The following is a 54,477-nucleotide window of genomic DNA, read 5'->3' on the forward strand; positions in this document are numbered from 1 at the left end:
ACCCGCCCGCCGCGCGACGGCCGCCGCGGCCTCGGCGTCCAGCACGTGGCCGGGCACGAACGCCCGCCCGCCCGCGACGATGCGCCGCTGCTCGCCCGCGACGTGCGCCTGCCACACGCCGGTCAGGTCCGTGGCGGTGTCGCGGTCGGTGCCGGGCACGGCCGCGGCGATCGCGTCGCGCAGGCCGGACGGCTCGTCGACCAGCGTGCCCAGCACGTCGAACACGACGACGTCGATCGTCATCAGCGGCTCCCCGGGATCGTCCGGCGACGGCGTCACCGGTTCGACTGGTGACGCAGTTTGCGGCGTCGATGCGTCACCGGTCAAGATGGTGACGTGGGTTTCGTGTTCGTGAGCGGCAGTGCCGCGCTCGACCTGGTCGGCACCGTCACCTGGCGGCGCACCGACCCGACCGAGCTGCTCACCGGGCCCGCCGACCTCGCTCGCTGGATCGACGCCTGCGCCGACCTCCCGGACGGCGTGACCGTGACCCCGGAGGTCCTCGGGCGCGCGCGGGACCTGCGGGAGGCGGTCCACCGGCTCGCGACCGACCGGCTGGCCGGGCGGGCGTTCGACCCCGCTGCGTTGGCCGTCGTCAACGGCACGGCCCGCGGTCCCGGCATGACCGTGCAGCTCGACGACCACGGCACCCGCCGTACCGGCGACGCCGACGCCGTCCTCGCGGAGCTGGCGCGCGACGCCGTCGCCGTCCTCGCCGACGTGGACACCCCGCTGAAGGAGTGCGGCCGCCCCGGCTGCACCCGGCTCTATCTCGACCGCTCCCGTGGCGCGCGGCGCACCTGGTGCGGCATGGACGAGTGCGGGAACCGGGTGAAGGCGGCCGCCTACCGCGCTCGCAGGAGGACGATCACCGGCTGAGTCGTTCTCCTGACGGCCCGCACGGGGGCCCCGGCGCGGGCGGGGCCCCGGGAGCGGACGTCACGCCGGCGTGATGACCACCTTGAGCGCCTGGTTCGCCGCGGCGTTCTTGAACACGTCGTAGGCCTCGTCCATCTGGTCGAAGGTGAACGAGTGGGTGCCCATCTTCTCCGCCGGGATCCGTCCGCCCGCGACCATCTTGAGCAGCGTCGGGATGGACACGGTGTCGACCAGGCCCATCGTCAGCGTGACGTTGGAGATCCACATGTCCTGCATCGGCAGCTCCACCGGGGTGCCGTGGACGCCCACGTTGGCGATCGTGCCGCCCGGGCGCACCAGCGACGCCGCCGTCAGCAGCGTCTCCGGGTAGCCGACGGCCTCGATCGCGACGTCCACGCCGAGCCCGTCGGTCAGCGCGGTCACGTCGGCGACGGTGCCCGGCCCGACCTCGACGCTGTCGGTCGCGCCGAACTCGACGGCCTTCTCCAGCCGGAACTTGTTGGAGTCGATCGCGATGACCTTCGACGCGCCCCACAGGCCGGTCGTGAGGATCGCGGAGAGGCCGACCGCACCCGCGCCGACGACGGCGACGGTGTCGCCCGGCCGTACGTTCCCGGCGAGCACACCGACCTCGTAGCCGGTCGGCAGCGAGTCGGCGAGGAAGATCGCCTGCTCGTCGGTGACCGACTCCGGCACGGCGTAGAGCGAGGTGTCGGCGTAGGGGACCCGGACGTACTCGGCCTGGGTGCCGTCGATGAGGTGGCCGAAGATCCAGCCGATCCCGCCGACGGTCTGGCAGTGCGACGGCATACCGCGCTGGCAGTAGTCGCAGCGGCCGCACTTGGTGATCGCCGGGACGAGGACGCGGTCGCCGACGGCGAAGCCGGACACGGCGTCGCCGACGGCGGTGATCGTGCCGACGGCCTCGTGGCCGAGGATGCGGCCGTCGGTGACGGCCGGGACGTCGCCCTGCAGGATGTGCAGGTCGGTGCCGCAGATCGTGGTGGTGTCGACCTTGACGATCACGTCGGTGGGGTCCTGGATCGTCGGGTCCGGGACCTCCTCCCAGGCCTTGGCGTCCGGTCCGTGGTAGACGAGTGCCTTCATCTGCTCACTCCGTTGGTCGCAGGGGGTGCCGAGGGCGTCGGCGGGCCCGACGCTAATGCGGGAGTGCGCATGTGACTGTCCCGTTCTGGGACGACTCCGCGGGCGGCACGACCACCGGCGACGACGGTGTGTCCCGGTCCCGGGACACCTCAGCCGATGTAGCTGATCCCGAACGCGTCGATCTTGCGGTAGAGCGAGGACCGGGCGATCCCCAGCAGCTCGGCGGCCTGGTAGCGGTTGCCGCGCGCCTCGTAGAGGGCCTGGATGATCACGTCGCACTGCGCCGCCTCGAGCATCGACATCCGCGGTGCGCCGCCGGTGAAGCACGATGACGGCAGGTCCGGTGCCTGCACCACGCCGACCGGCTTGCGGGCGATGACGTAGCGCAGCACGTCCTCCAGCTCGCGCAGGTTCCCCGGCCAGGCGTAACCCTCCAGAACCCGCACCACCTGCATGCTCAGGCTCAGCGACCGGCCGCCGGACAGCGAGTGCAGCACCGACCGCGCGAGCTGGCCGAGCTCGTCGGCCCGGTACCGGAGCGCGGGCACCCGGACCGTGTCGTGGAAGTGGCGCAGCAGCAGCCCGTAGGGCCGGGTGGCGTCGACCGAGGGCGTGTCGATGCACCCGACGACGGTCGGTGCGGCGGGTGTGGACACGAGCACCCGCAGCGACTCGTCGAGGCGCCGCGCGGCGACCGACCCGAGCATCGCGAGCCGGCGCAGGACGAGCAGCCGCGGCCGGTCCCCGTCGGTGCCGCGGACCGTCGGCAGGAGGGGGCCACCGGACTCCGCGATCCGCGCGCAGTCGAGCACCTGCACCGTCCCGGACGGGTGGCTGCGGCGGAACTGCTCGACGGCCAGGGTCTGCTTCCCGACCCCCGGCTCGCCGACGAGGAGCAGGTGCCTGGTCCGTGCGGCGACCGCGGCCGCGACGTCGCGGCGGGCGCGCAGGTAGGGGCTGAGCAGCTCGCGGTTCGCGCGGCGCCGCACCTCGGCGGCGGCGCCGTCGGCGTGGGCGTCCCGGAAGTCGGCCGCGAAGTCCCGGCGGGCGGTCGGCGCGACGTGCGACCCCTGGCGGCGCATCGCGTCCGTCACCAGGGCCCCGGCCGGTACGGGAACGCTGCGCCGCCCGGAGCTGACGTGGCCCACGACGGCACGGCCGTCGCGGACGGCGGAGGTGACGACGTCGTCGCGGCGGCCCGACGGGAGGTCGGCCGTGGACCCGGCGGGTGGCGGGTCCGCGAGAGCGGCGTCGGCGAGCGCCCGGTCGAGCAGGTGGTCGCGGTCCTCGCGGGGCAGGGCCCGGAACCCGGGGCTGCACAGGGTCGCCCGGCCGTCGGTCGCGAGGACCCACTCGGCCCCGGAGCGTGCGCAGACGTCGTCGAAGCGGGCGTGCAGCATCCGCCCGGACCGGTGCCCGCGGTCCCGGACGCGCTCGCCGACCTGGCGGGCCAGCTCGGCGGCGACGGCCGCGCGCAACGCCGACGCGCCGCCCGGCGCCGACAGGTGCGCCACGACCACCACCGTCTGCGGTGCCGCGTCGGTGTCGGACGGTACCGGCGCGGCGGCCTCGGTGAGGCAGGCGAGGTCGGGGTGCAGGTGCTCGGGACCGTCGACCCGGGCGGCGCGACCGGTGACCCGCACGAGCGCGGACGCCGTCGTCGCCACGTCCTGCTCGGCGATCCGGAAGCCCGGTGCGACGAGGACGGCGTCGAGCAGCGCGGCGAGGTCCGGGCAGGCGTCGCGGCGGACGCGGACGATCCCGTCACCGTCGACGAGCAGCACCGCGCAGTCCAGGCGGGCGGCGCCGTCGAGGAAGCGGTCGAACACCTCCTCGGCCTCGGCGACCGCGGCGGGCCCGGGTTCGTGGCCGACGTAGGTCGCGGACCGGGCGAGGTCGACGCCCAGGTCGACCGACCGCTGCCAGGACTCCGCGACGACCGGGCGGACGTGGGCGCCCACGTCACCGACGTGCCGGGCGTGCCGCACCCGCCGCGCGGCCGCCTCGACCCCGGCGCCGGTATCCACGGGCCGAGCGTAGCCAGCCGGCGCCCCGCCCCGCGAGGATCGTTGACACCCGCCCGCCCCGCGGGGAGCACGGTGACGACCTCGGCCCGGGGGCGTGGCGACGGACCCGCGCGGCCGGCCCGATCGGCGTACCGTCGAGGCCACGGCCATGTGCTGCTGGACAGCCGGACGCCCCGCAGTCCGGGGCACGCACGAACCGGAGGATCCGCCGGGGTTCCCGGGTCCACACGGCGACGCGTCCTGCTCCGCCGTGACCACGCCCGCGTCCCGCCGGACGGCCGCCCTGCAGGGCGCCGCCCGCCGGCCCGCGGCGGCCGAACGGAGCCACACCGTGAGCGATTCCCGCACCCCGTCACCCACCCGCCCCGCCGCCCCGCCGCGCCCGTCCGCGGCGCGTGGCGCGCTGAAGGAGGACCCGAGGCCGGTCGGGGAGGTCGACGGGGCGTGGTGGCCGCGCTCGCGCGTCCTGGTCGACGAGCTGCGTGAGCTCGGCGCGGGGGTCGGCGACCGGCTCGGCCCGGTGACCCGGGTCGGGTACAGCCTGCGGACCTGGTCGTCGGTGCCGCGCCGGACGACGACCGACGGGCACCTGATCCGCCTCGGCGGCTTCGCCAGCACCCCGCCCGACGTCGTCGACGTGTTCGGGGTGCACGGCCGGCTGTGCCTGCTCGTCGTGCCGCCGGAGACCTCGGACGCCGACGCGCGGCGCTGCCTCGACCGGGCGTCGGCCGCCGGGAACGACGACGACGTCGCGACGCTGCTGGCCGGAGTCGGGACCCGCGCGACCGCCTGAGCGTGTCGTGAGATCCGGAGGGCCGGCTCTCGAGGTCCTCCGCCGGTCGGCTTCCCCTCTCCACGTCACCGCGGGGCGGGGGAGCCGCCGTCGTCGGTCAGCCGCACTCACCGGTCCCGGGCGGTGCGGCCTCTCGGGGCAGCACGGCTAGGCGGGGAAATCCGCGCTGCGGGAGAGGTCTTCGTTCGCCCGCAGGTCGGCCAGGGTCTTCTCCAGCGCATCGGTCACGGCGTCGTATCCGCTGTTGCCCAGGACCAGCCGGCGGGGCGGCGGATCCTGGGACATCGCCGTGATCACCGCACGGGCACCGCGGTGGGGGTCGCCGGGCTGCAGACCGTCCATTCCGACGAAGACGGCCCGGACCTGCTCCAGCATCTCGTGGTACACCGGGATCGCCTCCTCGACGGCGTCGTCGGCGAATCCGGCGTAGGCGTTGGTGCGGAACGCTCCCGGTTCGACGGTCAACACGTGGACGCCCTGTGCGGCCACCTCGTCGCGCAGCGCGTCGGTGACGGCTTCGACGGCGAACTTCGTCGCGCTGTAGTAGCCGAATCCGGGCGCCGAGACGAGCCCGGCCACCGAGGACACGTTGACGATCCACCCGTCGCCGCGGGCGCGCATCCCGGGCAGCACTGCGCGGGTCACGGAGAGCACGGCGAAGAAGTTCAGCTCGAACATCGCCCGCATTGCGGCCTCGTCCATCGCCTCGATGGATCCGTACCAGCCTCGGCCGGCATTGTTGACCAGCACATCGATACCGCCGAAGTGCTCCTCGGCTGCTCGTACCGCGCGCTGCACCTGTGTCGCGTCGGTCAGTTCCAGCGGCACGACGAGAACGCGGTCACCGAACCGGTCCGCCCACGTCGCCAACTCCTGTGGGCGGCGGGAGGTCACCACCACGCGGTCACCGGTGTCGAGCGCCGCCTCGGCGAAGGCCGTCCCGAAGTTCCCGGGCGTGCCACCGGTGATGAACCATCGCCGCGTCACGGCTCGATCACCAGCCGACGGATCACTGCACCATCGACGGTGAAACGGTAGTTCAGGTCGACGACCCCGCCCGGGAAGTCGCCCTCCAGATGCTGCCCGACGTCGACGCCTCCGGTGGTCGTGGACGCACCGGCGAACTCGGCGGTGTAGGTGTACTCGGTGACCGCGGTCGCCAGCCAGGCCCTGATCTCGTCGGTGCCCGCGTGGTCGCGGCCGTCATCGGTCACCACGGCATCGGAGGCGAAGGTGGCGAGCGCCCGATCGAACTCCCGGGAGCCGAGTGCGGTCATGAACGTCTTCACGGATTCCGGGAGTGCTTCCCATTCTGGTGTGGACATGGCCCCACGATGGAGCTTTCCGTGAGGGGAAGGTCAACCCGTGGTCGCGGGCATCCCGCGATGTTGACCTTGCCCCAGGGGGAGGCTTCAGGATTGCCTCGTCCGACAGGCTACGCGACGTGGAGGAGGACGCCATGGGGGCCCAGGTCTCGATCGGTGACTTCGCGCTGATGACCGGCCTGAGCCGTAAGGCACTACGCCACTATCACGACATCGGCATTCTCGAACCGGCCCATGTCGACCCCGGCACCGGCTACCGCTTCTACGACACCGGCCAGGTCGACCATGCGCACATCATCCGCCGGTTCCGCTCCCTGGGCATGTCCATCCCCGACATCAAGGCGCTCCTGAGCACCGACGACGCCGGGGCCCGTACCGAGATCATCACCTCCCATCTCGAGCAGATGGAGGCTGCGCTCGCGCAGACCCGTGACACCGTGGGGGCGTTGCGTGAGCTGCTCGCCCCGGCGAGCCCTCCCGCCGACGTCACGGTGCGCCACGAGCCGGCGCTCGCCGTGTGGTCCGTCAGCGCCACCATCGACGTCTCCGAGATCGACGACTGGTTCGCAGCGGCACTGCGGACACTGCACCGGGCTGTCGCCACGGCCGCAGGCGCGCCCGCCGCGGTGGTACCGGGCGGCCTCTACGAGAGAGCGCTGTTCCTCGAACAGCAGGGCCGCGCAACCCTGTTCGTCCCCGCACCACCATCGGTCGGTCCGCCGGCGGGTGTCCGGGCCGAGGTCCTCCCCAGGACCGAGTTCGCGGTGCTCCTCCATCCGGGCGGCCACGATGGCATCGACCGCAGTTACGCGGCCCTGGGGATCTATGTCAACGAGCATCTGATCAGCAGTCAGGGGCCCATTCGCGAACACTACTTCGGCGGCACTCGCACAGATCCGGCCCGGTTCACCGCCACCGAGATCTGTTGGCCGATCTTCGGTACCGCCGCCTCGTCGGCATGACAGGAGACCACTGACGTGCACGACCGATTCGGCACCCGTGGGGCATGGCTCAACCCTGCACCGGGTGATGCCCCTCGTATCGACTACGCGCCTCAACTCGAGGCCTGGGATATCGGACGATCTGGGTGGGAATCGGGGCGGCCCCGGACGGTGACCAGGTCCTGATCGAGCAGATGGTCGCCGCTACCGAGAGCGCGATCATCGTCCCCGCACACACCCGCCCTGCCCGGTAAATGCCGGGCGCCAACGCCTTCCTGGCCCACGAACACAAGGTCGTACTGAGCCAGGACGCCGATCGGGGGCGGAGGACGGGCCGGCCTGCGGAGCAGAACCCCTACCTCGGCCAGCGCAACTACACCGACAACCTGCTGCGGCACGGGGTCACCGACGCCGATATCGACGGATCGGGCAGAGACGCACTCATCGACGCCCTGGTCGCTCACGGTTCCCCGGAGATGATCAACGCTCGGGTCGACGACCATCTCACCGCCGGCGCTGATCACCTCGGCATCCAGGTCCTGACCGAGGATCCCACCGCCTCACCCGTGCAGGCTTTCCGCGTCCTGGCCGAGCACCGTCACGCTCAGTGGGAACACGACGGCGCGGGACCGCTGGAGCAGGCCCCCGGCCGCGATCACGATCAGGGCTCCGGCGGCGGGTCCGCCAGCTCCCGTCGCACCGCGTGCCACAGGAACGTGAGCGCGCAGGGGTGGCCGGAGTCGACCGACGGCGCCGTGCGCCACACCCACAGGAAGCAGCGCTCCGTCGCCTCCGCGGCCCGGTCCTGGTCCTGCAACGCGGTGAACAGCATCCCGAAGACCAGCGCCCCGGTGGCGTCGTACAACCGGCGCAGCGCGTCCAGATCCCCGCCGCGGATCCCGCGCAGCAGCCCTGCGAGCTCCCGCGCGCCGGGGACCACACCGTCGGGATCCCGTCGCAGCTCCGCCGGAGTCCGCCTGTCGCCTTCGTGACCCACGCCTGCCCCATCACCGTCGGAACGTCGCCGGGGTCAGGGGCGGCGGATGCGCTTCTCGTACGGTCGGGAGACCGTGGTGCGAACGCTACCGCCGTGTCCCGCGGGCCGCATGATCCGTCGAGGCCCGGGGTGATGGCCGCGGGCAGCGCCCCCGCCGTGTACCGGGCTGCTCCGCCACGCCCGCGGCGCGACCGGGCACGACCGGGCACGACACCGAGAACGTGGCCCTGCGGGACACCGGACCCTCACCGGCCCACGGGGTCGCGCAGGATCGTCCGCAGGTGGTCCTGCGGCGTGCTCGCGGTGAACGGGTCGAGGTGGATCTCGTGGTGGTCGCCGACCCGGCGCAATCCGTGGCCCGCGGCGAGCGAGCCCAGGTCGGCGAGGGTCCGCCGCTCGTCGGCGAACGGGCCGCGGTGCAGGACCTGTACGACCAGGCGTCCGGGCAGCGTGTGCAGCTCGACGTCCGCCCCGTCCGCCGCGGCGGCGAGCTCCTCGTCGGTCGTCGCCGGGTCGACCTGTGCGAGCACCCGGTACTCCAGGTCGTCGACCGGGTTGACCCAGTAGAAGTCCGCGATCCCGACCGGGGCCGAGCCCTCGGGGTACCGGTAGAGGATCTCCACGACGTCACCGGCGCCGGGCACCCGCCGGGCGGGAGGCAGCGCGCGCTCCACCGTGCGCACGGTCCGCTTCGCCCGGTAGAACGCCTCGGTGCCGGGGCGCCCGCTGCCGCGCAGCGAGACGAAGGTCGTGGCGGGCGCCACGACCAGCTCCGGCTCGTCGGCGGCGGCCAGGTGCGGGGTCGTGGGCACGGCGTCGGTGGTCATCGGGGTCCTTCCGGTGGGGAGTCGCGGTACCGCTGACGGTAGAAGCGGTTGTGGACCGTTCCCGTCCGGAACCCGGACCTATGCTGCGACGGTGCTCAGCGCCTCGCACCGGCTCCTCCAGCTCCTCACGGTCCTGTCGACCCGCCCGGAGTGGTCGGGTGCCGAGCTGGCGGACCGGCTGGGCGTGCACGAGCGGACCGTCCGCCGCGACGTCGTGAAGCTGCGTGAGCTCGGGTACGGCGTCGAGACCGCGACCGGCCCGTTCGGCGGCTACCGGCTCGGCACCGGGTCCCGGATGCCACCACTGAGCCTCGACGACGACGAGGCGCTGGCCACTGCGATCGCGCTGCGTCGGCTCGCGTGGAGCCACCCCGACGGCGAGGGACGCGCGGCGCCGGCGGCGCTGTCGAAGCTGCGCCGGTCGCTGCCGCCCCGGGCGGCCGAGGCGCTGGGCCGGTTCGACCTCGCGATCGCCGAGGCCGGGGTGCGGCCGGACGCCCACGGCGAGGTGGACCCGGACACCCTGACCGCGCTCGCCGGCGCCTCCCGGACCCGCGACCGGGTCCGGTTCCGCTACCACGACCGCCGCGGGGCGGAGAGCACCCGTGCGGTGGAACCGGAGCAGATCGTCCGCACCGCGCACCGGTGGTACCTCGTCGCCTGGGACCTCGACCGCCGGGACTGGCGGGTGTTCCGGGTCGACCGCGTCGCGGCCGTCGCCGTCACCGGCCCGGCGGACCCGCGCCGCAGGGAGGTCGACGCGACGGCGCTGGTCGAGGAGGCGATCACCACTACGCCCTACGCGACCTACGCCGAGGTCGAGATCCACCGCTCCCTCGACGAGACCCGGGCACTGCTCCCGGCGACCATCGCGCGGCACCGCGCCGACGGCCCGGACCGGACCCTGAGCACGGTCGGCGGCCTCGACGCACGGTGGATCGCGGAGTTCCTGCTCCGGCTCGGGGTTCCGTTCCGGGTACTCGGACCCGACGAGGTCCGCGAGCACGTCGTGGCCCGGCTGGAGGAGCTGCTGGGGCTGCAGCGCAACCCGTGACGCGGGCCACCGTCGCCGGTTCCGGACAGGAGCGGTCCGGAACCGGACCTAGCGTCGTGGTCACACGAGACGAGGGGCGTGACCATGACCGACGACACCGGGCCGGCCGACGACGGACTGGCCGACGCACGCAGCCGCGCCCGCGAGGTGCGCGCGCTCTACGAGCAGCTCGAGGGCCGGCTGCTGGGGCGCACCTGGACCCTCCCGGAGCTGGCGCTCGGGTTCACCCACGACGCCGCCTACGTCGGACGGCTGGTGCTCGCGGCCGAGCGCACCTGGGACATCGACGGGGACACCGACGCCGAGCTGCGGCACAAGCTCGCCGAGTGCCTGTGGTGGCTGTTCGTGCTCGCCGACCGGCTCGACGTCGACCTCCCCGAGGCCTACGGCGCCACGATGGAGCGCATCGGGGGCGGACTGCGGCGCGCGGTCGCCGAGGGGGCCGGGTGACGGTGCGTCCCACGGCGGCGCCGGGTCAGACGCGTCGCGCCGGCACGTCGGACCAGTACCGCTGCGCGACCCGGGGGTGCGAGCGCAGCCAGCCGGTCAGCGCGTTCTCCCCGTAGCGCGCGAGAAGAAGCGGCGGGCGGGCGCGTCCGTACCGGTCAGGACGTCGTCGGGGAGGCCGTGATCGGTGACGGAGAAGAACCCGGCCTCACGCGCGGCGCGACGTAGTTCCGCGAGGAAGGCCGCCCGCTCGTCCGGACCGGCGCGGAAGCGGGACAGGTCGACGACCGGGAGCCGGTCGGTGGCGGGCGGCGGCACGGTGCCTTCGACGGGGTGGCGGACGGGCACCTCGGATGTGGTGCGCCGGGCGTAGGAGACGACCCGGCCGTCGGAGAGGGCGTCACGGCGCCGGCCGCGGACCGACCGTCGTGATCAGCCGCGGCTGCTGCCGACGAGATGGGCGAACACCACGGTGTTGTCCCGATAACTCCGTGCGCTCGAGTCGAAAGATCCGCCACAGGTGATCAGGCGCAGTTCCGCCCGGTCGACGTCGCCGTAGACGGACTCGGTCGGAAACGCATTCTTGGGAAACGACCGGACCTCGTCGACGCGGAACGTCGCAACGATTCCGTCGGCGCGTGTCACGGTGATGTCCTCGCCCGGACGCATCCGGCCGAGGTCGTAGAACACCGACGGTCCCTCGGCGGCCGAGTCGACGTGGCCGAGGATGACCGACGGGCCGCGGAAGCCCGGCGCCGACGACCCGCGGTACCAGGACGCCCGGTCGTAGCCGGGGCCCGGGGCCGGAACCTCGAGGGTGCCGTCCGGCGCGAGACCGGACTGGTCGACGACCGACTCGACCCCGATCGACGGGATCGAGATCGACCGGGGTGGGGAGGGCGGGAGCACCTCCCCCACCGGCCGGGCCCCCGCGGGCGCGGTGCCCACCACGGCCGGTCCCACCGGGCCGGCGGCCGCGGCCACCGGCTCCGGGGGACCGCCCGCGGTCAGCGCCGACACCAGTACGACCACACCCGCGACGGCCAGCAGCAGCGCGCCCAGCGGAGCGAGCAGCCGCCGGACGCGGGACGGGTGTGGTGCGGTCATCGGGTGCTCCGGTCCTGGTGCCGATCGGGGAACCGGTCGTGGTGGTCCACCACGACCGGAGCCGGGGGTGCCGCCCGCCTGTGCGGACGGCACCCCCGGAGTGGATCAGTGCCCGCGGACGCCGCGACGGCGGACGACGAGCACCAGCGCGGAGCCGGCGAGCAGCGCGACACCGGTCACGACCAGCGCCGTGTCGGTGCCGGAGGTGCTGCCACCACCGGTCTCGACGCCACCCTGCGGCATCGGCATGGTCCCGCTCGTCGTGTTGACGACGATCGTCGCGATGCCGATGGTGGTGCCGCCCTTGAGGGCGTCGGTCTCGAAGGCGCCGTTCAGGGCCTCGGCGGCCCCGGCGTTCAGGGTGACGGTCGTGCCGGTCAGCGTCGCGGTGCCCGCCGACTGGTCGATCGTGATGGGCTTCAGGGTCGAGCCGTTGAGATCGAACAGGGTGGTCGACTCGGCGACGGTCTGGCCGCCGGCGCGGACCCGGCCGGTCAGCACGGCGGGGTCGCCCGGGTCGATCACGAAGTTGTCGAGCGTGACCTCGGTATCACCCTTGGTGAGGGTGAGCCCGCTGCCCATGTGCTCGATCCTGCCCTGCACGTAGGGCAGGACCTCGTTCGGCTTGTAGACGGTCACGTTGCCACCGGTGATCGGGAACGACGCGGAGCCGTCCGTGATCGAGGCGGACCCGAACGGGCCGGGGGTGACGTCGAGCGAGGTCAGCGCGTCGGTGAAGCCCTTGTCCAGCGCGACCGAGGTGCTCTTGCCGGTCAGGTTGGAGATCATCGCGACCGGGGGAGGGGTCTCCTGCGCGGAGGCGACCCCGGCGCCCAGCGCGGTCGTCGCGGCGGCGACCAGGCCGATCGTGGCCAGACCGATCACACGTCGTACGGAATTCGCCATGGTGGTTCTCCTCGGATCACACCGACCGACGGGCGATTCCCGGCGACCTCTGCTCCGGTATTCGACGGCCGGAGCGCGGAGGTTCGGAGAAATGCGGGAAAGAATGTCCCGGGGCCCGGATATCACCGCGGGTGACGTGTTCCGGACCCCGGGCAGCGGAGCGTGTGCGGCGGAGCTCAGCCCCCGGAGCGGCCGAGCCCGTGGTGCCGGATGCGGGCCTTCATCTCGGCGACGCCGTCGGCGAACCGCTCCTCGTAGACCTCCTCGACGGCGGCCGCACCGGCCGCGGTGACGCTCCCGTCGGCGTCGATCAGGCCGAGGGCGAGCAGGTGCCGGGCCACCGCCGGGCGCAGCAGGTCGACGTCCACCTCGCGCGCGTCGAGCAGTTCCAGGGCCCGTGACTCGTCGCGGGTCAGGAGCATCCGCCTCACCTCCACCCCTGGATTCGTGCGCGGGGCGCGAGGGGTTCACCCCGGTCCGGCGCGGACCCAGCGGGTCACGGCGACGGCAGTCTCCCGGGGGACCGGTGGCGGCACGTTGCCGGGATCCCCGGCGTCCGTCCGGTGGGGCCACGCCGCGCCGGGGGAGGACCCGCTGCGGTGGCAGCGCGGCGTAACCACCGGTCACGAACGGCCCCGGCCGCGTGCCGCGGGTCAGATCAGGCCGGCCGCGCGGGCCGCGATGACCGCCCGCGCCCGGTTCTGGGTGTCGAGCTTGCGCATCGCGCTGTGCAGGTAGGCCTTGACCGTCCCCACGGTGATCCCGAGCTGCGCGGCGATCTCGGCGTTGGTCGCGCCCACCGCGACGTGCCGCAGCGCCTCGATCTCCCGCGGGGAGAGGGCGGGCGTCTCCCCGACCGTCCGGCCCGCGGTCGGGCGCACCCCGGCGAGGCCGGCGTGGATCCGGCGCAGCCGCTCGCGCAGCTCCGGGTCACCGGTGCTCTCGATCAGCGCAGCGAGCTCGAGCAGTGCGTCGGTCCGGCTCCCGGCGTCCGCCGCGGCCGGGAACGCAACGGCCGGGGGAGCGTGCTGGTCGAGCAGGGTCGTGGCGTCCCGGGCGATGGTGGCGGCCACGATGCCGGCGTTGCGGACCGCGACGTCGCCGATCGGCCGGTGCTCGCGCATCGCCCCGTACATCACCCCGCGGACCGCGCCGCGGACGACGATCGGGTACGCCAGGATCGACGCGAGCCGCTCGTGCTCGACGACGACGTGGTCGTAGTCGTGGGTGATCCCGGGGGTCGAGGCGTAGTCGCTCACCCGGCACGGGATCCGGCGGGCCATCGCGGCACCGCCGAGTCCGCGTCCGGTCAGGACGCTGAGCAGCCGCAGCGAGTCGCCGAAGGTGCCGATCAGCTGGTTGATCGAGAGCTGCTGTTCGTCGCCCACCGTCCGGGTGGTCCCTCCGAAGACGACGGGCAGGCCGGTCGTCGCGCTGAGTTCGTGCAGACGCCGGGGCATGACCCGGTCCAGGGCCCGCGCGACTGCGTCGTCGTCCTGCACGAGTGCTCCTCCCCGTCCTGGCGGCGTCGTCGCCGGCTCCGGACGACCTCGTCACGTGCAACGAGTCATGTCCGGCGGGGTTGTTGTGCCAGACACGCCCCGGCACGTCAATCGGCCCGGTCGGTTCCAGCCTGTCACCTGCCCGAGCGCCGGGGCAGATCAGCTGTGCCTGCCGCACCGGCGACCGCACGGCGGCAGGCACGTCGACCGGGCCGTGGGGCCCGATCCGTGGATCCGAACACTGACTTCGGTTGGTAGCGGGTGGTGGTCCGCTGCGGCGAGTCTCGGTGCTTCCACCAGGCCGCGCTCGACGAGGAGCCACGCATGACCACCACCCCCGCACCGGTCCCCCTGAGAAGGGTGGCCGCGGCCAGCTGCGCGGGCACCACCATCGAGTTCTACGACTTCTTCATCTACGGGACGGCCGCGGCGCTGGTGTTCCCGAAGGTCTTCTTCCCGGCCCTGGGCTCCACCGCGGGCACCGTCGCCTCCTTCGCTACGTTCGCGGTGGCGTTCTTCGCCCGCCCGGTCGGCGCGATCGTGTTCGGTCACTACGGCGACCGGATCGGCCGGAAGAAGACCCTGATCTCGACGCTCCTGCTGATGGGCATCGCGACCGTCCTGATCGGACTGCTCCCGGGCGCGGAGACGATCGGCGTCGCGGCCCCGCTGATCCTGGTCTTCCTGCGGTTCTGCCAGGGCTTCGCCGTCGGCGGCGAGTGGGCGGGTGCGACCCTGCTGACCGCGGAGTACGCGCCGAAAGAGAAGCGCGGCCTGTACGGGGTGTTCCCCCAGCTCGGCCCGGCCATCGCGTTCGCGCTGTCCTCGGGCACCTTCCTGGTCACCGGTCTGGTCATGGGTGACACCGACGACGCGTTCCTGACCTACGGCTGGCGGATCCCGTTCCTGCTGTCGATCCTGCTCGTCGGCGTCGGGCTGTGGGTGCGGCTCTCGATCGAGGAGACCCCCGCGTTCGCCGAGGCCCGGCGGCGCGCGGCTGCGGAGGCGGCCGCGCTCGACCGCTCGAAGCGGCTGCCCTTCCTGGAGGCCGTCCGGGCGCAGCCGCGTGAGGTCCTGCTGTCGGCCGGTGCACTGTCGATGCTGTTCGCGTTCTTCTACATGGGCACGGCCTACCTGACCGCCTACGGCACGAACCCGCAGGGTGCGGCCCTGGACCGCCCGGTGGTGCTGGGCATCGGCATCGCCGCGGCCGTCGTGTTCGGGCTCGCGATCGTCGCCGCCGGGATGCTGTCGGACCGGTTCGGGCGTCGCGCGGTCATCCGGACGTCCTGCGTCGCCGGGATCGTCTGGGCGCTGGCGCTGTTCCCGCTGCTCGACACCGGCAGTGCCACCGCGTTCGCGATCGGCCTCTGCGGGACCTTGGTGATCTTCGCGGTCGCCTACGGCCCGGCGGGCTCCTACCTGCCCGAGCTGTTCTCGGCCCGGCACCGCTACACCGGCGCCGGGCTCGGCTACAACCTCGCCGGCGTCCTCGGCGGGGCGATCCCGCCGCTGGTCGCGCCCGGTCTGGCCGCGGCGTACGGCTCGATCGCGATCGGCGTGATGCTCTCGCTGATCGGCGTGATCTCCCTGGTCTGCGTGTCGCTGCTGCACGAGACCCGCAACGTCGCGCTCGAGCACGAGCGCCCCGCGACCGCCCCGACGACGGTCTGACCCGCACCACCGACCCGGAGGTCGTCCGCCCCATGGCCAACCACGACATCTACCGCGACGCCCGTGACCGGCTCGTCGCGCTGCACGGCGAGCACGAGAAGGCCGTCGCCGACTTCACCTGGCCGCAGTTCGACGGCGCGTTCCAGTGGGCGCACGACTGGTTCGACGTGATCGCCGACGGCGAGTCGCGGACCGCGCTGCGCATCGTGGAGGAGGACGGTGCCGAGGGTGCCTGGACCTTCGACGAGCTGCGCCGCCGCTCCAACCAGGTGGCCCGCTGGCTCGCCTCGCACGGCGTCGGGCGCGGGGACAGCGTGCTGGTCATGCTCGGCAACCGCGTCGAGCTGTGGGAGTCGATGCTCGCGGTGATGAAGCTCGGCGCGGTGATCATGCCGACGACCACCGCGCTCGGCGCCGTCGACCTGCCGGACCGGCTGGAGCGCGGGGGAGCGCGGTTCGTGATCGCCGACGCGTCCTGCACGGGCAAGTTCGACGGCCTGCTCGACGGGCTCACCGCGGTCTCGGTCGGCGGGTCCGCCGAGGGCTGGCTGGACCTCGCCGACTCCCGCGACGTCGACGACGCCCCGGTCGAGCACCCGGGCACCACCGCCGACGACCGGCTCCTGCTGTACTTCACCTCCGGCACCACCAGCCGGCCGAAGCTGGTCGAGCACACCCAGACGTCGTACCCGGTCGGGCACCTGTCCACCATGTACTGGCTGGGCATCACCCCGGGCGACGTGCACCTCAACATCAGCTCGCCGGGCTGGGCCAAGCACGCATGGAGCTGCTTCTTCGCGCCGTGGATCGCCGGGGCGACGATCTTCCTCTACAACTACACCCGCTTCGACGCGGCGTCGCTGCTCGGCCAGATCCGGGACAAGGGCGTCACCACGTTCTGTGCTCCGCCGACGGTCTGGCGGATGCTGATCAAGGCTGACCTGTCCGGCGGGCCCGGCTCGCTGCGCGAGGTCATCGCGGCGGGCGAGCCGCTCAACCCGGAGATCATCGAGCAGGTCCGGGCGCAGTGGGGCCTGACCCTGCGCGACGGGTTCGGCCAGACCGAGACGACGGCGTCGGTGGGCAACACGCCCGGCTCCGCGGTGAAGCCCGGGTCGATGGGGCGGCCGCTGCCCGGTGTCCCGGTGGTGCTGGTCGACGAGCTCACCGGCGAGGTGTCCGCGACCGAGGGCGAGATCTGCATCGACCTGTCCCGGCGGCCCACCAGCCTGATGGTCGGGTACCTGGACATGCCGGAGAAGACCGCCGACGCCATGGCGGGCGGCTTCTACCACACCGGTGACACCGCAACCCGCGACGAGGACGGCTACCTGTTCTACGTCGGCCGCACCGACGACGTGTTCAAGGCCAGCGACTACAAGATCTCGCCGTTCGAGCTGGAGAGCGTGCTCGTCGAGCACCCGGCGGTGCTGGAGGCGGCCGTGGTGCCCCAGCCCGACCCGGTCCGGCTCGCCGTGCCGAAGGCCTACGTCGCGCTCGCCCCCGGCCACGAGCCGACCCGGGAGACCGCGGCCGCGATCTTCGCCCACGCCCGGGACCACCTGGCGCCCTACCTGCGGGTGCGGCGCATCGAGTTCTCCGAGCTGCCGAAGACGATCTCGGGCAAGATCCGGCGGGTGGAGCTGCGGGCCCGGGAACGCGACGAGGCCGGGGCGGCCGCGGGCGGCGAGTGGCGCTACGAGGACTTCCCGGAGCTGAAGGGCTGACGGCCCCGTTCGGGGAGCGCTCCGGGGCGGTGTCCGCCGAGCCGCCCCGGACCGGACGGTCGGCCCGTCCCGGCAGTGTGCCGGCGACGGGCCGACGGCCTCTCTCACTTCGTGGAAACTGCTACCGTCCAGCGGGAGGCAGTCGGGTTCGTGTCGCGACGACCGGCGCGCTCGACCGAGGTGAGGACTCCCGTGGACATGCTCCGTTTCCCTGCGGACACCATCAGGGCCCAGATCGTCGGCGTGCTGACGGCGTGGGGGATGGCGCCGGAGCAGGTCGTGACCACGGCCGCGGTGATGACCCACACCGACCTGTCCGGGATCGACTCGCACGGGATATCGATGCTGATGTCCTACGAGGAGCTGTGGCGCTCGGAACGGCTGCGGCTCCACGCGCAGCCGGAGGTCGTCCGCCGGACCTCCGCGATGGTGCAGTCCCGCGCCTGACCACCAACCCGATCGCGTTCGCCGCGCCCGCGCGGCGCAATCCGCCGTTCGTACTGGACATGTCGACCAGCGCGGTCGCCGCGAACAAGGTCAAGGTCTTCGACCTGCTCGGCCGGCCGGTGCCGCAGGGCTGGGTGACCGAGGAGGCGGGGGACCCGGTCACCGATCCGGCGGCCGCGATGGCCTACCTCCACGAGCACCTGTACGGCGGGCTCAGCCCGTTGGGGGCGACGGTGCGACCGGCGGCCACAAGGGGTACGGCCTGGCGGTCATGGTCCAGATCCTGAGCGCCGCGCTGTCGGGCGCCGATCTCGCCGCGCGTCGGCCGCCCGGGGCCCCGGAGGACATCGGGCACTTCCTCCTCGCTCTCGACCCGTCCGTCCTGCGCCCCGACGGGGGATACCTCGACGACGTCGACGAGCTGCTCGACACCCTGCGCGAGACGCCGCCCGTGGATGCCGAGGCGCCCGTCGTGGTCGCCGGCGATCGCGAACGTCGGCACCGCGAGGAACGGGCCGAACACGGCGTTCCCCTGCCCGGCAGCCTGCTCCGGAAGCTCGAGGCCGTCTGCGAGCGGGCCCGGGTCCCCTTCCTGCTCGACGCCTCCCGCTCGGCGGACGGGGGCACCACCACCTCGTGACCGGCGGCACCGCCGCCGTGGCGGAGTCTCAGCCGGCGGGGACCGCACGGCCGATGGCCAGCGCGGCGCGCTGCACCTCGAGGCCGAGCGCGGCCGTGCGGGCCTCGGGGACGTCCTCGGTGTAGCCCGCCACCTGGACGGCGGCCCGGACGTCGCCGTGCAGCGGGATCGCCGCGGCGACGCTGGCGACCCCGGGGGCCCGCTCGTTGTAGGCCACCGAGTAGCCGAGTTCGCGGGTGCGGGCGAGGTCGGCCAGCACCGCCTCGACGTCGGGTGCCGGGTACTCGGCGGTCTCGCCGAGGCTCTCCAGCAGCGCGCGGGCGTCCTCCGCACTCCGCTGGGCCAGCAGCGCCTTGCCGGCGCCGAGGTGCAACGGCAGCCGGGCCCCGACCGGCAGTTCGTACCGGAGCCTGCGCTGCGCGTGCGCCCGGGTCAGGACGACGCGGGTGTCGTGGTACTCCCGGAACAGCGACGCGGTCAGCCCCGTCTCGACCGCCAGGTCGATGAGGACCGGACTCGCGACGAGCAGTAGCGGGTTGGTCGTCAGGTAGGCGTGCGCACCGAAGGTGAGGGCGACGCCGGGACGGTAGCCGGCGCCGCTGCGCTCGACCCGGTCCCGCGACTCGAGCACCGCCAGGATGCGCTGCGCGGTGGGCACCGGCAGTCCTGCGCGCCGCGCGATCTCGGTGAGCCGCAGCGGTTGACGCGCCTCGTCGAGCACCTCGAGGACGTCGATGGCCCGTTCCAGGGACCGCATCGTCGAGCTCTTGTCCATGCCGTCCCACTTCCGTCGCCGACCACGCACGCCCACCTTCTCACACAGTGGTAGATCGCCTCGCCAGGCGGGCGCGACGACGCCCTTGACAGACCCGGAACCACGACCCACACTCATTCCGCGAGCAAGACTTCCATTCTGTGAGACATCTTCTCACCAGAGTCCAACATCGACGTCGGGACTGGTCCACATGCCGATCGCGCTCCTAGCGCTCTGTGCGTTCATCGCCGTCATCGTGACCTGGAACGTGGTCCTGCGCCGGAACATGGGCGAGGCCATGCTGATCGGCCTGCTGGTCACGGCGCTGTTCGCCGGTACCGGAGCGCCCCGGGCCCTGCTCGACGGCATGGTCGGCGCACTGGAGCACGAGGTCCTCTTCGCCGCGATGGCGTTCGTGCTGATGGCGTACGTGATCGACCGCCTCGGGCTCATCCAGCGGCTGCTGGCGATCCTCAACTCGGTGTTCGGGCGACTGCGCGGCGGCCCCGCACTCGTGGACACCGCGGGGTCGGCGGTCATGGGAGCGTTGTCGGGGTCCAACTCCGGCAACACCGCCGCCACGGGCTCCTTCACGGGACCGTGGATGGTCCGCAGCGGCTGGAGCCCGACACGCAGTGCCACGATGCTCGCCGGGAACGGCGGCATGGGCGCGGCGCTCCCGCCGAGCGCCTCCATGGTCATCATGATCGGCTTCGCCGGCTCCATGGTGACCACCGGTCAGATCTACCTCGCCCTGCTCATGGCCGGGATCTACCAGATCGTGTGGCGGTTCCTGCTGATCTTCTGGTTCGTCCGCCGCGACGGCATCACCCGGGTCGACGACGAGGCGATCACCCCGCTGCGCGCCAGCGTCCGTGCGGCGGGAGCCGCCCCGCTGATCATGGTCGGCGCGTTCGTGCCGATCCTGCTCACCGTCGGCCCGCTGTCGGATCTCCTCGGGACGGACACTCCTCTCGGTGACTCCCTCGGCGACATCTCGATCCTGATCTGGATCCCGGTGCTGATCACGGCGATCGCACTGGTCGTCGGACGCAAGCAGCTGCCGAGCACCCGCGCGGGCTGGTTCGACTTCACCACCGGCGCCATGCCCCGCCTCGCGGTCATCGGCTCGCTGCTGTTCTTCGCCGTCGCGGCGAGCGAGGTCCTCAACGGCCTCGGGCTCGCCGACGACGTCGACCGCATCCTCGGCGGTCTGGCCATCAACCAGTACGTGATGGTCCTGCTCGTCGCGGTGCTGGTGGCCGTGGTGGCCGGGCCGCTGTCCTCGACCGCGACCCTGACAGCGGTCGGTCAGGTGTCCCTGCTCGCGCTCGTCGCCGTCGGCGTGGACCCCGTGCTCGCCGTGACGGCCATCCTCGTGTTCGCCTCGACCGAGGGTTCGTCGCCTCCGGCCTCCGGATCCATCTTCGTCGCAGCCGGACTCACCGGTGCGAAGCCGGAGAAGACCTTCGTCCCGCTGATCGTCTACTTCATGCTCCCCGTCCTGCTGATCGGATGCCTGATCGCGTGGGGCGTCCTGCCGGTGTCGCTGTGAACGACGCACCCCGCCCGCATCCCGCCCGGCCCCGAGGAGACGAGCCGATGTCCACCACCACACGCACCAGTCCCGTCGGCGTACGCGACCGCGCCCGGTCCGTCGCCAGGATCCTGTTCCTCACGGCGATGGCGGTGTTCGTCCTCATCGGCGCCGCCCTCGTCGTGCTCCAGGCCCTCGGTGTCGTCCTGATGCGACCCGCACTCGTCTCGGGGGCCTCGGACGTGCTGCTGGTCCCGGCCATCGGCGCCGCGGTCGTCTTCGGGCTCATCGCCTTCGCCGGTGGCTACCTGGAGGACCGCGAGCCCGCCGAGGACGCGTCGACCGGGGACTGACACCGGGCGATCCCGCCGCCCGAACACCCGCTCCATCTCGAGAAAGGCTCTCTCATGCACGCCACCGTTCTGGGACTCGGCGAGGCCGGCGCCGTCTACGCCTCCGGTCTCGCGGCTCACGGATGGACCGTCACCGGCTACGACCCGGCGTCGGTCCCCACGCCCGTGGGGGTGCGGCGGGAGGCCGGTCCCGCCGACGCCGTCCGCGGCGCCGACCTGGTGCTCAGCCTCGTCGGTGGGCGCCACGCGCAGTCGGCGGCCGAGGCCGTCGCACCACACCTCGACGAGTCGGCCGTCTACGCCGACATGAACGCCGGGGACCCGGCGGCCAAGATCCTGATCGCCGACGCCGTCGGGGCGGGCCGCTTCGCCGACGTCTCGGTGATCGGGCCGGTGCCGCGCCACGGCATCGCGACGAGCGTGGTGATCAGCGGGGCCGGGGCCACGGCCGCGGCCGGACGGTTCCGCTCCTTCGGTGCCGAGGTCGACGACATCGGGGGAGCCCCCGGCGACGCATCGGCGCGCAAGCTGCTGCGCACGACGTGGATGAAGGGGCTCGGAGCGCTCATCACCGAGGCGCTGCGGGCCGGGCGGGCCGCGGGTGCCGAGGAGTGGGTCGCCCGGCAGATCGACGGGGAGCTGGCCGACGGCACGGCGACCCGGGAGCGCCTCCACATCGGCACGGCCAAGCACGCGGCGCGCCGCGCCGGCGAGTCCGATGCGGCCGTCCACCTGCTCGACCAGCTGGGGGTGGCACCGGGCATGACCCGCGCGACGGCGCAGCTGCACCACACCCTCGCCGACGAACAGCTCGTCGACCAGGAGGCCCTCCTGGACACCTACCGCGGGCTCGCGGTGGCGACGATCGGCGACGCCCAGGACCGCATGGGCATGATGGACGGCGGCATCCACGCCCTCTACAAGGGTGCCCGCGCGGTCGGCCGGGCCCGCACCGTGTGGGTCCGCAGCGGGGACAACGCGGCGATCCACCGGGCGCTGCAGAACGTCCGGCGCGGTGACCTGATCGTGGTCAACGGGCACGGCGACACCACGCGGGCCCTGATCGGGGAGCTCATCGCGGAGCGGGCACTGGTCCGCGGCGTGACCGGCATGGTGATCGACGGGGCGGCTCGCGACGTCGTCGAGCTGGAGAGGATCGGCTTCCCGGTGTGGGCGCGGGCGACCACGCCGGCCGGGCCGTTCAAGCACGGCCCCGGCCGGATCGACGAGCCGGTCGCCGTCGGCGGGGTGGTGGTGCAGCCCGGCGATGTCGTCGCCGCCGACGACGACGGCGTCATCGTGGTCCCCGCGGCCCGCGCCGCCGCGACCGCGGTCCGCGCCCAGGAGGTGACCGCGGACGAGGAGCGACGCCGTTCCGCGATCCGCGCCGGAGCGGACTGATCCCGCGTGGCCCCGGGGATGCCGGGGCCCCACCGGGCGCCACGGCCCGGCCCTGGGCGCCCGGTCGGCGTCGGCGACCTCAGCCGATGCCGAGCTGCACGAACAGCAGCCAGGCGACCACCGGCACGATCGCGATCATGGCGATCGCCCAGAGGAGCAGGGCGCGGAAGAACATCCGCTCCAGCCGGGGCGGCGCGCTCGCCATCAGCAGCGCGCCGCTGGTCGACATGGGACTGGTGTCCACCACCGACGAGCTGATACCGACCGCCGTGACGACGCCGACCACCGACAGGGTCGGGTCCGCCGCGATGGGGGCGACGACGGGGCCGATCACCGTCAGGGTGCCGGTCGTCGAGGCGAACGCCGAGGCCAGCCCCACGACGTAGCTGACCGCCAGCGCGGCGAGCGACGCGTTGCCGAGCCCGGCGATGCCCTCCTGGAGGTCGTCGAGGGCGCCGATGGTCTCCAGCATGCCGACGTAGGTGACGATGCCGGTCACCAGCAGGATGGCCGACCAGGGCATGGCGTCGATGACGGGCTTCTGCACCGAGGGGCGCACGATGATGAGGACCAGGGCGATGACCAGCGTCGCCACCCCGACGTCGATCCCGAGCACGGTGGTGAGGACGAGCAGCGAGCCCATCCCGACGAGGGCCAGGATCCGCATCGGGGTGGCCCGGACCCGGGTGATCCCGGAGACGGCCGTGCGTTCGGCCACCGCGGTGGCCGCGCCGCCGCCCGGACCGGGCTCCCGCCCGGCCGTCGGGCTGTCGGTGTCGCCCGCCGGGGTCGCGGCGGACGACCGCCGGTCGAGCCATCCGACGGCGGACTGCACGACCGCGTAGGCGACGACGGCCAGCACCGCGTTGAACGCGAACACCGACAGGAACAGCCGCAGGGTCGCGTCGCCACCGGCCCCGGCCTGGTCGAGCATGTCGTTGGCGATGACGCCGAACGGGTTGACCGGGGAGAACGCGCCCGCGTTCGCGCCCTGGATGACGACCAGCCCCATCGCGAGCGAGCTGATCCCGAACCGGGAGCCCAGGGCCAGGGCGACGGGCGCGACGATGGCGATCGCCGCCGGGGTGAACGCGCCGGCGGCGGCCAGCAGCGCGGCCAGGGCGAACATGAGGACGGGGACCAGCAGCCGGCGGCCGCCCGCGAGCCGCTCGGCCCAGTAGGCCATCAGGTCGATGGTCCCGGTCTCCCGGACGATGCCGAACAGCAGCGTCGCCCCGACCAGGATGAGGAACAGCCCGGCGGGGAACTCGCCGATGACGTCGGAAAGCGGCAGGCCGGCGGCCAGGGAGCCGACCCCGAACGCCGCGACGAGCGCGAGCAGGCCTGCGCTGATGCTGGTCAGCGAACCGATGGTGAACGCGGCGACGAGCACGAGGAAGGCGAGGACGGAGAGTGTCATGACGCCCTCATCCCGCCAGCAGGCGGCCGGCGCCGCTGATCGCGGGGGTGTGTCCGAGCGCCCGGAGCACCTCGTGGGTGGTCGCGGTGGCTGCGGTCACCACCGGCAGCCCGAGCTCGTCCTCCACGGCCTGGACGGCGGGCAGCGACGGCATCTGCACGCACGCGGACAGGACGACGGCCTCTGCCCCCTCGAGCCGGAGCCTGCGGGCGATCCCGGGCAGGGCACCGGGGTCGAGGCAGCCGACGGCGAGGTTGTCGTCGACCTCCAGGCTCGTCGCGTCCAGCACCTCGATCCCCGAGCCCTCGACGTAGTCGGAGACCATCCGGGTGAGCGGCCGCATGTAGGGCGTGATCATCGCGACGCGGCCGACGCCCATCCCGGTCAGCGTGCGGACCAGGGCTCCGGCGCTGCTGACGACCTCGGCGGGGTGGCCGTTGCCGGCGGCCGCCCCGGCGATCAGCCGCTCGGACTCCGCGTGCGCGCCCGGGCCCTGGGCCATGACGGCCACGAGGCAGGCGTAGGCGATGACGTCGACGTCGGCGTCGGACACGGCCACCGCGCACTCGGCGGCCTTCCCGACCATCGCGAGCAGCTCCTCGCGCGTCACGTTCTTCAGTGCCGCGCGTGCGGAGTGGAACGTGTACCGGTGCCCGGTGGCCGCGGTCTGACGGGCGAACAGCTCGGGGAGCTCGGTCTCCATCGTCGTGTTCGAGCTCGGGACGATCAGGCCGACGCGAGTCGGTCGAGGGGGCGACGCTCCGGGGGCTCCGGGCTGCGTGAAACCGGTCATGTGCGGGGACCTCACTCCGTTGTGCCGTGATCTGAACCCACATAGTGGGTGGCGAACCCAGAATCCGGGCTGTAGGCTGCGATGTCAACAGGCGACCGACGGCCGGAGGGTGATCTCGTGACGGGGAGCAAGGGGGACGGGCGCGGTGGCACGCTGGTGTTGCGCAAGATCAGCTCGATCCTCGACAGCTTCACCCTGGAGTCCCCCGAGCCCACGCTGCGGGACCTGGCGAAAGCGACCGGGCTGCCGTCGAGCACGTGTCAGCGCCTCGTGCAGGACCTGGTGGCCGAGGGCTATCTCGACCGCGACGGCGACCGCTACCGGATCGGGATCGCGTTGGTGCGCTGGGCCGCGCCGGGGGCACTCGGGCTCGATGCGGTCCGGCTGCTCCGGCCGCTCCTGGCGGACCTGCGCGACCAGACCGGCGAGAGCGCCTGCCTCTACGTCCGTGACGGCACCTTCCGGACGATCGTCGCCGCCGCCGAGACCCGGCACGTCGTGATGCGGCCGTTCCGGGTCGGCATGGTCATGCCGATCCACGCCGGCGCGCCCGGCAAGGTGTTCCTCGCCTTCGATCCGGGCGCCCGGAGCGAGCTGGGGGAGGCCACGCTCGAGCGGTTCACCGACCGCACCCCGGCCTCGACCGTGGAGCTGGACCGGCAGCTCGACGAGGTGCGCGCCGCCGGTGTCGCGGTGGCGTTCGGGGAGCGGCATCCCGACGTCGGCTCGGTCGCCGCCCCGGTCCGCGACCACACCGGGGATCTCGCCGTGGTCCTCGGCGTGGGGTTCCCGACCTCCCGTATCGGTCCGGCCGACGTCGAACGGCTCGTCGGCCCGGTCGTCACGGCCGCCCGCGACGCGACCCACGAGCTGGGAGGCCGTCCGCCCGCCGACCGGGGCTGAGTGCGGGGCGTCCCGTCCTGGACGGGATGCGTCCGAGCCGCTGGCAGTTCTAGAGATGGGAGGTCGGTGCATCGCCCTGCGCCGTCCCGTGTTCGTTCGGGACCACGTCGAGGACTCATCGACCGCGCGGTGGACCTGGCCGGGCGGTCCCGCAGCGGTCGTGGCGTCGACCCCGGGTGCGCGCCCCTCGACCCCGGTGACCTGCACGAGCTCGTGACCGCGCTGTCCTCGATCGCCTGCTGGGGACACTGCAGGGGCGCGGTCACGGGTTCACGACGCCGGGGAGAACCGGGTGGCCCGCAAGCGGGCCGCCCGTCGCCGGCTCGTCGAGCACACAGCCGCCGACGTCGTCGCGGAGCGCGGCTACGAGGGTGCGGGATTCGACGAGATCGGCGCCCGGCTGGACCTGCGGGGCCCCAGCCTCCACCACTACTACTCCTCCCAGGAGGAGCTGTTCCTCCGCACCGTGGAGAACGGGCACGCCGAGGTGCTCGACCGGCTCCGGGGGATCGGGGCGCGCGACCTGCCCGCGGGGGAGCGGTTGCGGCTGCTGTTCGTGGAGCAGGCGATCATCGAGTTCCGCGACTTCCGTGCGTTCGCCTCGCTCTTCCTGATGTCGGTGCCGGTCCCGGCGATCGCCTCCCGGCTCGCGGAGCTGCGCCGCGAGCACGGACAGGTCTTCCGGTCCCTCGCGCGTGAGGTCGCCGAGCAGCACGGCGTCCCGCCCCGACGGGCGAGCATCGCCGTGCTGCTGGCGCTGGGGGCCCGGGGCAACCTGCACTCCTGGTACCGCCCCGACGGCCCGCTGTCCCTGGATCAGATCGCGACGGAGGTCGCGGACGTCCTCCTGCAGCCCTTCCTCACCGCGGGTCGATCGGACCCGCCGGGGTCGGGACGGACGCGCCGGCCCCGAGGAGCGCCGCCACGAGGGTCCCGGTCACCCGGGCCGGTGGTCAGGCCGGGGCCGGGACGGACCGGAACGCGGCCTCGGCGGCCTCGGCGACGACCCGGTCCTGCTCCCCGCTGCCTCCCGAGACCCCGACCGCGCCGACGACGTTCCCGTCGCTCCCGTGCAGCGGCATCCCACCGGCGAAGATCATCACTCGGCCGTGGTTGGAACCGTTGATGCCGAAGAACTGCGCGCCGGGCTGGGAGCTCGTCGCGAGGTCGCCGGTCGGGATGTCGAAGGCCCGCGCGGTGAAGGCCTTGTTGATCGAGATGTCGATGCTGCCCATCCAGGCGTCGTCCATCCGGATGTGGGCCACCAGGTTCCCGCCCGCGTCGACCACCGCCACGTTGCTCGGAGAGCCGATCTCGTGGGCTTTCCGCTCGCCCGCGGCGATCACCCGGCGGGCGTCCTCGAGGGTCACTGTCTCGATCTGTCGCATCGTCGTGTCCTTTCGGGGCGGCCGCCGGGTGCGGCGGTCCGGTCGGTCTGCTCGGTCAGCGGTTCGGGAGGGGGTGCGGACGACCTCGGTCCGGCCGTCCCCGCGGGCGGTGGCGATGGCGGAGGGCATCGGGTGGCGGTTCCTCCCGCAGACGGGTCCGTGTGCTGTCCGCCCCGTGCTCGGTGCGCCGGTCAGGCCCGGGCGGGCACGGCGGCGAACCGGGTGACGATCGCGGCGCAGAACGCGGGCAGGTCGAACGGGGACCGGCTGGTGATGAACTGGCCGTCGACGCAGACCTCCTCGTCGACGACCTCGGCGCCCGCATTGCGCAGGTCGGTGCGGATGCTCGCCCACGAGGTGAGCCGCCGCCCCCGGACCACGTCGGCCTCGACGAGGGTCCACGGGCCGTGGCACACCGCCGCGACCGGCCTGCCGGTGGCCACGAAGTTCCGAACGAACTCGACCGCGACCGGGTGGGTGCGCAGCTGGTCGGGGTTGACCGTGCCACCGGGCAGCAGCAGGGCGTCGTAGTCGTCGACCGAGGCCTCGGCGACGTCCCGGTCGACGGTGACGGTGCCCGCGGGGTCCTTGTCCCACTCCCGGGTCCACAGCGATCCGGTGTGGATGGACAGCACCTCGACCCGGGCCCCGGCGCCGTAGAGCGCGCCCCGGGGGAGGTCGAGCTCGACGCGTTCCACACCGTCGGCGGCCAGGATCGCGACCGTCCGGCCGTGCAGGTCCCCGGCCGTCACCGGTCGACCCCGTCCCGGACGGGCCGGCCGGCGCCGGAGTGCCCGGGCCGCTCGAGCAGACCCTGGACGACCTCGGTGACGACGCGGCAGTGCTGCGGGAGTGCCGGTCTGCGCTCGCGGACCCGGGTGACCAGGGTGAGGGCGAGGTCGGCGAGCTTGGTGTTGGTGTGCTGGGAGATGCGGGTCAGCAGGGCGAACGCCTCGTCGGCCTCGATGCCGTAGTGGGCGACCAGGATGCCCTTGGCCTGACCGATCGCGTCCCGGGTGTGGAGGGCTCGGGCGAGGTTGTCCACCCGCCGCTGGAGCACGGTGGTCGGGTCCTGGTCGGGTCCGGTGGCCGTGCGGGGCCGTTCCCGTCCCGGGTGGTCGGTGGCGAGCTGTGGCGACATCGGGGGTGTGCTCCCCTTCCGGTGGCTGCGGTGAGCTGGTGCGCCGGGCCCGGCGGGTCCCTGTGGCGCGGTCACGACGCTAGAGAGCCCCGGAGCACCGCGATCGGGCCCGACATGCCCAGCGACACCGTCGAGGTCCGGCCCGGCGGGCCGTGGCCGCCCCGGTCGGGGCAGGCCGGCACCGGTGGTCGGAGCAGGCCGTGTGTCCGTGCCCGGGAGATCACCTGGGCCCGGTTTCGGGCCTCGAGCTCGCGCATGACGGTGGCCGGGCAGGATCTGGCCGGGACCTGCACTACACCCGAACGGACATGGTGCGCGGTCACCGCCCGGTACGACCCGGCGGCAGCGGGGGAGGTCGCGCCGCGGTGCCGCGACCCGGCCCGGCACGTCCAGCCACACCGCCGAGGTCGGACCCGGCGGGCCGAGGCCGCGGCCCTCCGCGCCTCCCATCCTGATCTCGGCCGGACCCGGGCAGCCGGATCGGACCACCGTCGAGGGGAGAACACATGTCGGTCGGAGTGGGACTGTTCGTGACACTGGAGGCGCGGCCGGGCAAGGAGCGCGACGTCGAGGAGTTCCTGCAGGCAGGGCGCTCACTGGTCGGTGAGGAGCCGGCCACCGTGGCCTGGTTCGCCGTCAGGCTCGGTCCGACGACGTACGCGATCGTCGACTTCTTCCCCGACGACGACGGCCGCACCGCCCACCTGCAGGGCCGGGTCGGCCAGGCGCTGGGGGAGCGGGCCGACGAGCTGTTCGCGACGGCACCCGACATCGTGCGGCTCGACGTCGTGGCGTCGAAGCTGCCCTGACCGGGGCGCTCCCGGGCGGGAACGGGTGCGGTGGATCAGCGGCCCGGGACCGCGCCCGGAGGACGGGTGCGCTCCCGGGCCGCACCCGCGCCGCCGAGGACCCGCCAGGCGCGCGACGCCACGTGCAGGTTCAGCCTGCTCTCGACCGCGCCCAGGTCGTGCCCGGACAGGTCGCGGATGCGCCGCAGCCGGTAGCGCAGCGTGCTCCGGTGGATGGTCAGGGCACGCGCGGTGGCGTCGTAGTTGCCGCCGCACTCGTAGTACTGCCACAGCGTCGTGACGAGGTCGGACCGGTTCGCGGTGTCGTAGTCGATGAGCGTGCCGAGCCATTCGCGGACGAACCCCCGCACCTCCCCGTCGCCGTCGCCGGCGGCGAGCAGCCGGTAGATCCCCAGCTCGTCGAAGGTGGTGGCGCCACCGGCGCCCGCCGCGGCCGTCCTGACCTCGAGCGCACGCATGGCCTCGGAGTAGGACTGCGGGAGCCCGGACGGGTCCTCGCACGGCCGCCCCACGCCGATCGACCCGTTCGTCGACCGCAGCAGCGAGGCCACGACGTCGTGCAGCTCGACCCAGGGCGGCGGGCGCCCGTCGGCCGGGTCCGGCTGCGGCACCACCAGCACGGCCGTGCCCCTGCGCCGGGTGGTCAGCGGGGTCACGCCGAGGACCCGGGACCCGGCCCGGCGCAGGGCCTCGACGAGCGCCTCGTCGCTCGCCGGGCTCCACCGGGCGACCACCACCTGGTGCGGCCGGTGGAGGTCGTGCCCGATGACCGCGGCGCGCGCGGATGCGCTCTCGCCGTCGGCTCCGTTGATCAGGTCGTCGACGAGGTCGCGGCGCAGCCGCAGGTCGGCCTCGGCCAGCGCACGCTGGTGGGACAGCTCCACGGCCAGCACCACCGCGCCGTGCTCCAGCGCGAACACGTCCCGCTCGCCGGCCTCCTGGCGGGGGTCGGCGATGCTGAGCACACCGAGCACCTCGTCGTAGGGCTGGGCGACCGCCACGATCCGTTCACGGTGGCGCATGGCCCGCCCGTTCCGCCGGACCTCGGCCAGCATCTCGTCGCGGACCCGGGGCCTGGGCCGCGGATAGGTCCGCGGACGCCCCGGGCCGGACCAGGCGAGCAGGTTGCCGAAGCGGTCCTCGACCGCGACGACCAGACCGGTGAGGGTGTGGACGGCGTCGGCTATCCCGGATGCGCCGCCTCCGTGCGCGGCCGCCCGGGTCAGGGTCTCGTGGATCCGCTGACGCTGCTGGAGGTCCGCCACGGCGTCCTGGAGCTGATGGTTGGTCGACGCGAGGCGTGTGCTGAGCTCACCCAGCTCCGTGGTGCCGGCCTTCTCCCGGCGGTGCAGGTCCGCCCTGACCAGGGCCGCCCCGGTCAGCTGGGCGAGCGTCGTCAGCAGGAACCGCTGGTCGACCGAGGGTTCCCGCCCGGCCGAGACGACCAGGTAGCCGGTGTGCCCGCTGACCGCCCGCATGGGGAAGGCCCAGACCCAGGCGGCCCCGGGGACGTCGAGACCGCCCTCCTTCCCGTCCAGGTCGAGCAGGGGCGCGACGAGGCCCGTGTCGCCGTCCGCGGTGCGCATCCCCGTCTCGTCGACCAGGTAGGAGCCCAGCGGGCGGTAGGGGCCCAGGGCGGAGACCGAGCTGATCGCCAGCCGGAGGATGTCCGGCTCCTCGACCCGGTCGAACATGACCATCGCCAGCGCGAACATGCTGCAGACGTTCGACATCTGCATGCGGAGCTCGACCATCTGCTGTCGATCGTCCATGACGGCTCCTCGACCGAGCGGCGCCGGCGGTGGCGGTCGTCCGGCCGCCGTCGGCAGGACCCTACTCCGCTCCGTCCGGCCGAGGCGGCCTCCGACGGCGCGCAGGGACGCCCGGTCGGGCGGCATCAGCGCGGCCGCCCGCCGCAACGGCCACTCGTCATCCGCCGGCCTCCCGTCTCCCGCTGCCGGCCCGCGGGCAGCGGGCCGGGCCCACCGTGACAGGGGCGTGGTCGTACGGCGTGGACCGTCCGGTGCCAACCCACGGGCTCCGGTTCGCCCTGTCGGGCCGGTCACGGGCACCGTGCGGTCCCCGAGGCCCGGGGCCTCGCCGGCCCGGCAGGCCGAGGACACGCGCCGAGGTTGGGTCCCCGGGAGCGAGTCGGAACCGACGCGCCTCCGCCACTGTCGTCGCGACCGCCGAGCGGTGCCTGGCCGGCCCCGGCAGCGCCCCACGACCCATCTGGAGCCCCGATGACGCTGATGCGTTTCGACCCGTTCCGCGAGCTCGACCGGCTCGCCGAGCGAAGCCTCCCGCCGGCTGCCCGCACGATGCCGATGGAGGCCCTGCGCCGGGGCGAGGACTTCGCGGTGCACCTCGACCTGCCCGGGGTGCACCGCGACGACGTGGACGTCACCGTCGAGAACAACGTGGTCACCATCCGGGCCCGGCGCATGCCGCAGCGGGCGGAGGGGGACGAGGTGATCGCCGACGAGCGGACCTACGGCGAGTTCAGCCGGCAGCTGTTCCTCGGCGACAACCTCGACCCGAACGGCCTCACCGCCGACCTCGCCGACGGGGTGTTGACCCTGCTCGTCCCGGTCAGCGAGTCCAGCAAGCCCCGGCGGGTCGCACTCGCCTCGTCCTCCCAGTAGCCCGCCAGCCGCGGCCCGGGCCGGCGGACGGATCGTCGCGGCCGGCCCCTCCGGATCGGAGAGCACACCCATGTCCGAACCCTCCACCCCCGTCACCGACCACACGTCGACGGCTCCTCCGGACGGTGGCTCGACGACGCGCTCCGGCCGACGGCGGATCGCGACGTTCGACGACTACCCCGCGGCCGAGCGGGCCGTCGAGCGGCTCACCTCCCACGGGTTCCCCGTGCAGCGGGCCGCGATCGTCGGCCGCGACCTGCGGTCGGTCGAGCAGATCGTCGGGCGGCTGACGGTCGTCACCGCCGTCTGGCGGGGAGCGCTGTCCGGCGCGGTGCCCGGAGCCCTGATCGGCTGGATCTTCGGCCTGTTCGCCTGGATCGACCCGTTGATCGGGGGACTGCTGCTCGCGGCGTACGGCCTGGTCCTCGGCGCCGTGCTCGGCGCGGTCGTGGGCCTGGTCGTCTACGCGTTCCAGCGCGGCCGGCGCGACTTCACCTCGATCACGGTCGTGGAGCCCCGGCACTTCGACCTCGTCGTCGACGAGGAGGTCGCCGACGAGGCGACCCGGCTGCTCGACCGGGAGGTGTGACCCGTGGCCAGGGCCGCCGGCATCGACCTCGGCACCACCAACTCGGTCATCGCCGTCTGGGAGGGCGGACAGGCCGACGTCGTCCCCAACGCCGAGGGGACCCGCACCACCCCGTCGGTCGTGGCGTTCGCCGAGAACGGTGACCGGCTGGTCGGCCAGCTCGCCCGCCGCCAGACCATCCTCAACCCGATGGGCACCATCTCCTCGGTCAAACGGTTCATCGGGCGGACGTTCGCCGAGGTCGAGCAGGAGGCCGGCCAGGTCCCCTACGACGTCGTGCCGGACGACGACGGCAACGCGCGGATCCGGGTGCGGGACAAGCTGTACGCGCCCGAGGAGCTCAGCGCGATGATCCTGCGCAAGCTGGTCGACGACGCGAGCCGCCACCTCGGGGAGAAGGTGACCGAGGTCGTCATCACCGTCCCGGCGTACTTCAACGACGCCCAGCGCACGGCGACCAGGGACGCCGGCCGGATCGCCGGCCTCGAGGTGCTGCGGATCATCAACGAGCCGACGGCCGCGGCGCTGGCGTACGGGATGGACAAGAAGGAGCACGAGACGGTGCTCGTCTACGACCTCGGCGGCGGCACGTTCGACGTCAGCCTGCTCGACGTCGGCGACGGCGTGGTCGAGGTCCGGGCCACCGCGGGCGACACCCACCTCGGCGGCGACGACTTCGACCGGCGGATCGTGGACCATCTCGCCGAAGGGTTCCGGAAGGAGAACGGCATCGACCTGCGGGAGGACCCGCAGGCCCTGCAGCGGCTGTTCGAGGCCGCCGAGAAGGCCAAGGTCGAGCTCAGCTCGGTCACCCGGACCCAGGTCAGCCTGCCGTTCGTGACCGCGGACGCGACCGGGCCCAAACATCTCACGACCTCGCTCATGCGCTCGACATTCGAGGAGCTCGTCGGCGACCTGCTCGAGCGGACCATGGGCCCGCTGCGGCAGGCGATGAGCGACGCCGGGATGAGCCCGGACGACATCGACGAGGTCATCCTGGTCGGCGGCTCCACGCGGGTCCCGGCCGTGCAGAACCTGGTCCGGCGCCTCACCGGCGGCCGGGACCCCAACATGACGGTCAACCCGGACGAGGTGGTGGCCGTCGGCGCCGGCATCCAGGCCGGCGTGCTCACGGGCGACGTCTCCGACGTGCTGCTCCTCGACGTGACCCCGCTGTCGCTGGGCGTGGAGACCCAGGGCGGGGTGATGACCCGGATCGTGGACCGCAACACGACGGTGCCGGTGCGCCGCAGCGAGACCTTCTCCACCGCGGCGGACGACCAGCCCGCGGTGGACGTGGTGGTGTTGCAGGGCGAGCGCGAGCGTGCCGCGGACAACCGGGTGCTCGGGCGGTTCCAGCTCGCCGACATCCGGCCGGCCCCCCGGGGCGAGCCGCAGGTCGAGGTCACGTTCGACATCGACGCCAACGGCATCCTCGACGTCACCGCCCGCGACCAGGACACCGGCAAGGAGCAGCGGATCACGATCTCCGAGAGCTCCAACCTGGACGGTGCCGACATCGAGCGGATGGTCGCCGAGGCCGAGGAGAACCGGTCGGCCGACCAGCAGCTGCGCCAGGAGGTCGACGCCCGCAACGAGCTCGACTCCCTGGCGTACCGGGCGCAGCGCCTGCTGGACGAGCGCGGCGACGCCGTCCCCGCCCACGAGCGGTCCCGCGCGGAGCTCGCGATCGCCGACGCACGCCGGGCCGTCGAGGAGCAGGCCCCGGGCGAGCGGCTCCGCGAGCTGTCCACGGAGCTGCAGAGCGTGATCGGCGGGCTGCAGGCCGCCGGGAGCGGTGGTGCCCGGGAGACCGGCGGCGCCGGCCCCGACGGGGACGCCGTGGACGACGACGTGATCGACGCCGAGTTCGACCGGAGCGGATGACGACCCCGACCGGCCACCACCGCCGAGAGCCGACCGAGAGGACACCGATGAGCGTCCCGTCACCGGAGGACCAGGACACCGAGCGCGGCGACGGGACCGAGACCGAGACCGGGACCGGGACCGGGACCGCCGCTGCGGCGGGGACCGACGTCGAGGACCGGTGGCGGCGTGCGGTCGCCGACCTCGACAACGTCCGCAAGCGCGCGGCCCGCGACCTGGCCCGGGAACGGGCCACCGAGCGGGCGCGGGTGGCGGGTGCCTTCCTGCCCGTGCTGGACACGATCGACATGGCGCTCGCGCACGCCGACGCCGACCCGGGCGCCATCGTGGCGGGGGTCCGGGCGGTGCGGGAGCAGGCGCTGACCGTGCTCTCCGAGCTCGGCTACCCGCGGCAGGACGACGTCGGCGTCCCGTTCGACCCGCTCCGCCACGAGGTGGTCGCGGTCGTCAGCCCGGAGGAGGCCGGGCTGCCCGCCGGCGCCGTCGCCGCCGTGCAGCGACCGGGCTACGGCGAGCCGGAACGGCAGCTGCGACCTGCGACGGTCACCGTGACCGGCGGGTCGGGGCGGTAGCCGTGGCGCGCGACCACTACGAGGTCCTGGGCGTCGGTCGTGACGCCGGCGCGGAGGAGATCCAGGCCGCCTACCGGCGGCTGGCCAGGGCCAACCACCCCGACGTCAACCGCGACCCGGCGGCCGAGGACCGGTTCAAGGAGATCAACGAGGCCTACCACGTGCTGTCGGACCCGTCGTCGCGGCGCCGCTACGACCGCTTCGGCGACGACCACCGCCGGGTGCCGGAGGACTGGGAGGAGCGGGTGTCCCGCGCGGGGAGCCGCGGCGGGTCCGGAGCCACCCGGGACGGCGGGTTCTCCGGCTTCGGGGACGCGGGGGTCGCCGGAGCCGGGTTCACCGACGTCGGCGGGGCGGGGGTCGACATCGAGGACCTGCTGGGCGGGTTGTTCGGCCGGGGCCGCGGGGGCGCGACGGTGGGCGGCGCCGACCAGGAGGCCGAGCTCCCGCTGACCGTCGAGGAGGCCTATCACGGCGGGCGGCGGGAGATGCAGCTGTCGGGTACCTCCGGTCCGCGCACCTACACCGTGACGATCCCGCCGGGCGTCGTCGACGGGCAGCGCATCCGGCTGGCCGGCGAGGGCGGCCGCGGCCTGGGCGGCGGCGCGGCGGGTGACCTCTACCTGGTCGTCCGCATCCTCCCGGACGAGCGCTACCGGCTGGTCGGGCGGGACATCGTCGTCGGGCTGCCGGTGAGCCCGTGGGAGGCGGCGCTGGGCGCGACGGTGCCGGTGACCACCCCGGGGGGCGAGGTCACCGTGACCGTGCCGCCGGGGTCCTCCACCGGGCGGAAGCTGCGTCTGCGCGGCGAGGGCATGCCCGGTCGTCGCGGGGTCCGCGGCGACCTCGTCGCCGAGCTCGGCGTGCACGTCCCGGCCCGGCTCACCGAGCGGGAGCGGGAGCTGTTCTCCGAGCTCGCACAGGTGTCCACGTTCGACCCGAGACGGGAACCCACCCGCCCGGGAACCCACGGCGCCCGACGGCGGAAGGCGGCGACATCGTGACGACCCATCCCCTGCTGGTCCGGCCCGGCCGGCCCCTGAGCCAGGCCGAGTTCGCCCGGCGCAGCGGCGTCCATCCCGAGCACCTGCACCGCCTGTTCGCCCTCGGCCTGCTGCGGGCGACTCCCGACACCGACGGCCGGCTGTCCGTCCCCGCCGGCGAGCTCGCCGCGGTCCGCCGCATCGAGCGGCTGCGCTCCGGGCTCCCGGTCAACTACGCCGCACTGGGCCTGATCGTCGAGCTGCTCGACCGGATCGGCCGTCTCGAGACGGCGCTGCGGACGCAGCGCGCCGCGCACGACACGACCCGAGGGTGGATCTCCTGATGGACGCCGACCGCCTGACCCGGAAGTCCCAGCAGGCACTCGCCGCGGCGCAGGACGCCGCGACCCGGGCCGGACACGCCGAGACCGACTCGCTGCACCTGCTCCTCGCGCTGCTCCAGCAGCCCGACGGTCTCATCCCGCGGCTGGTCGCCGCGATGGCGGTGGACGTGGACCGGCTGACCGCCGACGTCGAGGCCGAGCTGCGGCGCGTCCCCCGCTCGACCCGCGCCGGCGCCCCGCAGGGCCGGGTGGTGGTCTCGGCGCGGCTGGCCACGCTGCTCGACGAGGCGGAGGCGGAGGCGCGGCGGCTCGCCGACGAGTACGTCTCCGTCGAGCACCTGCTCGTGGCGATGCTCGCCGAGGCCGACCGCAGCCCGGCCGGACGGGTGCTGGGCCGGCACGGCATCACCCGCGACGCCTTCCTCGGCCGGCTCGCCGAGGTGCGCGGCAACCAGCGCGTCCGGTCGGCCACCCCGGAGGGGACCTACGAGGCGCTGGCCACCTACGGGCAGGACCTCGTCGCGGCCGCCCGTTCCGGGGACCGGGACCCGGTGATCGGCCGCGACGCCGAGATCCGCCGGGTGGTGCAGATCCTGTCCCGCAAGTCCAAGAACAACCCGGTGCTCATCGGCGACCCCGGCGTCGGGAAGACCGCGATCGTCGAGGGACTGGCCCAGCGGATCGCCCGCGGCGACGTGCCGGAGGGGCTGCGGGACCGGATCGTCGTCGCGCTCGACATGGGCCTGCTGGTGGCCGGCGCCAAGTACCGCGGAGAGTTCGAGGAGCGCCTGCAGGCGGTGCTGGCCGAGGTGCGGGCGGCCGACGGACGGGTCCTGCTGTTCCTCGACGAGCTGCACACGGTGATCGGCGCGGGTGCCGCCGAGGGCAGCATGGACGCCGGCAACATGCTCAAGCCGATGCTCGCCCGGGGCGAGCTGCACATGATCGGCGCGACGACCCTCGACGAGTACCGCACGCGCGTCGAGGCGGACGCCGCGCTGGCGCGCCGCTTCCAGCCCGTCCACGTCGACGAGCCGACCGTCGAGGACGCCGTGTCGATCCTGCGCGGTCTGCGCGAGCGGTTCGAGGTGTTCCACGGCGTCCGCATCCAGGACGCGGCCCTGATCGCCGCCGCCACCCTCTCCCACCGCTACCTGACCGAACGGTTCCTGCCCGACAAGGCCATCGACCTGGTCGACGAGGCGTGTGCCCGGCTGCGGACCGAGATCGACTCGATGCCCGCCGAGCTGGACGGGATCACCCGCGCGGTGCTCCGGCTCGAGATCGAGGAGACGGGGCTGGCCCAGGAGGACGACCCGGCGAGCAGGGCCCGGCTCGACCAGCTCCGAGCCGAGCTGAGCGACCTGCGGGCCCGGGCCGACGCGATGCGGGCCCAGTGGGAGGCCGAGCGGCAGGCCATCCGGCGGGTCCAGGAGCTGCGGGCCGACCTGGAGCGGGTCCGCCGCGACGTCGAGGAGGCCGAGCGCGACTACGACCTGAACCGGGCCGCCGAGCTGCGCTACGGCGAGCTCGCCGACCTAGAGCGGCGCCTGCGGTCGGAGGAGGCGCGGCTGACCGACAAGCAGGGGGAGCGCCGGTTGCTGCGCGAGGTGGTCACGACCGACGAGATCGCCGAGATCGTCTCGCTGTGGACCGGCATCCCGACCGCCCGGCTCACCGAGGGCGAGCGGGAGAAGCTGCTGCGCCTGGACGAGGTGCTGCACGAACGCGTCGTCGGCCAGGACGAGGCGGTCCAGGCCGTGGCGGACGCCCTGATCAGGGCCCGCTCGGGGGTGAAGGACCCGCGCCGGCCGAGCGGCTCGTTCCTGTTCCTCGGCCCGACCGGTGTGGGCAAGACGGAGCTGGCCCGCTCGCTCGCCCGGGCGCTGTTCGACTCCGAGGACAACATCGTCCGGCTCGACATGAGCGAGTACCAGGAGCGGCACACCGTCTCGCGGCTGATCGGGGCCCCGCCCGGCTACGTCGGCCACGACGAGGGCGGCCAGCTCACCGAGGCGGTGCGCAGACGTCCGTACGCGGTGGTGCTGTTCGACGAGATCGAGAAGGCGCACCCCGACGTGTTCAACACGTTGCTCCAGGTACTCGACGACGGCCGGCTCACCGACGCCCGGGGCCGGACGGTCGACCTCCGCAACACCGTGATCATCATGACGTCGAACATCGGGTCGCAGCACCTGCTCGACGGCGTCACCGCCGACGGGCAGCTCAAGCCCGACGCGCGGGACCTGGTCCTGGCCGAGCTGCGTGCGCACTTCCGGCCCGAGTTCCTCAACCGGGTCGACGACACGGTGCTGTTCACCCCGCTCACCCCGGCGCAGATCGAGCGCATCGCGGAGCTGCTCGTCGGCGACCTGGGACGCCGGCTCGGCGCCCGCGGCCTGGAGCTGGAGGTGAGCCCGGCGGCGCTGGCCCACATCGCCCGTGCGGGCTACGACCCCGTGTACGGGGCCCGGCCGCTGCGCCGCTACATCGCCCACGAGGTCGAGACCGGTATCGCGAGGGCGTTGCTGCGCGACGCGGTGCCCGACGGCGCGACGATCCACCTGGACCTCGGTGAGGGCGGCGAGCTCGTCGTCTCCCACGACGTCCCGGCGGGGTCGGCGCCGTGACCTCCGACGCGGCCGCGCGCCGGACCGTCGTCACCTGCCCGCACTGCGGCTCGCGCAACCGGGTGCCGTCGGTGGCCGGGGGGTTCCCCCGGTGCGGCAACTGCCGCAACCCGCTGCCGTGGATCACCGACGCGGGCGACGACGACTTCGCCGCCGTCGCGGAGCAGCCGTCGGTCCCGGTGCTGGTGGACCTGTGGGCGACCTGGTGCGGGCCGTGCCGGATGGTCAGCCCGGTGCTGGAGCAGCTGGCCACCGAGCGGGCCGGCGCGATCAAACTCGTGAAGGTCGACGTCGACCGGGCGCCCGAGACCGGCACGCGGTTCCAGGTCCGGGCGGTGCCCACCCTGCTGGTACTGCGCGACGGCGAGGTCGTCGCCCGGCAGCCGGGGGCCGCTCCGGTGGCGACGCTGCGGCGCTGGCTCGACGACGCCCTCGCGGGCCTGGACCCCCCGGTACCGAGTCCCTCGGCCCCGGGTCCCGACGAGACCGAGGAGTCGCCATGAGCCGGCGCAACCCGACCTGGCAGCTGCCGCTGCGACTGACCGCAGGCGCCTACGTCCTGGACTCCGGCCTGCAGAAGTGGGACCCCGACGAGGACACGGCCGGGCAGCTGCACGGACTCGCCACCGGCACCTACCCGTTCCTGGGTGCGGTCCGGCCGGTCACCTTCACGAGGGCACTGGCCGCGGCCGAGGTGGTGCTCGGGGCCGCGTTGCTCGTCCCGGTCGTCCCGGCCGGTCTGGCCGGTCTGGGGCTCCTCGGGTTCGGCGCCGGCCTGCTCGGGCTGTACGCGCGGACCCCCGGGATGCGCCGACCCGGTACGCCGTTCCCCACCCCGGACGGTGTCGCGCTGGCCAAGGACTCCTGGCTGGTCGGCATCGGTGCGGCGCTGGTGGCGGGGGACCGGCGGTGACCGTCCCGCGCCCGACGGGGGTCGACCCGCACGTGAGCTGGATCCGAGACGTCGGGCCGCGGACCCGAGGGTGCGAGGAGTGCCTGCGCATGGGCACCCGGTGGCTGCACCTGCGGCTGTGCCTGAGCTGCGGGCACGTCGGGTGCTGCGACTCGTCCCCGATGCGGCACGCCCGCGCGCACGCCGGTGTGCACGGCCACCCGATCGTCGCCTCGCTGGAGCCCGGCGAGAACTGGCGGTGGTGCTACGTGGACGAGGTGCTCGTATGAGCCCCGCGGCCGGTGGCGGCGCACCCGCCGTCGACGACCTGCTGGCCGTGGCCCCGCCGGGGGAGACCCCCGACCTCTCGGGTGCCCACCCCCGGCTGGGCACCGACCGGGTCCGGATGCTGAGCGCCCGCGGAGTGCGGCGGCCGACGTCGCGCGGCGACCTGCTGATCGTCGAGGGCCGTCCCGACCACGGGTTCGTCGTCGTCCTCGCGGGCCGGGTCGCGGTCGTCGCGGCGTTCGGCACCCCGGAGCAGCAGATCGTGCGGGTGCACGGGCCGGGCCGGTTCCTCGGCGAGCTCGGCCTGCTCACCGGGCAGGTCGCGTTCTCCACCGCGGTCGCGCTGGAGCCCGGTGAGGTGCTCGAGGTGCCGCGGGACAGGCTCCGCGAGTGCCTGCTGCGGGACGCCGAGTTCTGCGACGAGATCCTGCGCGCCTCCCTCCTGCGGCGTTCCCTGGCGATCGGCGAGGGACACGGTTTCCGGATCGTCGGGTCCCGCTTCTCGGCCGACACCCGGGCCCTGCGCGAGTTCGCGATGCGCAACCGCCTGCCCCACCGGTTCGTCGACCTGGAGTCCGACGCGGGCTCGGAGTCGCTGCTGCGGACCCTCGGCATCACGCCCGCCGAGACACCGGTGGTGATCTGGCACGACGTCGTGCTGCGCAACCCCGACCCGGCCGAGCTGGCCGCCCTGGTCGGGCAGCGTCCCGTGCGGCACCGCCGGTCCCGGCCCCTCGACCTGGTCGTCGTCGGTGCCGGGCCGGCCGGTCTGGCCGCCGCCGTCTACGGAGCGTCCGAGGGGCTGAGCACCCAGGTCGTGGACGCCGTGGGCACCGGCGGTCAGGCGGCCACCACGTCGCGGATCGAGAACTACCTCGGCTTCCCGGCCGGCATCTCGGGCACCGAGCTCGCCGAGCGGGCCGAGGTCCAGGCCGTCAAGTTCGGGGCAACCACCCACGCGCCGGCCGAGGCGGTCGCGCTGGACACCTCGGGCGGGCTCCACGTCGTCCGGCTGCGTGGCGGCGACACCCTCGTCACCCGTGCGCTGCTGGTCGCGACCGGGGCCCGCTGCCGGCGCCTGCCCGTGCCCCGGCTGGACGAGTTCGAGCAGACGAGCGTCTACTACGCCGCCACCCAGGTCGAGGCGCAGCTGTGCGTGGACGACCCGGTCGTGGTGGTGGGCGGGGGGAACTCGGCCGGCCAGGCCGCCCTCTTCCTCGCCGACCACGCCCGCACGGTCCGGCTGGTGGTGCGCGAGCGCGGGCTCGACGAGTACATGTCGCGCTACCTCGCCGACCGGATCGAGCGCGACCCGCGGATCGAGGTGCACCTGCACACCGAGGTGTGCGACATGGTCGGTGAGCGCGGCCTGCTGGAGGCCGTCGTCGTGCAGGACTCGCGGGACGGTACCCGGTCCACCCTGCCCGCCCGCGAGCTCATGGTGTTCATCGGCGCGGACCCGTGCACCGGGTGGCTGGGCGGCACCGTCGCGCTCGACTCCGGTGCCTACGTGTGCACCGGCCGGTCGGCCGGGGACGGGGGCGGGGACGGGCGACGGTCGCCCGGGCTGCTGGAGACGAGCGTCCCGGGTGTCTTCGCGGCCGGCGACGTGCGCAGCGGGTCGACCAAGCGGGTGGCCTCCGCGGTCGGCGAGGGAGCGATGGCCGTCCGCCTGGTGCACGAGCACCTGGCACACGCGCGGTAGCAGGAGGTGTCGGCATGGCAGGCCCGTCGGGTGTCCCGGTGTTCGAGAGGTTCTTCCGTTCGGTGGCCGGGCTGCGGGTGGACCGGAGCGACGTGAAGCGGTTCCGCGAGTTCGTCGACGGGCTGGTCGACGACGTCGCCGTCGCGGGCCGGAACTCGGCCCGGTGGAACGGCCGGGACGTCATCGCCCCGATGGACCTGCCGATCCCGAAGGGGCTCCAGGAGCGGATGCGCGAGTTCGACGAGCTGGACGAGGCGACGGAGGTCCGCGCCGTGCTCGCCGCGGCCGTGCGCAGGCCGCCGGCCGACGTGACGTTCTCCGAGGAGACCGAGGCGCTGCTGCCGGAGCTCTTCGGTGGTCTCGGCATCGCCCTCGCGCGGGCCCTCCGGGCCGTCGGCCCGGACGCGCCGAACCCCGGCACGGACCAGTGGCAGCGCGCCACCGACCTCGTCCGGCAGGTGTACTGACCACGACCCGTCCGCCGCGGCGGGCGACGACGTCCCCGGGCCCGGACCGCGTCAGCCGAACGGGACGAGCAGGACGACCGTCACCCGGCCCGGGCCGCGCTCGACCACGATGCCGGGCCCGGGACCGTCCGGCGTCGCGGTCCGGGGGACCCGCCGCAGCCGAGGGTCCGGCCTCGGCGCGGTCGTCCCCGGTGCGTCGCCGCGGGCGACGTGGCACACCAGCCGTCCCGGCTCCTCCCAGAGGTCGAACGTGCCCGTGTCGCCGGCGAGGAGGACGGCGGCGGCCACCGCGACACAGTGGGCGAACGGGTCGGCCAGGCCCCCGGCCGTGGAGTGCGCGGCCAGCGCGCGGACGAGCGTGGTGACGGCGTCGAGTGCGGTCCCGTCGATCCGGGCGCGGGCCCAGAACGGCCGGCGACCACCGCCGTCACCGTGGGGGGCGTCGTCGGGTGGCCGCGGCATGGTGGTTCAGCTCCTCGGCCTCGGCCTCCGAGAAGTACTCGCTCTGCAGGTAGTACGGGTTGGTCAGGATGACCCCGTTCATCCACACCGTCGGGTGCGCGCGGACGATGGGGACGATCACGTCGCCGTCGAAGCCGTCCAGGTCGTACATGCAGGCCGTGACCTGCGGGCGACGGCTCGACCAGAGGGTGAACCGGGTCTCGTAGCGCCCCAGGTCCATCACGAACCCGGGGGTGCCGACGAGCGGGATGGCCCAGCTCATGTCCGCGACGATCCGGGCGTGGAGCACACCGTCGCGGTCGAAGGTCGTGTCCCCCCAGTCGTCCCAGAAGCGCAGCATGCGGTCGGACATGAATCCGCCGTCGTGCAGGTGGCTCCCGCCGGGACCGACGAAGTCGATGTGCCCCGGGGAGTCGGGCGCCGCGCCGTCCGTGCTCCCCGTGCCCGGCTCGGAGAGCGCAGCGACCGCGTCCGCGATCCCGCGGTGCCGGTCGGGCGTGATCATGCAGTAGCACCGGTGGCCCGCGCGGAGGCCCTCGGCGAGGAAGGCCGCCATCAGCGCGTCCCGCTGGTCCGCACCCCGGTACAGGAGGCAGACGTGGTCGTGCACGCGCACCGGCAGACCGCCGATGGTGGCGATCTGCTCGAACGTCGGTGAGTCGTCTGTGGACGGCACGGTCGATGGCCTCCCTGCTACTCGGTCGGTGGAGGCGTTCTAACTGCTCCACAGCGGTTCCGCATCGACCCCGCAGGCCCACATCGCCCGGCATGCCGGTCGTGGCCGGGTGTCCTCGGAGACCGAGTGACGGCGTTCCGCTTCGCGCTGCGGAGCCGAAGACCGACGCGGGGCCGGCCCCCGATGCTGGGCCCATGACGCTGCTCAGCCGGACAGGGACACGCCTCGCGCGGATCGAAGCCGGTGTCGCGAGGGCGGCCCCCGTCCGCGTCCTGCGGCCACGTGGTGAGGTCGACGCGTGCAGCGCGCCGCGGCTGCGCGACGACCTGCGCCGGGAGGTCGAGGCGTGTCCGGCGGTGGTCGCCGTCGACCTGTCGGACCTGGAGTTCCTGGGGGTGGCGGGGCTGAGCGTGCTGCTCGAGGCGGAGCAGTTCGCCGACGAGCGCGGCACGGCGGTGCTGCTCGTCGGCTCGCCCGCCCCACCGGTGGAGCGTCTGCTGGGACTGGTGGGCTGGCCGGTCGCGGCCGACGCGGTGGTGACCGCGAGGGGGATCCCGTGGTGACGATGCCGTGATCGGGACCGGCGGCCGCGGATGCCGCCGACCTCGTCGACCTCGTCGACCTCGCGTTCAGCCGACCAGCAGCCGGGGGAGCAGGTACACGACCGAGAACGCCTCGTAGTAGGCGCCGACCACGAGGACCACGACCGTCGGCACCGCCAGTCGCGCGAGGCGCCGCAGGCCGACGACGTACGCGCGACGGCGCGTCTGCGCTCCGAGGTAGGACGGGCGGACCCAACCGCGACCGAGCTGGTAGACCCCGAACATGACCATGGCGTAGCCGGTGAGCTCGATCAGCAGGGTCAGGGCGTGCGGGACGAGCACGGTCGCGGTCGTCGGATCGGTCGGCGCGATCGAGACGCCGACGTTGAACATGTACAGCGTGATGACGGGGATGCCCAGGAAGGGCACGACGAGCGAGGGCACCACGATGCCGCCGACGGCGGCCACGAACAGGTTGATCAGGAGGATCGTGGTCCCGAAGAGCCAGGGATTCGTGATCATCGTGCGCACGAGGTCGTCGGACACACCGCCCGCGACCAGGGTGGGCAGCTCGAGGTCGGGGAACAGGACGCCGACCCCCATACCGAGCAGGAGCGCGCCGAAGATCAGCGCGACGAGCAGTGTCAGCCCCCGTGGGTCCGAGCGCAGGATGTCGGTCGTCCGGCGGAGCGCGGTCATGGTGTCCCTCCCGGGAAGTCGGTGGTACGGCTGTCGGGCACGGCGGGTGACCGGCGGCGAGAACCGCCGCACGGCGCTGTCCTGGTCCACCGGGAGCACGGCACCGCTGATCGTGCGTGGGGCAGGGCTCCCGAGGCCGGTCAGCCGCCGCACCGCGCGCCCGGCGGCGGCGTCACGAGGTCGACGAGGTAGTCGGTGACGGCCCGGTCGACGCAGGCGTTGCCGCCGTAGAGGGCGATGCCGTGCTGGGCCGCCTCGACGGTCAGCAGGCTGCCGCCCAGAGCTCGGGCGAGGTGGACACCGCCCTGGTAGGGGGTTCCCGGGTCGTCGGTCAGCGAGAGGGTCAGGGTGGGTGGCAGCCCGGCCGTGTCGGTGCTCCAGGGGAGGGTCCGGCTGGGGGGCTCGGGCCACCCCTCGCACTCGTAGTGGGTGGGTCCGCCGGGACGGCCGGGGTCGAGGAACGGGGCGGCTCGCCGGGCTCGGTCACGCAGCTCGGCCTGTTCGGCGGGGGTGCGGCGAGGGTTGTCCATGCAGCGGACGGCGAGGTTGGCGTCGATGTGGGTGGAGCCGCCGTAGTGGCCGTCGGGGCCGCGTCCGAGGGCCGCGTCGCGCAGGGCGAGCAGCGTGTCGCCGCGTCCTGCGGCCAGGTCACGGAGGCCCTGGAGGAGCTGGGGGCGCTGGGCGGGGGAGAACAGCGAGCTGTAGACGGCCGGGACCATGTCGGTGTAGGTGAGTGTGCGGCCGTCGGTGGTGGGGGCGGGGTGGTCGAGCAGGGGGCGGGTGAGGTCCTGGAAGACCTCGGTCGCGCGGGCCGGGTCGGTGCCCAGCGGGCAGTCCGGCTCGGTGGCGCAGGTGGCGGCGAGGTCGTCGAAGGCCTTCTGCCAGGCCTCGAACTGCGACAGCCGGAGCTGTGCCTCGGAGATGTCGGGGTCGACGGCGCCGTCGACGACCATGGCGCGCAGGTTCTGCGGGAACGTCTGGGCGTACATCGCACCGAGCTCGCTGCCGTAGCTGTAGCCGAGGTAGGTGAGCTTCTCCTCGCCCAGGGCGGCGCGCAGGACGTCCATGTCCTGCACGACGTTGTCGCTCCCGACGCTGGTCAGCGCCTCGACTCCGCCGGTCGCGTCGGTGCAGCGGCGGGCGATGTCGCGGGCCCGGTCGGTGTCGGCGACATCGAACAGGTAGGTCGAGGGCAGTGCGTTGCGGTCGGTCTCGGCGTCGGTGAAGCAGTCCACCCGAGGTGTCGACGCGCCGACTCCGCGCGGGTCGAACCCGATGACGTCGAAGCGTTCCCCGACCGGGACGTTGTCCCAGACCGGGCCCAGGGAGGCCACGAAGCTCGCTCCGGACCCACCCGGACCGCCGGGGTCGACCAGCAGCGAACCGATCTTCTCGCCGCGTGCCTTCGCCCGGAGCAGGGCGACCTGCCCGCGGGGGCCGTCGGGGTCGGCGTAGTCCAGCGGGACCTGGACACGTGCGCAGTCGAAGCGGTCGTTCGCGTAGAGGGCCCGGTCGGCCGCCGAGGTGGCGAACCCGTCGCAGGGTTGCCAGGTGATCTGCTGGTCGTGGAAGGCGGCGAGCTGTGGTGGCGGTGTGGTCGCGGCCGCGGCGGCTGCTCCGGGTGGGGCGGGGGCGCCGCAGGCGGCGACGGCGGTCAGCGACACCACTCCCACGGCGAGCCGGAGCAGGTGTGAGCGGAACATGTCGTCTCCTCGGGTCGATCGGGTCGTGTCCCATCGCACCCGCGCACGCACCGGTGGCACAGTGGCGTGAGGTCACCGCAGCACATGACGCCGTGTCACTACCGTCGCCGAGGAGCGTGCCGGACCGTTGACGACCATGAAGCTGCTGGACCTGGTCCTCACCGCCGTCACCGTCCTCTCCGTGACCGTGGTCATCGCCTACGTCGGACTCGCCTACGACACCGGGCTGTTCACCGTCCTGCCCGAGCCGGTCACCGCGTTCTTCCTGCGGAACGGCTCCCTGCAGTGGGTGGCGCTCGCCGTGCTCGTCGTGGGGCTGATCGGCAAGACTCTGGTCGGGCGCATGCTGAAGCAGCACCGCCCGCAGCCGACGCGGTCGTGACCGACCGCCCCACCGGGAGCCCCGTGACCGACTCCGATGCCGCCGCCGTGACCGATGTCGTCGTGAGCGATGGCGCCGACACCGGTGCGGCCGCGGGGACCGCGGCCGCCCGGGCGCGCCGGGCCGCGATGCTCACCGCCCTCGCCGCCATCGCCCCGCTGTGCGTGGTCGGTGTCGTGCTCACGGCGCACAGCTGGTGGGAGGGCCTGATCGTCGCCGTGGGTCTGGTCCTGGCCCTCGGGGTGCTGCGGCAGTGGAGCCTGGACGGCTACTCGCGCGGCGCCGTGTTCACCCTGGCCTTCACCGGGGTGAACTGGCTCGTCGCGGCCCTGAGCGCCGCGAGCCCGATCACCTTCGTGCCCTTCGCGCTCATCGGGTCGCTGCTGGTGTCCGCCCGCCCGCGTCACCGGCGGGTGTGGGTCGGTGCGCTCGCCGTGGTCGTCGCGACGTCCGGTGCCGCGGCGCTCCTGCCCCGGCCGCCCACACTGACCCTCGCCGGCCAGTACGTGCTCCTGCCCCTGCTCGGCACCCTGTTCGTCGCCGGCGTCATCGTCGTCTCCGAGTACGCGTGGGTCGTCGTGCGTCGTCTGGAACGGGCCCGCGAGGCCGAGCGCGAGCTGGCGGTCGCCCACGAGCGGATGCGGTTCGCGGGCGACCTGCACGACATCCACGGGCACTCGCTGCACGTCATCAAGCTCAAGGCCGCCTACGCCCAGGGCCTCGTCCGCGGCGGCGGCGAGGACGCCACCGCGACGGCCGTCGCCGAGCTCGGTGAGATCCGGGGACTCGTCGACGACGCCCTCGCCCGGACCCGCGAGCTCGCCCACGCGCGCCACCGGCTCAACCTGACCGCCGAGCTGGAGAACACCCGTCGGCTGGGCGAGGCCGCCGGGATCACGGTCGAGATCCACCACGACCCCGGCGCCGCCCCCGCCCACCCGCTGCTCGCCCAGGTGCTGCGCGAGGCCACGACCAACCTGCTCCGCCACGCCCGCCCGAGCACCGTGCGCATCACCACGTCGGCGACCCGGGTCGATATCACCAACGACGGGGTCGCCCCCGCCGCGGACGCCGGGCCGGAGCTGCGCGGCCTCGCCCGCCTGCGGGACCGCCTGGCCGCGGCCGGCGGCGACCTGGACGTGACCACCACCCCGACGACGTTCACCGTCGCGGCCCGGCTCGCGAGCCCCGGGGCGGGCAGGCGCGGTGACGGCGCGGCCCGACCCACGGGAGGCGGGGACCATGACCGGCGCTGAGCCCGTCCGCATCGTCCTGGCCGACGACGAGAAGCTGCTGCGCACCGCGATGGCGGCGCTGCTGCCCCAGGACGGGACGATCATCGTCGTCGCCCAGGCCGAGGACGGTGACGGGGCCGTGCGGGAGACCCTCGAGCACCGTCCCGACGTGCTCGTCGTCGACCTGGAGATGCCCGGGGCCAACGGCCTCGACGCCGTCGCGCGGATCCGGGAACACCACCCCGGGCAGGCGGTGCTCATGCTCACCCGGCACGCCCGCCCGGGTGTCCTGCGCCGGGCGCTCAAGCTCGGGGTGCAGGGGTTCATGAGCAAGAGCGCCGACCCCGAGGACATCGTCGCGGTCGTCCACGAGCTGCGGGCCGGGCGTCGGTGGATCGCCCACGAGGTCCTCGAGGCATCCGTGATCGACGACTGCCCGCTCACCGACCGCGAGATCGACGCCCTAGCCGAGACCCGCGAGGGCTACTCCGTGGCACACATCGCCCGCCGGCTGCACCTCGCCCACGGGACGGTCCGCAACTACCTGTCCAGCGCGATGCAGAAGACCGGCACCGCCACCCGCCACGACGCCGCGCGCCACGCGCACGAACGCGGCTGGCTCTGACACCGGCTGGACGCCGGACCGCGGCCCCCCGGCACCGGCGTCGGCCCGTCCGGCCCGCCGCACGCAGTTCAGCCTCGCGACCAGCAGGAACGGTCCGGGCGATTCGTCTGGACGGAGCGATGACGGTCCCTGCTCGAGTCGGCAGGACGGTTCCCGGCCGCTGGAACCGGGAAGACCCCCGCATGTCCGAGAACCACCAGCAGGACCGCCGCGACGACGACCGACCGGCCCCGGAGCACCGCCGACCGGACGGTGTGTCGGACGAGGCGGTGGCCACGGTGGGCAAGTTGGCCGAGGCCGTCGAGACGATCGAACGGGCCCGCGGGCACCTCTACGCCTTCCACCAGATGACCGGGTACGCCGACGAGATGCTCGACGAGGTCGTCGGCGGCCTGCGGGAGATGGGTCGCGACGATCTGGCGGACCGGATCACCACCGAGCTGATCGGGCTCAACGTCGTCGCGGGGCGGTGGAGCTTCCAGGTCGTGGAGGAGTACGACGACGGCTACTACCGCACCACGCTGGCCCTGGACCGCGCGGTGCGCGACGAGCTGGTCGGTGGGCGGCGGCATCTGATGGAGGCGGAGATGAAGGAGCAGCGCCGCACGCGCGGGCGCCCGGGCCACGCCGCGCGACCGCACGAGAGGGACTGACCTCCTCGGTCACGCCGAGCAGAGATGCTGTCGCGAGGGTCCGCTCCCGAGGGACCGGCCGCCGGTGTCGCGGGCCTCGGGCGGCAGTCAGGTGACGCAGTCGTACCCGTGCTTGCCGTGAGTGGGGCCCGCGGCGAACTCGTGCGGGAACCCCGGGCGCGGCCGTCGACGATGCCGCAGCCTTCGTCTCCCAGCCGCAGGACCGCAGCGTGTCGAGGATCGCGATGTCCCCGGCCTGCTCGATCGGGTCGCCACACACGAGCCGAGCACGGCACCACGGTCCCGGCCGCGCCCGCGGACCCGTACCCCGCCCGACTCACGAGCTCAGTGCTGGTCTCGGCCTCCGCGCGGGTCCGCGCCGTCTCCCTGAGCCGGCGGCTGCGCCCCGGCAGCGGATCGACGCCCGCGACGACGATGGCTCGGGACGCGCCGCTCGGCAGCTCCTCGATGTGTCCCCGTGACCTGCGCTTCCCCGCCGCAGCGTAGGCAGGTTCCGTTCCAGGGCGCGAAGTCGTTCGCGATCGCGAACAGCGTTGCCGCTGGTCACGGTGTAGTGCCCCCGGCAGGATTCGAACCTGCGGCACCCGCTTTAGGAGAGCGGTGCTCTATCCCCTGAGCTACGAGGGCCTGAGGGGAGCCTACCCGGACGCCTCCCCGCCGGACCGCCGGTGCCGCCCGCCGCGCCGCGGAACGGCGGATCCGCCGTTCCGCGCGGAATTCGGGAATCGTCGCCGTGACGTCGCCCACTACGACACCGGAAGGCTTCTGCGAGTGCACGGCGACAGCGACCTCCTCGCAGCCGGAACGGTGCCACGAGCCGCGTCGACCTGCGGATTCGTGGTTCGGGGACGATGTCGCCGCCACCTCGCAGTTCACGCCGGGAGGCTGCTGCTCCCCGCTGGCAACTGATCCGTTGGGGCGATCGGGAAATCGTTCTACGGTCCCCGCAGTCGACGGGGGAGGGCCAGTGCGATCGCTGTTCCGGAACACGCGGTTCCGCCGGTTGTTCACGGCCCAGGTCGTCGCTCTGGTCGGGACCGGGCTCACGACGGTCGCGCTCGGGCTGCTCGCCTACGACCTGGCCGGCGAGCGGGCCGCGCTCGTCCTCGGCTCGGCGCTGACGATCAAGATGGTGGCCTACGTCGTCGTCGGGCCGGTCGTCGGCGCGGTCGCCGACCGGGTCCCGCGACGGATGCTGATGGTCGGCGCGGACGTCGTCCGCGCGGCGGTCGTGCTCGTCCTGCCCTGGGTGACCGGGATCTGGCAGGTGTTCGTCCTGGTCGCGGTGCTCCAGGTCGCCTCGGCGACGTTCACCCCCGTGTTCCAGTCGGTCATCCCCGACGTCGTCCCCGACGAGCGGGACTACGCCGGGGCGCTGTCGGCCTCGCAGCTCGCGAGCAGCGCGGAGACGGTGCTGAGCCCGCTGCTGGCCGCGGCGGCCGTCGCGGTGACGAGCTACTCGACGCTGTTCGTCGGCACCTGTGCCGGGTTCGTGTTCTCCGCGGTCGTCGTGGCGTCGACGGCCGTCCCGCCGGTCGCGGGCCGCGCCCAGGGCGGCTTCGCGACCCGGCTGCTGCTCGGGGCCCGGCTGTTCCGGGCGGTCCCGCAGCTGCGGGGGCTGCTGGCGCTGAACGTCGTCGTCGCCGCGGTGGGGGTGGTGTCGCTGGTGACGACGGTGAACGTCGTCCGCGACCTGCTCGGCGGCACCGAGGCCGATGTCGGGCTGCTGCTCGCGGTGTCCGGCGCGGGCACGGCCGCGGCGGCGCTGGCCTCCCCGTGGGTCGCCCGGCGGCTCCCGGTCCGGACGGTGATGCTGGCCGGTGCGGCGGTCTCCTGCCTGGCGGCCGGCGCGACCCTGCTGCTGGCGGCCGCACCGTCGTGGACGACCGCGGCGTTCGCCTGGGCGCTGGTCGGCTTCGGCCCGGGGTGGATCATGGTCAACACCGGTCGCCTGCTGCGCACCTCGGCCGGGCCTGGCCAGCGGCCCGCCCTGTTCAGCGCGCAGTTCTCGCTCTCGCACGCCTGCTGGCTGCTTACCTACCCGCTCACCGGCTGGCTGGCGGTCTCGGCCGGCTGGACGGTCACCTGGTCGGTCCTCGCCGCGCTCGCCGTCGTCGCGCTCGGGGTGGCGGTCACGGTCTGGCCGACGGCCGGCGCCGACCTCGTGCGGCACCGCCACGACCACGACGCCGACCACGCCCACGTCGTCACCGCCAGCCCCTCGGTGCACGGCTGGACCCACGCGCACCGGCTCGTCGTCGACGACCAGCACCCGCACGGACCCGTCCCGGTGTGACCGTTCAGGCCGCCGGGAGCAGCCCGTCGGCGACCTCCCGGGCCGCGCGGATCGGCCCCGCCCCGTGCTCGACCACCTCCATCGCGGCCGCCCCCTCCAGGAGGATCATCAGGGTCCCGGCGATCGCCGCGGCCGGCTCGGCCGTCCCCAGCCGCTCGACCTGGGTCTGCAGGTAGCTGCGCAGCGCGGTCTTGTGGTGCCGGACGACCTCGCGGGCCGGGTGGTCGAGGCGCGGCAGCTCGGAGGTCGCGTTGAGGAACGCGCAGCCGCGGAAGCCCTCCCGGGACTGCCAGGTCTCGTAGGCGTCGAAGACGGCGAGGATCCGGTCCCGCGGCGACGCGTGGTCGGCGGTGATCCGGTCGACGTCGTCCTGCCACCGGCGGTCGCGGTCCCGCAGGTAGGCGACGACGAGCCGGTCCTTCGAGCCGAAGTTCGTGTACAGCGCCGTCTTGGTGACGCCCGCCTCGGCGGCGACGGTGTCCACCCCGACCGCGTTGATGCCGTCCCGGTAGAAGAGCCGGGACGCGGCGTCGAGCACCTTCGCCCCGGCGTCGCCGCGCCGTGTGCGTGCCATGCGTTCTCCTGGAGTGAACCGAACGGTCTGTTCCGAGAAGGCGACTCTAGCAGCAGAGACGATGCTGTCCGTCGGCACGAGTTGCAAACAAACAGACAGGTCTGTTCACTACCGGCATGACGGCGACCTGCGAACGGCCCGGACCTGCACCCGCCACCGACCGGCCCTGGTGGACCACCGCGCTGCTCGGCGCGGGGGTGATCGCGCTCTGCTACGGCGTCGCCCGCTACGCCTACGGACTGTTCGTGCCTCGCTTCACCGAGACGTTCGGCCTGGCCCCGGCCGCGGTCGGCGTGCTCGGCGGGCTCTCCACGGCCGGCTACGTCCTCGGGCTGCTCGCCGCTCCGGCGCTGTCGGCGCGGTCGGCGCGCGGCGCCACGATCGCGGCCGCCGTCTCCGCGACGGTGGGGCTGCTGCTCATGGCCCTCGCACCCGGCGTGGTGGTGTTCGGTGCCGCGATCGTGGTGGCGGGGGCCGGGGCCGGCATCGCGACACCCGGGGTCGCGCAGCTCGTCGTCGAGACGGTCGGTGGCCTCGCGCGCACCCGGGCACAGGCCTGGGCGAACACCGGCACCGGGGCGGGGCTCGCGCTGACCGCGTTCACGCCGCTGCTGCCGGGGGACTGGCGGGCCGTCTGGCTCGGGTTCGGTCTGGTCGCGGTCGTCGTCACCGCTGCCGCCGCGTGGTCGCTGCCGCGAGGGGTCCCCGAGGCGGCGCCCACGCAGCGCGGGCACGACCGGGTGCTGCCGCTGCTGGCCGTCGCCGGGCTGCTGGGGCTGGTCAGCGCGCCGTACTGGACCTTCTCGACCGCGCGGCTCGACGAGCTCGGCGCCGGGCCGGTCGTCGGCACCGTCGCCTGGTGTGCGATCGGTGTGGTCGGCGTGCTCGGCGGCGCGGTGGGACGGGCGGCGCAGCGGTACGGGCTGCGAACGGTCGGGCTCGTCGTCTGGACCCTGTTCGCGGCCGGGATCGCCCTGCTCGCCCTGCCGGAGCCGGGCCTGACCGGCGCGGTCGTCTCGGCGGGCCTGTTCGGTGCCGGCTACATCGGGCTGACCGGGCTGTGCATCCTGTGGGCCGCACACATCCTCCCGGGCGCTCCCGCACGCGCGGTCACGTGGGCGTGCCTCGCCCTGGGCGTCGGCCAGACGGTGGGCTCACCGCTCGCCGGGGCGCTGGCCGGCCGGATCGGGACGGCGGGGACGTTCGCCGTCGCCGCCGCCCTGGGGCTGCTGGCCTGGGCGCAGCTGCACCCGCGGCTGGCGCCGCCGGACGCGGACCGGGACTGAACGACGGCGTCCCCCGGCGCGGACGTGCCGCACCGGGGGACGGGCGTCAGCGACGGGCCGGGGCGCGGCCGTGCGTGACGGCGCTCCAGGTGTCGATGCCCACCCAGATCGCGCGGAGCACGTTCCCGGTGCGCCGGCCGGCGTCCCGCAGGGTCTCGGACCAGGACGGCATCGGGGTCTCGTGGGTGGTCATCGGCTACCTCCTCGTAGTGGTCGACTCGGACGCTGCTGTGTCCGCATCGCGCCACGAGAGTAGCCCTTGAGACACAGTTGCCTCAAAAGTGACGATGGTGTGTCACGCCTCATCCGCTCGGAGCAGCACCGGTGACAGGTCGCAGCAGCCGGGCGCATACGCGTGACCAGCGCGGGCCACCCCGTGACGCGGCTCGGTCGCCGCGTCGCCCGCATGGTGGTTTCATGAACATTGCCCGCTTTTGATCTGGACATCCGGTTCAGGGGGCGCCGCATGCAGGAGGACCGATTGTTCAGCATCACCGTCCGGGACCACGTCATGGTGGCGCACAGCCTGCGCGGCGAGGTCTTCGGACCGGCGCAGCAGCGCCACGGCGCGACCTTCCTCGTCGACGCCACCTTCCGGCGCCCCGAGCTGGACCCGGACGGGATCGTCGTCGACATCGGGCTGGCCACCGCCCAGCTCGCGGAGACGCTCGCCGACCTCAACCACCGCGACCTCGACGACCACCCCGAGTTCGCGGGCGTCAACACGACCACCGAGTTCCTGGCCCGGGCGATCGCGGACCGGCTCGCCGACCGCATCGGCGCGGGGAAGCTCGGCGGCAACGCCGGCGGGCTGACCGGCGTGACGGTGACGCTGCACGAGTCGCACGTCGCGTGGGCGAGCTACGAGCGGGACCTGTGACGGCTCCCGCACCGCCCCGCACCACGGGGCGTGCGGTGCACGCCGTCGTCCCCGCCGGGATCGACGACCCGCGCTCCCCGAGCGGCGGGAACCGCTACGACCGCGGTGTCTGCGCCGCGTTCGACCGCCCCGTGCGGGAGATCGCCGTCGCGGGCGGCTGGCCGGACCCGGACCGGGCCGCCCTCGAGCGGCTCGACGCCGCGCTCACGGGCGTCCCGGACGGCGCGTCGGTGCTGCTCGACGGGCTCGTCGCCTGCGCCGCGCCGGGGGTCCTCGCCCGTCACACCGGCCGGGTACGCGTGGTCGTCCTGGTGCACCTGCCGCTGGGCGACGAGCACGGGCTCGCCGCGGCGGTCGTCGCGGACCGCCGGGCCCGGGAGCGCGCGGCGCTGCACGCGGCAGCCGCCGTCGTCACCACCAGCCGATGGACGGCACGGCGGGTGGTCCGTCTGCACCAGCTGCCCCTCGCCCGCGTGCACGTCGCGTCGCCGGGGGTGGACCCTGCCCCGATGACGTCCGCGCACCCGGCCGGTACCCGGCTGCTCGCGGTCGGGGCCCTCACC

The 54,477-nt window shown here is 73.9% G+C and carries 60 protein-coding genes, 1 tRNA gene and 2 pseudogenes (1 of these 63 only partly in view); 37 read left to right on the forward strand and 26 right to left on the reverse strand.

What is annotated here, in order from left to right; genetic code table 11:
• Positions 1-243, reverse strand: a pseudogene (locus tag NH602_RS02470) (haloacid dehalogenase type II); the annotation flags it as partial.
• Between the two features lie 93 nt (positions 244-336).
• On the opposite strand from NH602_RS02470, the gene NH602_RS02475 reads away from it, so the two are divergent.
• Positions 337-879: an ABATE domain-containing protein gene (locus tag NH602_RS02475; RefSeq protein WP_174565909.1), complete on the forward strand. Its 543-nt coding sequence runs from the start codon at positions 337-339 to the stop codon at positions 877-879.
• A 60-nt stretch (positions 880-939) separates the two neighbouring features.
• On the opposite strand, the gene NH602_RS02480 is transcribed toward NH602_RS02475, so the two are convergent.
• Positions 940-1,986 (reverse strand): alcohol dehydrogenase catalytic domain-containing protein, encoded by a 1,047-nt coding sequence (locus NH602_RS02480; RefSeq protein ID WP_100879527.1) that lies wholly within the window; start codon positions 1,984-1,986, stop codon positions 940-942.
• A gap of 149 nt (positions 1,987-2,135) precedes the next feature.
• A complete protein-coding gene (locus NH602_RS31750) occupies positions 2,136-4,013 on the reverse strand; it encodes a helix-turn-helix domain-containing protein (protein ID WP_179761149.1) in 1,878 nt (625 codons plus the stop codon).
• Positions 4,014-4,344: 331 nt separating this feature from the next.
• Here NH602_RS31750 and NH602_RS02490 point away from each other — a divergent pair, with 331 nt between their 5' ends.
• Entirely contained in the window at positions 4,345-4,806 is a 462-nt protein-coding gene (locus NH602_RS02490) for a DUF5994 family protein (RefSeq protein ID WP_179761148.1), read from the forward strand.
• Between the two features lie 147 nt (positions 4,807-4,953).
• On the opposite strand, the gene NH602_RS02495 is transcribed toward NH602_RS02490, so the two are convergent.
• Together NH602_RS02495 and NH602_RS02500 are read right to left on the reverse strand one after the other, a co-directional pair.
• A complete protein-coding gene (locus tag NH602_RS02495; protein ID WP_253066875.1) occupies positions 4,954-5,793 on the reverse strand; it encodes an SDR family NAD(P)-dependent oxidoreductase in 840 nt (279 codons plus the stop codon).
• Positions 5,790-6,083, reverse strand: a complete 294-nt coding sequence (locus tag NH602_RS02500; RefSeq protein ID WP_179761146.1) for a nuclear transport factor 2 family protein — start codon at positions 6,081-6,083, stop codon at positions 5,790-5,792. Before NH602_RS02500 ends, NH602_RS02495 begins: the two co-directional genes overlap by 4 nt.
• Before the next feature lie 167 nt (positions 6,084-6,250).
• Between NH602_RS02500 and NH602_RS02505 the strand changes: the two genes are divergently transcribed.
• Positions 6,251-7,093: a MerR family transcriptional regulator gene (locus NH602_RS02505; protein WP_253066876.1), complete on the forward strand. Its 843-nt coding sequence runs from the start codon at positions 6,251-6,253 to the stop codon at positions 7,091-7,093.
• 640 nt (positions 7,094-7,733) lie between these two features.
• On the opposite strand, the gene NH602_RS02510 is transcribed toward NH602_RS02505, so the two are convergent.
• On the reverse strand, positions 7,734-8,012 hold the full coding sequence (locus NH602_RS02510; protein ID WP_253066877.1) for a hypothetical protein: 279 nt from the start codon (positions 8,010-8,012) through the stop codon (positions 7,734-7,736).
• A 302-nt stretch (positions 8,013-8,314) separates the two neighbouring features.
• On the reverse strand, positions 8,315-8,896 hold the full coding sequence (locus NH602_RS02515; protein WP_073577530.1) for a GyrI-like domain-containing protein: 582 nt from the start codon (positions 8,894-8,896) through the stop codon (positions 8,315-8,317).
• A 91-nt stretch (positions 8,897-8,987) separates the two neighbouring features.
• Between NH602_RS02515 and NH602_RS02520 the strand changes: the two genes are divergently transcribed.
• Complete coding sequence (locus NH602_RS02520) at positions 8,988-9,950, forward strand: YafY family protein (RefSeq protein ID WP_179761143.1); 963 nt, start codon at positions 8,988-8,990, stop codon at positions 9,948-9,950.
• An 84-nt stretch (positions 9,951-10,034) separates the two neighbouring features.
• The gene (locus tag NH602_RS02525; RefSeq protein WP_073577771.1) at positions 10,035-10,400 is read left to right on the forward strand and encodes a hypothetical protein; all 366 of its coding nucleotides are present in this window, start codon (positions 10,035-10,037) and stop codon (positions 10,398-10,400) included.
• Between the two features lie 96 nt (positions 10,401-10,496).
• On the opposite strand, the gene NH602_RS02530 is transcribed toward NH602_RS02525, so the two are convergent.
• The 5 genes from NH602_RS02530 to NH602_RS31755 form a co-directional block, all read right to left on the reverse strand.
• Positions 10,497-10,745 (reverse strand): 2-oxoglutarate and iron-dependent oxygenase domain-containing protein, encoded by a 249-nt coding sequence (locus NH602_RS02530; protein ID WP_253066878.1) that lies wholly within the window; start codon positions 10,743-10,745, stop codon positions 10,497-10,499.
• An 84-nt stretch (positions 10,746-10,829) separates the two neighbouring features.
• Positions 10,830-11,504: a class F sortase gene (locus tag NH602_RS02535; RefSeq protein ID WP_253066879.1), complete on the reverse strand. Its 675-nt coding sequence runs from the start codon at positions 11,502-11,504 to the stop codon at positions 10,830-10,832.
• 105 nt (positions 11,505-11,609) lie between these two features.
• A complete protein-coding gene (locus tag NH602_RS02540) occupies positions 11,610-12,410 on the reverse strand; it encodes a hypothetical protein (RefSeq protein WP_253066880.1) in 801 nt (266 codons plus the stop codon).
• Between the two features lie 176 nt (positions 12,411-12,586).
• Complete coding sequence (locus NH602_RS02545; protein ID WP_179761140.1) at positions 12,587-12,832, reverse strand: hypothetical protein; 246 nt, start codon at positions 12,830-12,832, stop codon at positions 12,587-12,589.
• Between the two features lie 231 nt (positions 12,833-13,063).
• Positions 13,064-13,912 carry a LuxR C-terminal-related transcriptional regulator gene (locus NH602_RS31755; RefSeq protein ID WP_083658980.1) on the reverse strand — a complete coding sequence of 283 codons (849 nt, stop codon included), beginning with the start codon at positions 13,910-13,912 and terminating at the stop codon, positions 13,064-13,066.
• Between the two features lie 324 nt (positions 13,913-14,236).
• On the opposite strand from NH602_RS31755, the gene NH602_RS02555 reads away from it, so the two are divergent.
• The 5 genes from NH602_RS02555 to NH602_RS02575 all read left to right on the forward strand — a co-directional run bounded on the left by NH602_RS02555 (position 14,237) and on the right by NH602_RS02575 (position 18,400).
• Positions 14,237-15,586, forward strand: a complete 1,350-nt coding sequence (locus tag NH602_RS02555; RefSeq protein ID WP_073577535.1) for an MFS transporter — start codon at positions 14,237-14,239, stop codon at positions 15,584-15,586.
• A gap of 32 nt (positions 15,587-15,618) precedes the next feature.
• Positions 15,619-17,313, forward strand: a complete 1,695-nt coding sequence (locus NH602_RS02560) for an AMP-binding protein (protein ID WP_179761139.1) — start codon at positions 15,619-15,621, stop codon at positions 17,311-17,313.
• Positions 17,314-17,511: 198 nt separating this feature from the next.
• Positions 17,512-17,760 carry an Ldh family oxidoreductase gene (locus NH602_RS02565; RefSeq protein WP_218899277.1) on the forward strand — a complete coding sequence of 83 codons (249 nt, stop codon included), beginning with the start codon at positions 17,512-17,514 and terminating at the stop codon, positions 17,758-17,760.
• Positions 17,679-18,047 (forward strand): Ldh family oxidoreductase, encoded by a 369-nt coding sequence (locus NH602_RS02570; protein ID WP_253066881.1) that lies wholly within the window; start codon positions 17,679-17,681, stop codon positions 18,045-18,047. The genes NH602_RS02565 and NH602_RS02570 overlap by 82 nt, the downstream gene beginning before the upstream one ends.
• Positions 18,032-18,400: an Ldh family oxidoreductase gene (locus NH602_RS02575; RefSeq protein WP_218899275.1), complete on the forward strand. Its 369-nt coding sequence runs from the start codon at positions 18,032-18,034 to the stop codon at positions 18,398-18,400. The genes NH602_RS02570 and NH602_RS02575 overlap by 16 nt, the downstream gene beginning before the upstream one ends.
• Positions 18,401-18,428: 28 nt before the next feature.
• Here NH602_RS02575 and NH602_RS02580 read toward each other — a convergent pair whose 3' ends face one another.
• Positions 18,429-19,175, reverse strand: a complete 747-nt coding sequence (locus NH602_RS02580; protein WP_179761138.1) for an IclR family transcriptional regulator — start codon at positions 19,173-19,175, stop codon at positions 18,429-18,431.
• 190 nt (positions 19,176-19,365) lie between these two features.
• Between NH602_RS02580 and NH602_RS02585 the strand changes: the two genes are divergently transcribed.
• From NH602_RS02585 to NH602_RS02595, 3 genes are read left to right on the forward strand one after another with little or no spacing between them, the layout of a single operon-like run.
• The gene (locus NH602_RS02585) at positions 19,366-20,709 is read left to right on the forward strand and encodes a TRAP transporter large permease subunit (RefSeq protein WP_073577538.1); all 1,344 of its coding nucleotides are present in this window, start codon (positions 19,366-19,368) and stop codon (positions 20,707-20,709) included.
• Between the two features lie 47 nt (positions 20,710-20,756).
• On the forward strand, positions 20,757-21,044 hold the full coding sequence (locus NH602_RS02590; RefSeq protein WP_073577539.1) for a hypothetical protein: 288 nt from the start codon (positions 20,757-20,759) through the stop codon (positions 21,042-21,044).
• A 54-nt stretch (positions 21,045-21,098) separates the two neighbouring features.
• Positions 21,099-22,445: a DUF1932 domain-containing protein gene (locus NH602_RS02595; protein WP_253066882.1), complete on the forward strand. Its 1,347-nt coding sequence runs from the start codon at positions 21,099-21,101 to the stop codon at positions 22,443-22,445.
• Between the two features lie 79 nt (positions 22,446-22,524).
• On the opposite strand, the gene NH602_RS02600 is transcribed toward NH602_RS02595, so the two are convergent.
• Both NH602_RS02600 and NH602_RS02605 read right to left on the reverse strand, forming a co-directional pair.
• Complete coding sequence (locus NH602_RS02600; protein ID WP_253066883.1) at positions 22,525-23,865, reverse strand: SLC13 family permease; 1,341 nt, start codon at positions 23,863-23,865, stop codon at positions 22,525-22,527.
• Positions 23,866-23,872: 7 nt separating this feature from the next.
• The gene (locus NH602_RS02605; protein WP_374210117.1) at positions 23,873-24,658 is read right to left on the reverse strand and encodes an Asp/Glu racemase; all 786 of its coding nucleotides are present in this window, start codon (positions 24,656-24,658) and stop codon (positions 23,873-23,875) included.
• Between the two features lie 117 nt (positions 24,659-24,775).
• Here NH602_RS02605 and NH602_RS02610 point away from each other — a divergent pair, with 117 nt between their 5' ends.
• Positions 24,776-25,561: an IclR family transcriptional regulator gene (locus NH602_RS02610; protein ID WP_253066884.1), complete on the forward strand. Its 786-nt coding sequence runs from the start codon at positions 24,776-24,778 to the stop codon at positions 25,559-25,561.
• A gap of 292 nt (positions 25,562-25,853) precedes the next feature.
• Positions 25,854-26,354, forward strand: a pseudogene (locus NH602_RS32130) (TetR/AcrR family transcriptional regulator); the annotation flags it as partial.
• Between the two features lie 160 nt (positions 26,355-26,514).
• On the opposite strand, the gene NH602_RS02620 reads toward NH602_RS32130, so the two are convergent.
• From NH602_RS02620 to NH602_RS02630, 3 genes are all read right to left on the reverse strand, one after another.
• Positions 26,515-26,949, reverse strand: coding sequence for a heme-binding protein (locus NH602_RS02620; RefSeq protein WP_253066885.1), 435 nt, complete (start codon positions 26,947-26,949; stop codon positions 26,515-26,517).
• A gap of 191 nt (positions 26,950-27,140) precedes the next feature.
• Positions 27,141-27,701, reverse strand: a complete 561-nt coding sequence (locus tag NH602_RS02625) for a type 1 glutamine amidotransferase domain-containing protein (RefSeq protein ID WP_179761132.1) — start codon at positions 27,699-27,701, stop codon at positions 27,141-27,143.
• Complete coding sequence (locus NH602_RS02630; protein ID WP_253066886.1) at positions 27,698-28,090, reverse strand: ANTAR domain-containing protein; 393 nt, start codon at positions 28,088-28,090, stop codon at positions 27,698-27,700. The genes NH602_RS02625 and NH602_RS02630 overlap by 4 nt, the downstream gene beginning before the upstream one ends.
• Positions 28,091-28,596: 506 nt before the next feature.
• Here NH602_RS02630 and NH602_RS02635 point away from each other — a divergent pair.
• Positions 28,597-28,899 (forward strand): putative quinol monooxygenase, encoded by a 303-nt coding sequence (locus tag NH602_RS02635; RefSeq protein ID WP_179761131.1) that lies wholly within the window; start codon positions 28,597-28,599, stop codon positions 28,897-28,899.
• A 35-nt stretch (positions 28,900-28,934) separates the two neighbouring features.
• Here the strand turns inward: NH602_RS02635 and NH602_RS02640 are convergent, their stop codons facing one another.
• Positions 28,935-30,671: a CdaR family transcriptional regulator gene (locus NH602_RS02640; protein WP_253066887.1), complete on the reverse strand. Its 1,737-nt coding sequence runs from the start codon at positions 30,669-30,671 to the stop codon at positions 28,935-28,937.
• 471 nt (positions 30,672-31,142) lie between these two features.
• Between NH602_RS02640 and NH602_RS02645 the strand changes: the two genes are divergently transcribed.
• From NH602_RS02645 to NH602_RS02700, 12 genes are all read left to right on the forward strand, one after another.
• Positions 31,143-31,544: an Hsp20/alpha crystallin family protein gene (locus tag NH602_RS02645; RefSeq protein ID WP_100879547.1), complete on the forward strand. Its 402-nt coding sequence runs from the start codon at positions 31,143-31,145 to the stop codon at positions 31,542-31,544.
• A 70-nt stretch (positions 31,545-31,614) separates the two neighbouring features.
• Positions 31,615-32,133, forward strand: coding sequence for a general stress protein (locus NH602_RS02650; RefSeq protein ID WP_218899273.1), 519 nt, complete (start codon positions 31,615-31,617; stop codon positions 32,131-32,133).
• A 3-nt stretch (positions 32,134-32,136) separates the two neighbouring features.
• Positions 32,137-34,020 carry a molecular chaperone DnaK gene (dnaK, locus tag NH602_RS02655; protein WP_100879548.1) on the forward strand — a complete coding sequence of 628 codons (1,884 nt, stop codon included), beginning with the start codon at positions 32,137-32,139 and terminating at the stop codon, positions 34,018-34,020.
• A 47-nt stretch (positions 34,021-34,067) separates the two neighbouring features.
• Positions 34,068-34,592, forward strand: coding sequence for a nucleotide exchange factor GrpE (locus NH602_RS02660; RefSeq protein ID WP_218899272.1), 525 nt, complete (start codon positions 34,068-34,070; stop codon positions 34,590-34,592).
• Between the two features lie 2 nt (positions 34,593-34,594).
• Positions 34,595-35,596, forward strand: a complete 1,002-nt coding sequence (locus NH602_RS02665) for a DnaJ C-terminal domain-containing protein (RefSeq protein ID WP_179761128.1) — start codon at positions 34,595-34,597, stop codon at positions 35,594-35,596.
• On the forward strand, positions 35,593-35,919 hold the full coding sequence (locus NH602_RS02670; RefSeq protein ID WP_253066888.1) for a chaperone modulator CbpM: 327 nt from the start codon (positions 35,593-35,595) through the stop codon (positions 35,917-35,919). Before NH602_RS02665 ends, NH602_RS02670 begins: the two co-directional genes overlap by 4 nt.
• Positions 35,919-38,549: an ATP-dependent chaperone ClpB gene (clpB, locus tag NH602_RS02675; RefSeq protein WP_253066889.1), complete on the forward strand. Its 2,631-nt coding sequence runs from the start codon at positions 35,919-35,921 to the stop codon at positions 38,547-38,549. Before NH602_RS02670 ends, clpB begins: the two co-directional genes overlap by 1 nt.
• Complete coding sequence (gene trxA, locus NH602_RS02680; RefSeq protein ID WP_253066890.1) at positions 38,546-39,052, forward strand: thioredoxin; 507 nt, start codon at positions 38,546-38,548, stop codon at positions 39,050-39,052. Before clpB ends, trxA begins: the two co-directional genes overlap by 4 nt.
• A complete protein-coding gene (locus tag NH602_RS02685) occupies positions 39,049-39,462 on the forward strand; it encodes a hypothetical protein (RefSeq protein ID WP_100879553.1) in 414 nt (137 codons plus the stop codon). The genes trxA and NH602_RS02685 overlap by 4 nt, the downstream gene beginning before the upstream one ends.
• Complete coding sequence (locus NH602_RS02690; RefSeq protein ID WP_374210118.1) at positions 39,459-39,731, forward strand: UBP-type zinc finger domain-containing protein; 273 nt, start codon at positions 39,459-39,461, stop codon at positions 39,729-39,731. The genes NH602_RS02685 and NH602_RS02690 overlap by 4 nt, the downstream gene beginning before the upstream one ends.
• Positions 39,728-41,434 carry an FAD-dependent oxidoreductase gene (locus NH602_RS02695; RefSeq protein ID WP_253066892.1) on the forward strand — a complete coding sequence of 569 codons (1,707 nt, stop codon included), beginning with the start codon at positions 39,728-39,730 and terminating at the stop codon, positions 41,432-41,434. Before NH602_RS02690 ends, NH602_RS02695 begins: the two co-directional genes overlap by 4 nt.
• Before the next feature lie 14 nt (positions 41,435-41,448).
• Positions 41,449-41,901 (forward strand): DUF1931 family protein, encoded by a 453-nt coding sequence (locus NH602_RS02700; RefSeq protein ID WP_253066893.1) that lies wholly within the window; start codon positions 41,449-41,451, stop codon positions 41,899-41,901.
• Between the two features lie 51 nt (positions 41,902-41,952).
• Here the strand turns inward: NH602_RS02700 and NH602_RS02705 are convergent, their stop codons facing one another.
• Positions 41,953-42,363, reverse strand: a complete 411-nt coding sequence (locus NH602_RS02705) for a hypothetical protein (protein WP_253066894.1) — start codon at positions 42,361-42,363, stop codon at positions 41,953-41,955.
• Positions 42,329-43,039, reverse strand: a complete 711-nt coding sequence (locus NH602_RS02710; protein ID WP_253066895.1) for an MEDS domain-containing protein — start codon at positions 43,037-43,039, stop codon at positions 42,329-42,331. The genes NH602_RS02705 and NH602_RS02710 overlap by 35 nt, the downstream gene beginning before the upstream one ends.
• A gap of 194 nt (positions 43,040-43,233) precedes the next feature.
• On the opposite strand from NH602_RS02710, the gene NH602_RS02715 reads away from it, so the two are divergent.
• Entirely contained in the window at positions 43,234-43,602 is a 369-nt protein-coding gene (locus NH602_RS02715) for an STAS domain-containing protein (protein ID WP_100879559.1), read from the forward strand.
• 66 nt (positions 43,603-43,668) lie between these two features.
• Here NH602_RS02715 and NH602_RS02720 read toward each other — a convergent pair whose 3' ends face one another.
• Both NH602_RS02720 and NH602_RS02725 read right to left on the reverse strand, forming a co-directional pair.
• A complete protein-coding gene (locus NH602_RS02720; RefSeq protein ID WP_253066896.1) occupies positions 43,669-44,280 on the reverse strand; it encodes a stage II sporulation protein M in 612 nt (203 codons plus the stop codon).
• A gap of 140 nt (positions 44,281-44,420) precedes the next feature.
• A complete protein-coding gene (locus NH602_RS02725) occupies positions 44,421-45,983 on the reverse strand; it encodes an alpha/beta hydrolase (protein ID WP_253066897.1) in 1,563 nt (520 codons plus the stop codon).
• A 136-nt stretch (positions 45,984-46,119) separates the two neighbouring features.
• On the opposite strand from NH602_RS02725, the gene NH602_RS02730 reads away from it, so the two are divergent.
• The 4 genes from NH602_RS02730 (at position 46,120) to NH602_RS02745 (ending at position 48,878) form a co-directional block, all read left to right on the forward strand.
• A complete protein-coding gene (locus NH602_RS02730) occupies positions 46,120-46,365 on the forward strand; it encodes a hypothetical protein (protein WP_179761118.1) in 246 nt (81 codons plus the stop codon).
• A gap of 23 nt (positions 46,366-46,388) precedes the next feature.
• A complete protein-coding gene (locus NH602_RS31760; RefSeq protein WP_253066898.1) occupies positions 46,389-47,621 on the forward strand; it encodes a sensor histidine kinase in 1,233 nt (410 codons plus the stop codon).
• A complete protein-coding gene (locus tag NH602_RS02740) occupies positions 47,608-48,225 on the forward strand; it encodes a response regulator transcription factor (RefSeq protein WP_179761116.1) in 618 nt (205 codons plus the stop codon). Before NH602_RS31760 ends, NH602_RS02740 begins: the two co-directional genes overlap by 14 nt.
• A gap of 182 nt (positions 48,226-48,407) precedes the next feature.
• Complete coding sequence (locus NH602_RS02745) at positions 48,408-48,878, forward strand: hypothetical protein (RefSeq protein WP_179761115.1); 471 nt, start codon at positions 48,408-48,410, stop codon at positions 48,876-48,878.
• A 554-nt stretch (positions 48,879-49,432) separates the two neighbouring features.
• Here NH602_RS02745 and NH602_RS02750 read toward each other — a convergent pair.
• Positions 49,433-49,505: transfer RNA gene (locus tag NH602_RS02750), tRNA-Arg, on the reverse strand.
• A gap of 340 nt (positions 49,506-49,845) precedes the next feature.
• On the opposite strand from NH602_RS02750, the gene NH602_RS02755 reads away from it, so the two are divergent.
• On the forward strand, positions 49,846-51,174 hold the full coding sequence (locus NH602_RS02755) for an MFS transporter (RefSeq protein ID WP_253066899.1): 1,329 nt from the start codon (positions 49,846-49,848) through the stop codon (positions 51,172-51,174).
• Positions 51,175-51,178: 4 nt separating this feature from the next.
• On the opposite strand, the gene NH602_RS02760 is transcribed toward NH602_RS02755, so the two are convergent.
• Positions 51,179-51,748, reverse strand: coding sequence for a TetR/AcrR family transcriptional regulator (locus NH602_RS02760; RefSeq protein WP_253066900.1), 570 nt, complete (start codon positions 51,746-51,748; stop codon positions 51,179-51,181).
• 116 nt (positions 51,749-51,864) lie between these two features.
• On the opposite strand from NH602_RS02760, the gene NH602_RS02765 reads away from it, so the two are divergent.
• A complete protein-coding gene (locus NH602_RS02765) occupies positions 51,865-53,034 on the forward strand; it encodes a YbfB/YjiJ family MFS transporter (protein ID WP_253066901.1) in 1,170 nt (389 codons plus the stop codon).
• A gap of 46 nt (positions 53,035-53,080) precedes the next feature.
• On the opposite strand, the gene NH602_RS02770 is transcribed toward NH602_RS02765, so the two are convergent.
• Complete coding sequence (locus tag NH602_RS02770) at positions 53,081-53,227, reverse strand: hypothetical protein (protein ID WP_157818460.1); 147 nt, start codon at positions 53,225-53,227, stop codon at positions 53,081-53,083.
• Between the two features lie 288 nt (positions 53,228-53,515).
• Between NH602_RS02770 and NH602_RS02775 the strand changes: the two genes are divergently transcribed.
• Positions 53,516-53,914, forward strand: a complete 399-nt coding sequence (locus NH602_RS02775) for a 6-carboxytetrahydropterin synthase (RefSeq protein ID WP_073577581.1) — start codon at positions 53,516-53,518, stop codon at positions 53,912-53,914.
• Positions 53,911-54,477, forward strand: the 5' portion of a protein-coding gene (locus tag NH602_RS02780) for a glycosyltransferase family 4 protein (protein ID WP_253066902.1). It continues 498 nt past the right edge of the window; 567 of the gene's 1,065 nt are visible here — the first part of the coding sequence; its start codon is at positions 53,911-53,913; its stop codon lies beyond the right edge, outside the window. Before NH602_RS02775 ends, NH602_RS02780 begins: the two co-directional genes overlap by 4 nt.

The organism is Pseudonocardia sp. McavD-2-B (genome assembly GCF_024124365.1).
Taxonomy (GTDB): domain Bacteria; phylum Actinomycetota; class Actinomycetes; order Mycobacteriales; family Pseudonocardiaceae; genus Pseudonocardia; species Pseudonocardia alni.

Excerpts from the sequence above, each read along its gene's own strand:
- NH602_RS02480 (WP_100879527.1), bottom strand. The coding sequence starts at position 1,986 with ATGAAGGCACTCGTCTACCACGGACCGGACGCCAAGGCCTGGGAGGAG.
- NH602_RS02500 (WP_179761146.1), bottom strand. The coding sequence starts at position 6,083 with ATGACCGCACTCGGCTCCCGGGAGTTCGATCGGGCGCTCGCCACCTTC.
- NH602_RS02515 (WP_073577530.1), bottom strand. The coding sequence starts at position 8,896 with ATGACCACCGACGCCGTGCCCACGACCCCGCACCTGGCCGCCGCCGAC.
- NH602_RS02525 (WP_073577771.1), top strand. The coding sequence starts at position 10,035 with ATGACCGACGACACCGGGCCGGCCGACGACGGACTGGCCGACGCACGC.
- NH602_RS02535 (WP_253066879.1), bottom strand. The coding sequence starts at position 11,504 with ATGACCGCACCACACCCGTCCCGCGTCCGGCGGCTGCTCGCTCCGCTG.
- NH602_RS02540 (WP_253066880.1), bottom strand. The coding sequence starts at position 12,410 with ATGGCGAATTCCGTACGACGTGTGATCGGTCTGGCCACGATCGGCCTG.
- NH602_RS02545 (WP_179761140.1), bottom strand. The coding sequence starts at position 12,832 with ATGCTCCTGACCCGCGACGAGTCACGGGCCCTGGAACTGCTCGACGCG.
- NH602_RS02555 (WP_073577535.1), top strand. The coding sequence starts at position 14,237 with ATGACCACCACCCCCGCACCGGTCCCCCTGAGAAGGGTGGCCGCGGCC.
- NH602_RS02560 (WP_179761139.1), top strand. The coding sequence starts at position 15,619 with ATGGCCAACCACGACATCTACCGCGACGCCCGTGACCGGCTCGTCGCG.
- NH602_RS02565 (WP_218899277.1), top strand. The coding sequence starts at position 17,512 with ATGCTCCGTTTCCCTGCGGACACCATCAGGGCCCAGATCGTCGGCGTG.
- NH602_RS02575 (WP_218899275.1), top strand. The coding sequence starts at position 18,032 with ATGGTCCAGATCCTGAGCGCCGCGCTGTCGGGCGCCGATCTCGCCGCG.
- NH602_RS02580 (WP_179761138.1), bottom strand. The coding sequence starts at position 19,175 with ATGGACAAGAGCTCGACGATGCGGTCCCTGGAACGGGCCATCGACGTC.
- NH602_RS02585 (WP_073577538.1), top strand. The coding sequence starts at position 19,366 with ATGCCGATCGCGCTCCTAGCGCTCTGTGCGTTCATCGCCGTCATCGTG.
- NH602_RS02590 (WP_073577539.1), top strand. The coding sequence starts at position 20,757 with ATGTCCACCACCACACGCACCAGTCCCGTCGGCGTACGCGACCGCGCC.
- NH602_RS02595 (WP_253066882.1), top strand. The coding sequence starts at position 21,099 with ATGCACGCCACCGTTCTGGGACTCGGCGAGGCCGGCGCCGTCTACGCC.
- NH602_RS02600 (WP_253066883.1), bottom strand. The coding sequence starts at position 23,865 with ATGACACTCTCCGTCCTCGCCTTCCTCGTGCTCGTCGCCGCGTTCACC.
- NH602_RS02605 (WP_374210117.1), bottom strand. The coding sequence starts at position 24,658 with ATGACCGGTTTCACGCAGCCCGGAGCCCCCGGAGCGTCGCCCCCTCGA.
- NH602_RS02620 (WP_253066885.1), bottom strand. The coding sequence starts at position 26,949 with ATGCGACAGATCGAGACAGTGACCCTCGAGGACGCCCGCCGGGTGATC.
- NH602_RS02630 (WP_253066886.1), bottom strand. The coding sequence starts at position 28,090 with ATGTCGCCACAGCTCGCCACCGACCACCCGGGACGGGAACGGCCCCGC.
- NH602_RS02635 (WP_179761131.1), top strand. The coding sequence starts at position 28,597 with ATGTCGGTCGGAGTGGGACTGTTCGTGACACTGGAGGCGCGGCCGGGC.
- NH602_RS02640 (WP_253066887.1), bottom strand. The coding sequence starts at position 30,671 with ATGGACGATCGACAGCAGATGGTCGAGCTCCGCATGCAGATGTCGAAC.
- NH602_RS02645 (WP_100879547.1), top strand. The coding sequence starts at position 31,143 with ATGACGCTGATGCGTTTCGACCCGTTCCGCGAGCTCGACCGGCTCGCC.
- NH602_RS02650 (WP_218899273.1), top strand. The coding sequence starts at position 31,615 with ATGTCCGAACCCTCCACCCCCGTCACCGACCACACGTCGACGGCTCCT.
- NH602_RS02660 (WP_218899272.1), top strand. The coding sequence starts at position 34,068 with ATGAGCGTCCCGTCACCGGAGGACCAGGACACCGAGCGCGGCGACGGG.
- clpB (WP_253066889.1), top strand. The coding sequence starts at position 35,919 with ATGGACGCCGACCGCCTGACCCGGAAGTCCCAGCAGGCACTCGCCGCG.
- NH602_RS02685 (WP_100879553.1), top strand. The coding sequence starts at position 39,049 with ATGAGCCGGCGCAACCCGACCTGGCAGCTGCCGCTGCGACTGACCGCA.
- NH602_RS02695 (WP_253066892.1), top strand. The coding sequence starts at position 39,728 with ATGAGCCCCGCGGCCGGTGGCGGCGCACCCGCCGTCGACGACCTGCTG.
- NH602_RS02700 (WP_253066893.1), top strand. The coding sequence starts at position 41,449 with ATGGCAGGCCCGTCGGGTGTCCCGGTGTTCGAGAGGTTCTTCCGTTCG.
- NH602_RS02705 (WP_253066894.1), bottom strand. The coding sequence starts at position 42,363 with ATGCCGCGGCCACCCGACGACGCCCCCCACGGTGACGGCGGTGGTCGC.
- NH602_RS02715 (WP_100879559.1), top strand. The coding sequence starts at position 43,234 with ATGACGCTGCTCAGCCGGACAGGGACACGCCTCGCGCGGATCGAAGCC.
- NH602_RS02720 (WP_253066896.1), bottom strand. The coding sequence starts at position 44,280 with ATGACCGCGCTCCGCCGGACGACCGACATCCTGCGCTCGGACCCACGG.
- NH602_RS02725 (WP_253066897.1), bottom strand. The coding sequence starts at position 45,983 with ATGTTCCGCTCACACCTGCTCCGGCTCGCCGTGGGAGTGGTGTCGCTG.
- NH602_RS02730 (WP_179761118.1), top strand. The coding sequence starts at position 46,120 with ATGAAGCTGCTGGACCTGGTCCTCACCGCCGTCACCGTCCTCTCCGTG.
- NH602_RS02740 (WP_179761116.1), top strand. The coding sequence starts at position 47,608 with ATGACCGGCGCTGAGCCCGTCCGCATCGTCCTGGCCGACGACGAGAAG.
- NH602_RS02745 (WP_179761115.1), top strand. The coding sequence starts at position 48,408 with ATGTCCGAGAACCACCAGCAGGACCGCCGCGACGACGACCGACCGGCC.
- NH602_RS02760 (WP_253066900.1), bottom strand. The coding sequence starts at position 51,748 with ATGGCACGCACACGGCGCGGCGACGCCGGGGCGAAGGTGCTCGACGCC.
- NH602_RS02765 (WP_253066901.1), top strand. The coding sequence starts at position 51,865 with ATGACGGCGACCTGCGAACGGCCCGGACCTGCACCCGCCACCGACCGG.
- NH602_RS02770 (WP_157818460.1), bottom strand. The coding sequence starts at position 53,227 with ATGACCACCCACGAGACCCCGATGCCGTCCTGGTCCGAGACCCTGCGG.